The following is a 56363-nucleotide window of genomic DNA, read 5'->3' as shown; positions in this document are numbered from 1 at the left end:
CCAGCCGGTCACCACGTCCAGCCACTGCTGCCAGCCCTCGACCGTGCGGACCGGGTCGTCACGGCCGAGGTAGCGCACGATCGGCCGGTCGGTGAGCGCCCGGGTACGCAGCGGCAGGCGCGGTTTGCGCGTCCACGCCTCCCGTTCCGCGTCGCTGGTCGGCGGCGTATGGAAGAACGCGGTGGTGTCGAACGGCACCCACTCCGCGCCGTGCCGGTGCAGCGTGGCCTCCAGCGCGCGTACCTCTGCGGCCTCGGTGAAGAACGCGGGGTGGCGGACCTCGACGGCGTACCGGTGGGTGGCGGGCAGCGTGCGCAGGAACCGGTCGAGGTCGGGCACGTCGCCGGGGCCGAACGAGCCGGGCAGCTGGATCCAGAGCGCGTCGGCCCGAGGGCCGAGCGGCTCGATCGCGTGCAGGAACGCGCGCAGCGCCGCCTCGCCGCCGGTGAGCCGGTGCTCGTGCGTCACCGCCTTCGGCAGTTTCGGCAGGAAGCGGAAGCCCGGATCGGTCTGGTCGGCCCAGGAGGCCACCGTCTCCCGGGCCGGGGTCGCGTAGAACGTGGTGTTGCCCTCCACGGCGTCGCACCAGCCGGCGTACGCGCGCAGTCGCTCGTGCGCGGGAAGCGGATGCGGCACGTACCGGCCGGCCCATGACCTGTGCGTCCACATGGCACAGCCGACGTGCAGGCGCAGCCCGATCACCGGTAGGGCCAGCTCGTCGAGCCGCCGCGCAGCGCCGCCTCCCGGTTCCACTTCCGGGTGAAGTACAGCGCGAGGCAGCCGAACCCGGCGAGCACCGGAGCGATCAGCATGAGCAGCAGTCCGGCGCCGAGCCGGAAACTGTCACTCTGGATGCCCCTGGCGGTGGTCAGCGCGAACGCCTCCGCGCCGGGGCCGGTGCAGCTCACCAGGTCGGTGTCCATCCAGGCGATGCCGTCGGTGGCCAGCACCGGCGTGAACTGCCGCGGGTCGCCGCGATCGCGCATCACCGCCGCGGTCCCCTCGGGCCGGGCCCCGGTCAGCTCCCTGGTCCGCTGCAGGCCGTTGGAGTAGACCCGGCTCTTCGTGGTGCACCGGACGGTGGCGGGGTCGACAGTGGCGGGGGTGGCGAGGATCAGGATGTTGCCGGGGCGTACCCCGGTGTCACTGACCTTGATCTCCGCGCCGGGCGCGAACTCGGCGTCGGCGGAGAAGGCCGACGCGGCAGCGAACGGACCTGTCTGGGTGAGCAGGGCCAGGCCGAGGAACCCGGCCAGCAGGAACCCGCCCCCGCCGACGAAGATCCACATGGCGACCACGGCGCGGAAGCGCTGCACGAGCGGGCTCACCGGACGCGCTCCATGTCGCAGGCGCCGTCGGTGACCTGCCCGGGGTCGGCAGAGTACGCGCTGTACTTGGCGTCCGGCACCGACAGTTGCACGCAGAGCGCTGACGCGTCGTTGTTCGTGACGAACGTGACGACGCCGACGCCGTCGTAGTCACCGACCGACAGGTCACCGACGCCCCGGGGGAACTGCCCGCGCTCCTGCTTGATCGACACGGCCTCGCGCATGGCGTCGCGGAGGTAGGTCTCGGGATCGGTGCCGGCGTCCCCGCCGCAGGAGGCGAGCGAGAGCGCCAGTGTCGCCAGCGCCGCCACCAGACCGCTCCTTCTCCGCCGCATCCGTCCTCCTCGCGCGTCGCTCCTCGCCGTCCCGGGGCTACCCGGGCGCCGCGCCCACGGTAGCCGGGCCGGTCCCGCGCGGCGGATCGGGCCAGGTCCGCCGGGGCGGGACCGACCGGCGCGTCAGGGCCGCTCGACCCGTACCGGGTCGCCGCGCACGAGGTCGTCGTGGATGCGCCAGCGGGCGTCGACACCCGCGCGCCGGGCAGCCTCGTCGTCGTCGGCGATCCGCTGCCGCAGCAGCTCGACCGCGATCCGGCGGTTGAGGTGCAGGTGCCGTTCGGTGTCCACCACCACGGTCCGGCCCGACGGGCGGTGCGTGGCCCGGACGGCGGTGCTCGCCTTGTTACGGTGCTGGCCGCCCGGCCCACCGGTGCGGCACGGCACGAACTCCACGTCCGCCTCGTGGAACGGCGTGACCACCACGTCGGTCCGGCACGGGCGCGCGGTGACGTACCAGTTCTTGCGGCCGTGACCCGTCCGGTACGGGCTGGGCGCCTGCCAGCAGAGCGTGCCGGTCCACCCGGCCGCGAACGCCTCCGCCCCGGTGCCGGTGATCCGGACCAGCACCGACCGGTAGGTGCCGGCCCGGTCGCCGGGCACCGTCTCGACCCGCGCGGTACGCAGACCCAGCCGGGTCGCCTCGGCCTCCAGGCGGGACAGCAGCCGCGCGAGGGCCCACGCGCACTCGGCCGGTCCGCGCCCGGCGGACAGCAGCAGCTCGGTCACCGGCGGCCCCTCCGGCGCTCGTCGCGGCGGCCCACGTCCGGCGTCTTGTACGTGACCAGCGGAACCGTCGTCGTGACCGGCGTGGCGAGGTCGTGCGCCACCAGGTCGCCGATGACCTGCTCGATGCGCTTGTACGCGGTGGGTGCCTCCTCGAAGAGCAGCTGCCGGTCGCCGCACACCACGATCGAGCCGACCGGCGTACGGCGCAGCTCCTCGACGGTGTGCTTGGCCCGGCCCCGGCGCAGCGCGTCGGCGCGGGACATCTTGCGCCCGGCGCCGTGCGCCACCGAGTAGCCGGCGTCCGGCCCGGCGTGCGCGGCCACCAGGTAGGACGGTGTGCCACGGGTGCCGGCGATCAGCACGTCCCGCCCGTCGCCCGGCGCCGCGCCCTTGCGGTGCAGGTAGCGCCCGTCGCGGATCTCGACCAGGTTGTGGCACTGGTCGACGACCGGCTCGGTGGGTTCGGCGCCGAGCGCGTACGCGACCCGCGCGGCCAGCAGCCGCCGGTTGAGCGAACCCCAGCGCACTGCGGCGTCGTGCCGGGCCAGGTACGCCTCCGGGTCGGGCGCGGGCCCGGCGCCGTGCGTCTCGGTGTGCTCGCGCAGGATGCGCTCGCCCAGCCCGCGTGACCCGGAGTGCACCACGAGCACCAGGTCACCGGCGGCCAGCCCGAGCCGCCCGGCGTGCTCTGCCGCCAGGATCGGCCCGACGCGGGCCAGCTCGACGAAGTGGTTGCCGCGCCCGACAGTGCCGAGCCCGTCGACGTGACCGGCCGGCACGTCGCCGTCCAGCACCGACCAGGCCGGGTCGTCCGCGTCCCGGTCCGGGTCGAGCGCCCGGTCCAGGTCGGGGAACCGGGCGGCGAGCCGTTCGGGTACGGCCCGGCGCAACGCGATCGGGAACACCGCGATGCCGCAGCCGATGTCGGAGCCGACGAGGAACGGATACAGCACGGTCGAGGACATCGCGGCGCCGATCGGCGCACCCTTGCCGGGGTGCACGTCCGGCATGGCGGCGACGTGCGCCATGCCGTCCAGGGCGGCGACCTGACGGCACTGGTCGAGCGCGGCGGACTCGATCCAGCTGCCGGGAGAGGAGAAGACGGAGACGGTGGCGGGCACGACGGCCCGCCCGGAGGGGTACGCGGACACAGACGCTCGTTTCTGCGGAAAGAGAGAGGCGGGAACAGCAGGCGGCGAGAAGGGCCTGCGGGCTGGGGTGCGATCCGTCAGAACGTCATGGCGTTCACCTTCTCGGAGGCGGCGCGGACCGGCAACCGACTTTCGACCCGCCGAGCGCCCGCGTCGACATCGGGTGACCCGATCCATAGACTCCGGTCGTTCTGGTACCACGAGTCCAGGGAGGACCACCGTGTCGAGCGAAACCCGAACGCACGCCGCCTTACCCCTGCTGGCCCGCCTCGCCGGGGTGAGCGTGGCCGCCGCGACGATCGTCGCCGCAGCTGGTGTCGCCGCGACCGCGGCGCCCGCAGCCGACCCCGCGCCCACCAAGGGGCCGTGCGCGTACACGCCGACGCCGGACGAGCCCGCGGCCCGGCCGGTGTCGCTGCCGCCGGACCCGCGCCGCACGCCGGACCGCGGCACCGTACGGGTCACGCTGCGCACCAACCAGGGGCCGATCGGGTTGACGCTGGACCGCGAGCAGGCGCCCTGCACCGTGCAGAGCTTCCTGCACCTGGTCCGCAAGCGCTTCTACGACCGGACGCCCTGCCACCGGCTCACCGCGTACCCGACGCTGACCGTGTTGCAGTGCGGTGACCCGTCCGGCACCGGCGAGGGCGGCCCGGGCTACCGGTACCGCGACGAGCTGCCCACCGACCTGCCGCCCGCGCCGACCGACCCGACCGGCGTCCGCCGCCTGTACGCGCGCGGCACCCTGGCCATGGCCAACGCCGGCCCGGACACCAACGGCAGCCAGTTCTTCCTGGTCCAGGCCGACTCGGCGCTGCGCCCGAACTACACGGTCTTCGGTCAGGTCGACGCGGCCGGGCTGGCCACCCTCGACCGCATCTCGGCCGGCGGCATCGCGCCCACCCCGGAGGACCCGGCGCCGGTCGACGGCGCCCCGGCCGTGCCGGTGGAGATCTGCCGCGCCAAGCAGGGACGCTGACGCGACGGCCCGGCGGGACGGCTGACAAGGCCGCCCGCCGGGCCCGCGCCGCCGCCGGTAGCCTGCGGCGATGACGCATGAGCGGGAGATCACCGAGCCGGTCGACCTGTGCCGGCCGGACGGGCGGCTGAACCCGGACGCGGTCGGCTGGAGTCGTCGGCCGCTGCACCGGGCGAACCTGCGCGGCTGGGGCCGGGCCAAGCGGTGGGAGCACTGGGGCGTGGTCACCCCGACGCACATCCTCGGCCTGGTCGCGTCGTCGCTCGACTACGCCGGCGTGCAGAGCCTCTACCTGCTCGACCGGCGCACCGGCCGGGAGACCACTGCGGAGGCGGTGGTGCCGCTGGCCCGGGGCACGGTGCTGCCGCCGGTCAGCGGCGACGGCCCGGTCCGCGCCCGCGGCGGGAACCTCACCATCGCCGTGGACCAGGGCCCGGACGGCAGTACGCTGCGGGCGAGCGCGCCCGGCGTCGAGGTGGATCTGACCGTGCCGCTGCCGCCCGGCCACGAGTCGCTCGGCGTGGTGGTGCCCTGGAGCAACCGCCGGTTCCAGTACACGGTCAAGGACATCGGCCGTCCGGTGCACGGCACGATCACCGTGGACGGCACCGCGTACCCGGTGGGGGAGGGGTCGTACGCGGCGCTCGACCACGGCCGGGGCAAGTGGCGGTACGCGGTGCGGTGGAACTGGGCGGCCGGAAGCGGGCCGGGCCGGTCGATCCAGCTCGGCGGGAAGTGGACCGACGGCACCGGCTCGACCGAGAACGCGCTCTTCGTCGACGGGCGGCTGCACAAGATCGGCGCCGACCTGACCTGGGAGTACGACCGCGCCGACTGGCTGCGGCCGTGGCGGGTCACCGGCGACCGGGTGGACGTCACGTTCCACCCGTTCCACGAGCGGGTGGCGCGTACCAATCTGGTCGTGCTGGCCGGCGAGACGCACCAGTGCTTCGGGCACTTCACCGGCTGGGCCGCGACCGACGACGGCGAGCGCGTGGACCTGGACGGCCTCATCGGCTGGGCCGAGGAGGCCCGCAACCGCTGGTGACACCGGTCCCCGCCGGGCGGGACAACCCGGCGGGGAGCCCCGGGGTCAGGCCGGCAGCCGCCAGACCTGGTTGGCGCCGCCGAAGCAGTCCCAGATCTGCAACCGGGTGCCGTTGGCGGAGCTGTTGCCGGTGGCGTCCAGGCACCGGCCCGACACCGGGTTGCGCAGCGTGCCGTTGCTCTGGGCCGCCCAGACCTGGGCGCCGGTGCCGTTGCAGTCCCACAGCTGGATCTTGGTGCCGTTGGCGGTGCCGGCGCTGGTCACGTCGAGGCACTTGCCCAGCGCCCGCAGCGTGCCGTCACCGGCGACGGTCCAGCTCTGCGCGGCGGTGCCGTTGCAGCCGTACAGCTGGATCGCGGTGCCGTTGGCGGTGCTCGCGGCCGCCACGTCCACGCAGGCGCCGCCGATGCCGGTGATCGGCCCGGTACGCCCGGACGGCGGCGGCGTGCCACCGCCGGTGACGGTGTCGTAGATCGCGCTGACCAGCGAGGTCGAGCCGGTGGTGTCCTGCGACAGCTCCCAGTTCATCATGCCGCCGGCGTTCGCCATGGCCCACTGGGTCTTGCGCGTGACCGTCGGTACGCCGTTGTAGCACTGCTGCGCGCCGCCCACCGTGGTGCAGTCCCGGTTGGCGTTGGCCGGGTCCATGCCGACCAGCGCGGAGTAGGTGTAGTAGCCGGGCCGGCTGTAGAAGGGCACGCCCAGCACCGCCTTGGCGGCGGGCAGGCCGCGCGATTTCCACCTGTTGATGCTGGCGATCGACCAGTCGTAGTTGGCGTGCGGGCTGCCGCCGTCGTACGCCATGATGTTCAGCCAGTCCACCGAGGAGAAGACGGCGGTGGGCACGCCGTCGACGTAGTAGCCCTCGGAGACCACGGCTGCGGTGAGCAGCTTGCCGCGGCTGTGCAGGGCGCTGCCGAGCTGCTGCATCAGCAGCGTGTAGTTGTTCGCCGAGGCGCCTGGGTCGGGGTACTCCCAGTCCATGTCGACGCCGTCGAGGTTGTACTGGTTGACGAAGGCGATCAGGTTGTTGACGAACGTGGTGCGCGTGCCGGAGTTGGCGGCGAGCGCCTCGAACGCGGAGTCGTCGCCGTCGTTCCAGCCGCCGACGGCGATGGAGACCTTGACGTTGTTGGCGTGCCCGAGCGACACCAGCGAGGAGAGCTTGCTCGGGTTCTCCACCGGGCGCAGGCTGCCGTCGCCGTTGGGGAGCACGAACGCGTAGTTGATGTGGGTGAGCTTGCCGTACTGGATGGTGTTGACGTTGCCGCTCCAGGACGGCATGTAGCCGACGCTCTTGAAGTTGTTCGGCAGCACCACCGCTTCGGCGGCGGGCGGGGCGAGGGTGAGCGTCGCGGCGGTGGTGGCCAGCGCGAGCGCTCCGGCGGCCAGGCGCCGCCGGAGGTGAGGTCTGGGCATCGAGGGCCTTCCCGGGGACGGGGGCGGATGGGGGTCTTCCTCGAGGTGGCCCAAATATTAAAGACTATTAACTAAGCCGTCAACGACACACTTCGATACGTGACGCGGCGTGCGCCCTCGGTCAGCGCAGCAGCACCGGCCCGGCGCCGATCGGCACCCGGAACAACGCGTACGGCTTGCGCCGCAGATCCCGTCCGCCCTGGTAGGTCGCCTGCCGGTGCAACTGGTTCGCGGTCACGTAGAGGTGCCCGTCGACTGCTACCGACATGGTGTCCGGCCAGAGCAGGCGCGGATCGTGCGCCACGGTCTCGAACTCCCCGTCCGGGCGGCGCCGCAGCACCGCGTTGTGCTCGTACGCGGTCAGGTAGAGCGCCCCGGAGTGGTCCGTCTCCAAACCGTCGGAGCCGGTGCCCTTGTCGCCCTCGTCCACCACCGTGGCGGCGACCTGCTCGTCGCCGAGCGACCGGTCGGCCAGCGCGTCGGTGGCCACGCTGTACCAGCGGCGCGAGGCGAGCGGGCAGTAGTGCAGCCGGCTGCCGTCGGCGGAGATCGCGATGCCGTCCGCGCCCATCGACACCGGCGTCGCCGGCCCGTCCGCCGGGCGTTGCAGGAACGGCCGCCCCTCAACCACCGGCCGGAACGTCGTCAGCGGCTCGGCCTTGGTGGACGGATGCTCGTGCAGCCGGCGCCAGGACTCCCCGGTGGCCAGGTCCACCACGATGAGGCCGTTCGGCCCGGAGTCGGAGGAGTCGGTGATGTAGGCCAGGCCGGCCTCGCCGCGGCGCAGGTCGAACCGGACGTCGTTGAGGTACGTCGTGGGCAGCGCCACGTCGGCCGGGAAGGTGATCACCTGCGCGACGGCGTCGGTGTCCAGGTCGACGCGGACCAGCTTCGGCCCGCCCGGCTTCGTGGGCTGGAACATCGGGCTTCCGGTGTCGAGCACCCAGAGGCGGTCGGCCGGGTCGACCACGATGCTCTGCACCGAGACGAACGCGCCCGCGTCGTCGTCGCCGGAGGGATCGTTCCATCCCTGGTCGGGGAACGGGACCTCCCGGCCGTCCCGGAGCTCCACGACGGTGGCCGGCACCTCGTCACCCCACTTCGGGAAGTTGACGAAGATCCGGCCGGTGTGCGACACGCTCACCCCGGTCGGCATCGCCCCGGTGAAGGTGTGCACCAGTTCCAGCTCGCCGACCGGCTCGTCGGCCACAGGCCCGTTCATCCACTGCTCGTTCCCGGGCGGGACTGCGGCAAACGTCGGCGTGGGGCGGCCCCGGAATCCGGGACCGCCCCACGCACGGGACACAGGATCAGGCGACCGAGGCCGGGAACCTCTCCCAGACCCGGTGCGCCGCCATCAGCCGCTGCACCTCGGTGAGCACCTCGGCGCCGGAGCCGCCGGTGACCACGCCCGGCGTACCGGTGACACCGGCCTGGTTCAGCACCTCGGCGCCGGCGCCCCAGGCGCCGATCACCTTGGCGTGCCGCCACGCCTCCTCGACCAGCAGCAGCACCCGCGGGTCGACGGTGGACGAGCCCGCCGCGCCCGCCTTGGCGTCGCGGGCCGGCAGCGCGTCCGGCGCCGGGGCCGGCGCGCCGGCCAGCAGCACCGCGTCGAACTCGACCGAGCGGCCGGTGGCGAACGTGCGCTGCACCGGCAGCCCGTCGACGGTGCCGCCGTGCGCGGCGATCAGCAGCGGCACCATGCCGGCGGCGAACACCGCCCGGCGTACCTCGTGCACGTCGTTCATGTCGCCCTGGGCGTCGACCACGATGCCGACCATCCGGCCGTCGGCCGGCCACTCCCGGCCCACCTGGGACAGCGCCGGGCTGGGCTGCACGTCCGCGAACGGCACCGTGGGCTGCGGCACGGGCAGGCCCAGGCCGATCGCCACCTGCTCGCACAGCACCGGGTCCACGTTCGCCAGGCACTGGAGCTGCCGCTCCTTGATCGCCTGGTGGTAGCACTTGCCCAGCTCGAACGTGTACGCCCGGATGATGTGTTCCTTCTCCACCGGCGACATGCTCTGCCAGAACAGGCGTACCTGGCTGTAGTGGTCGTCGAAGGAGGCCGGCGCGGCCCGCACCTTCGGCGCCTCGGCCACCGTCACCGGCGTGTCCACGAACGCGTGCTCGCGGTCGCCGGCCGGGAACGGGTTGCCGCCGTCGAGCGAGTTCGGCCGGTACGGCGCCACGCCCGCGTGCACCGCGTGCTGGTGGAAGCCGTCACGCAGCATGTCGTTGACGTCGGCGTGCGGCCGGTTGATCGGGATCTGGGTGAAGTTCGGCCCGCCCAGGCGGGTGAGCTGCGTGTCCACGTACGAGAAGAGGCGGCCCTGCAACAGCGGGTCGTTCGTCACGTCGATGCCCGGCGGCAGGTGCCCGACGTGGAACGCCACCTGCTCGGTCTCGGCGAAGAAGTTGCGCGGCGTCTTGTTCAGGGTGAGCTTGCCGATCGGCTGCACCGGCGCCAGCTCCTCCGGCACGATCTTCGTCGGGTCGAGCAGGTCGATCCCGGCGAACGTCTCCTCCGGCGTGTCCGGGAAGACCTGGATGCCCAGCTCCCACTCCGGGAACGCGCCGGCCTCGATCGCGTCGTACAGGTCACGGCGGTGGTAGTCCGGGTCGATGCCGCCGATGAGCTGCGCCTCCTCCCAGGTCAGGGAGTGCACGCCCAGCTTCGGCTTCCAGTGGAACTTGACCAGCACCGTCGCCCCGGCCTCGTCGACCATGCGGAACGTGTGCACGCCGAAGCCCTCCATGGTCCGGTAGGACCGCGGGATGCCCCGGTCGGACATGTTCCACATGGTGTGGTGCTGCGCCTCGGTGTGCAGCGAGACGAAGTCCCAGAACGTGTCGTGCGCGCTCTGCGCCTGCGGGATCTCCCGGTCCGGGTGCGGCTTGCCGGCGTGGATGACGTCCGGGAACTTGATCGCGTCCTGGATGAAGAACACCGGGATGTTGTTGGCGACCAGGTCGAACGTGCCCTCGTCAGTGTAGAACTTGGTGGCGAAGCCACGGGTGTCGCGGACCGTGTCGGCCGACCCGCGCGAGCCGAGCACGGTGGAGAAGCGGACGAAGACCGGCGTCTCGCGCCCCTTCTTCAGGAACCCGGCCCGGGTCACCTCCTCCGCGGTGCCGTACGCGACGAACGTGCCGTGCGCGCCCGCGCCCCGGGCGTGCACCACCCGCTCCGGGATCCGCTCGTGGTCGAAGTGGGTGATCTTCTCCCGCAGGTGGTGGTCCTGGAGCAGGACCGGGCCGCGCGGCCCGGCCTTGAGCGAGTGGTCGGTGTCGCGCAGCCGGGCCCCGTTGGCGGTGGTGAGGTACGCGCCCTGCTGCCCCTTGGCGATCTTCGGCACGCCGGTCTCGGCGCCGGTCGGGGTCCGGGTGTCCGGCGCGCCCTGCTCGTCCTTGGGCGGTAGCGGCCCGTGCGGCGTGGTCGGCTCCTTCAGCGGCGGCGGCGCGCTGCCGGGGGCGCCCGGCACGTCCGGAGTCAGCGCGTCGCCGACCTTCTCGACGGCGGCTTCGACGACACCCTTGACGATCTGGGTGGGCTTGCTGGATTCCATCAGGACCTGTCCTCCTACAGCTAAATGTCCAGGCCCCTTGGGCCCTACCCCAGCTCAGGGCGGGCAAACCGGAACAATCGCGGTAATCGCTGCTCAGGACCCGCGCGGCACGACCACGGCGGTGAGCAGCAGGCCGCCCGCGACCAGCCAGCGGCCGTCCAGGACGTCCAGCGGCGGGCCGCCGTCGACGCGGGCGCCGTCGACCAGGATCCGGGCGGTGAACCGGCCGGCCCGGTCGAACGTCAGCTCCGCCTCCTCGAACCCGAGCCAGCGCCCGGTCAGCGGATACCACGCCTTGTAGACCGACTCCTTCGCGCTGAACAGCAGCCGGTCCCAGTGCGTCGCCGGGTCGGCGGCGCGCAGCGCGGCCAGCCGCTCCGGCTCGCCCGCCACGGTGACCACGCCGGCCACCCCGTCCGGCAGCGGCTCGTGCGGCTCCGCGTCGATGCCCAGCCCGGCCAGCGCCCCGGCCGGGGCCACCGCCGCCGCCCGGTAGCCGACGCAGTGGGTGATGCTGCCCACCACGCCCTCCGGCCAGACCGGCTCGCGCCGGGTGCCGGAGCGGATCGGGACGGGCGCGTACCCGAGGCGGGCCAGCGCCTCCCGCGCGCAGCGGCGGGCCGTGACGAACTCCTGGCGGCGGCCGGCCACCGCGCGGGCGACCAGGTCCTCCTCGCCGGGGTACGGCGTCTCGTCCGGCACGTCGGCGAACGCCTCGACGGCCAGCGCCCCGGCCGGCAGCAGCGCCGCGATCATCAGAGGATCCGCTTCATCGGCGCCGGCTCGCCGCCGCGGCGCCGCCACTCGCGCGGGTAACCCAGCGACACCTCTTCGAACCGCACCCCGTCGTAGTGCGTGGTGCGCGGGATGTGCAGGTGGCCGTAGACCGCGACGGCGGCGCGGTGACGCACGTGCCAGTCGGCCGTCTGATCGGTGCCGCACCACTGGGCGAACTCCGGGAACCAGAGCACCTCGGTGGGCTGCCGCACCAGCGGCCAGTGGGTGACCAGCACCGTGGGCAGCGCCGGGTCGGTGGCCGCCAGCCGCCGCCGGGTCGCCTCCAGCCGCGCCCGGCACCAGGACTCCCGATCCGGGTACGGGTCGGGGTGCAGCAGCATCTCGTCCGTGCACACCACACCGGCGTCGTACGCCGCGCGCAGCGACTCCTCCTTCGTGGCGGTGCCCGGGGCGCGGAACGAGTAGTCGTAGAGCAGGAACAGCGGCGCCACTGTGACCGGCCCGCCCGCGCCCCGCCACACCGCGTACTCGTCCTCCGGGGTCAGCACGCCCAGCTCGCGGCACATCGCCACGAGCGCGTCGTAGCGGGCCACGCCGCGCAACGTCACCGGGTCGTTCGGGTGGGTCCACAGCTCGTGGTTGCCGGGCGCCCACACCACTGTGGCGAACCGGTCGCGCAGCAGCCGCAGCGTCCGCTCCACGTCGGCGAAGACCTCGCCCACGTCACCGGCCACGATCAGCCAGTCGTCCGCCGTCTCCGGCCGCAGGCCGTCCACCACCGCGCGGTTCTCCGCGTACGACACGTGGAGATCACTGACCGCGTACAGCCCACCCGTCACCCGGCCGATCCTGCCAGCGGCGGTCGGCGATGACCAGGCCCGCCGGCCGGGCTGTCGACCCTCGCGGTCACCTCGTCGAGCGCGCGCAGCACCTCGCGGGTCACCCCCGGCTCGGCCGCCGAGTGCCCGGCATCGGGCACGATGCGCAGCGTCGCCTCGGGCCACCGGCGGACCAGGTCGTACGCGGACACCGGCGGACAGCACAGGTCGTAGCGGCCGTTGACGATCACCGCGGGCAGGTGGCGGATCCGGTCCACGCCGTCGAGCAGCTGGCCCTCGGCGAGGAAGCCGCCGTGCACGGCGTAGTGCGACAGGATCCGGGCCACCGGCAGCGCGTTGTCGTCGGCGGTGAAATGGGCGAGCAGCTCCGGGTCCGGCCGCAGCGCCGAGTTGACCGCCTCCCAGCGGCCCCAGGCGCGCGCCCAGACCCGGGCCTGCGCCTCGTCCGGGCCGTGCAGCCGCCTGTGGTACGCGCCCAGCACGTCGTCGCGCTCGCCTGGCGGGACCGGGGCGACGAACCGCTCCCACTCCTCGGGCTGGAGATGCCGCAGCCCGCCCTGGTAGAACCAGTCCCGCTCGCCGCGCCGCATCAGCAGCACGCCGCGCAGGACCAGGCCGGTCACCCGCCGCGGGTGCGCCTGCGCGTACGCCAGGCCGAGCGTGGTGCCCCACGACCCGCCGAACACCAGCCAGGAGTCGATGCCCAGCCGCTGCCGGATCGTCTCCAGGTCGGCCACCAGATGCCAGGTGGTGTTGGCGCGCACCTCGCCGTGCGGGGTGCTGCGGCCGGCGCCCCGCTGGTCGAACAGCACCGCCCGGTGGCGCCCCGGGTCGAAGAAGCGGCGCGCGGCCGGCACCAGGCCGCCGCCGGGCCCGCCGTGCAGGAACACCACGGGTACGCCGTCCGGCCGCCCCACCTCCTCCACGTACAGGATGTGGCCGTCACCGACCGGGAGGCGGTGCGTGGCGTACGGTTCGGCGGGCGGGTGCAGGCCGGTCATGCCCGGTCATTCTGCCCGCCGCGGCCGACGTGCGGCGGCCCGTGGTTCAGCAGGCGACGTTGCCGCCGAGGTTGTCCAGCAGCGCGTCGGCGACCCAGCCGGAGACGCCTGTGGTGACGTTGCGCAGGTACGTCCACGTGTAGGTGGTCTTGCCGTTGGCGGTGACCCGGTCGCCGCTGGCGAAGCAGTGGAAGTCGACGTTGTGGTTGAGCTGTCCGTAACCCAGCGAGGCGCAGGTGGTGTGCGGGCCGGTGCGGATGTTGACGTTCGTCGCGTTGAAGAGCTGGCCGAACTTGCTGTCGACGTTGGAGTGCGAGTGGCTGCACCCGGCGCTCGCCGGCCCGGCCGTGGCGGTCACCACGGCGCCCGCCGTGGCGACGGTCAGGACGACGGCGGCACCGATCGAGGAGATTTTCCGCATACCCGTCAACTCCCGCAAAAGATCGAGATTCACCAGCAGGGCGATCCAAATATTTGCATAGAGCAAGCTCGATGAGCAAGGTGCGGGCCGCCGGCCCGGCCCCGGACCGGCGGCGTCGATCGCTCAGGCGGTGGCCGGCACGCCGTTGTCCGTACCCGTGGTCTCGATCTCGGGCACCCCGCGCGGAGCCGGCGTGCGGACCGCGAACGCGTCGAAGCTCGGCCCGTCCAGCCGCTCGACGAACGGCTCCACGACCGGCGGCTCCGGCTCGGCCGCGTCCGCCTCGGTCCGCCCGTCCGCGGTCCGCCCGTCCGCGGTCCGCGGCGTCGCGTCGGGCGCCACGGTGCCCGCCGGGCGCGCCGACACCTGCGGGTACTCGGCGGTCTCCCCGCCGCCCGCCGCGGCCGCCATGACCGCCGCCGCGGCGAGGTCGGCGACCCGCTTGGCCTCCCGCTGCACCCGGGCCCGGGTCTCCTTGGCGTGCTGCTCGGCCAGGTCCGCCGCGCGCCGCGCCTCGTCGAGCCGCCTGGTCTCGGTGGCCAGCTCCCGGCGTACGCCGACCAGCCGCTCCTCCAGGTCCGCGCCGTTGCGTTCGATCGTGCCGATCTCCCGGCGGGTCTCCTCCAGCTTCCGGGAGACCGTCTCCAGTTCCGCCTTGAGCCCGGTGAGCGTCTCCTGCCGCTGCTGGATCTCCCGCTGCACGCCGGCGAGCTGCTCCTGGTGCGCCGCCGTCTCCTCGTCGGCCCGGTCACGGACCTCGGTGGCGTACTGCTGGGCCTCGGCGACCAGCGCGGCGATGTCCTTCTCGGCGGCCGCGGCCCGGTCGGCCAGCTCCTGCTCGGCGGCGGCCCGCCGCTCGTCCAGTTCCTTGGCCATCGTGGCCTGCCACTGGGCCAGCTCCTGCTGGGCCTTGCTGCGGTTGGCCTGGACCTCCTGCTGGATCTGCGTCCGCGCGGCCTTCACCAGCGCCTCGGACGCCGAACGCGCCTGCTCGACCTGCTGCGCGCTCTGCTCGCTGACCCGCTTCGCCTCCTGCTGGGCGCGGTCGTGCGCGGCCTGCCCCTCGACGCGCAGCTTCTCCGCCAGCTCCCGCACGGCGGTCAGCTCCGCCTGCGCGGCGGCCCGTCGCTCCTCGTCCACCCGCTCCTGCTCGGCCCGGCGCGCCGACAGTTCCTCGTCCAGCTCGCGCCGCTCGCGCGCAGCCTGCTCCTGCGCCGCGGCCAGCAGCTTCTCCGCCTGCGACTGGAACTCGTCAGCACGCCGGGTGGCCACCTCGGTGATCTGCCCGGCCTGCTTCTCGGCCAGATCCAGGATCTGGTCGACCATCGGGCCGAGGTCCCGGAAGGACGCCCGGTCCACCGCCGCCGCCGGACGCTCACGCAGCTCGGCCGCCTCGGCCTGCGCCCGCTGCACCTGCGCGGTCAGCTCCCGCACCTGCGCGTACGCCCGGTCCCGCGCGGTGGTGAGCGCGCTGACCTCGGCGTCGACCTGCTCGACGTACCGGTCCACCTGACGTTTGTCGTAGCCGCGCAGCGCCGGATCGAAGCGCGGGCGCGCGGACACGTCGTCGTGGGGTGCGAACGGATCGTCGCCGTTGGACATGCGCCATCCTCCGTCGGTTCGCCAGCGCCAGGCCGGCGGATGACCGCCCCGCAGGGCACGATGAGGCGCTACGGTACCGCGTCCGCGCGCGCGTCTCGCCCCGCCCCGCCCGCTGCCCGCCGACCGGCGTCGCGGTCAGACCGGGAAGTGCGGGTTCCCCGCCGTCAGACGGATGGTGAAGCCGCTCGCGTCACGGTGGTGCGTCACGTGGTCGCAACTCTGGTGGCTGATCCAGAGACCCAGCCCGCCGTCGGAGCCGTCGCCGACGGGCAGCAGCCCGGCGTACGGATCCTTCGGCCCGGGACCCCGGTCGTGGACGGTGACCACGATCCGGTCGGGCGCGCGCCACAGCCGCATCCGCACCGGCGGCTCGCCGTGGCGCAGCGCGTTGCTCACCACCTCGCTCACCGCGATGACCAGCCCGTCGGCGCTGTCCGGCGGAAGCAGGCCGTTGTCGGCGGCGCGCACCTCCGCCCGGGCCCGGGCCGGCGTCGGATCGATCAGCTCGACGAGCGGCGCCGTCCGCTGCACCGGGTCCAGCGGCGCCGGACGCGGCTCGGTCAGGTAGCTCATCGGATCGGTGTAGAGATCGACCGTCTCGTGCCCGCCGTCCGGCCGGGCCACCCGGGGATGGGTACGCGCCACGTCGGCCAGCACGCGCGTGGGGGTGCTGCGGCGGTCGTAGGCGCAGATGCTCCAGAGCGGAAAGTCGTCGTAGGCGTGGTTGATGGCCGACTCGTAGCGGGCCCACCAGTCCCAGGTCGCGCCGAGCAGCACCGGCGGCAGCTCGCCGACCACCCGGATCTGCGCCGCACCCTCCGCCACGTACGAGGCCAGGCGCTCCCGGTAGACGCGCAGCGCGACACTGGGCCGGGCGTAGAGGTCGCCGACCGGCAGGAACGTGACGTCGGCGCCGGCGGGCAGCGCCCGGCGCACCAGCTCGGCGTTGGGCTCGTCGAGGTTCACCGCCGTCCGTTCGCCCGCGGCGAGCCCGTCCAGCAGGAACGGCACGGCCAGGGCGAGCAGCTCCTCGTCGGAGTCGTAGAGGAACGCCTCGTGGAAGTAGCCCACGTGACCGGAGGCGGCGCCGGTCCTCATCGGAGCACCTCCACCCGCACCTCGGTCAGGCCGAGCAGCTCGACCAGCCGCGCCGGCGCCTCGTGCGGGGTGCGCAGCACCGCGACGGCGTCGTGGCGGCGGGCATGGTCACGCAGGTGCAGCAGGCTGCGGTGATCCACGAAACGCAGCTCGGCGGCGTCGAACACGAGCCGGCCGGCCACCGGTCGCGGGTCGGCCCGCTCCAGCGCCGCGGCGAAGCTCCGGTGGTTCGACGGGTCCAGTTCGCCGCCGAGCGCCACCAGCGCGTCACCGCCGCCGGAGTGCAACCGGAACAGCACGTCGGCGTTGGTCTCCGGGTGCAGGCAGGCCAGCTCCTCGATCGCCGCGTCGCCGAGCTGCCGGCGGTCGTAGGCGCAGACCGCCGACATCGGCCGGTGCCGCATCCAGTGGTCGATGCGGTGCTCGTAGCGGGCGAAGGCGTCCCGCTGGGCGGGGGTGCGGACCAGGCTGGTCGCCTCGGCCAGCACCCGCAGACCGGTGTGACCGGCGGCCAGCGCGTCGGTGGTGGCCCGCGCGTACGCCCGGACCTGCCGCTGCGGGTCGACGACCTCGTCGTGCCGGTACGCCTCCCCGACGGGGAGCAGACGCAACGCGTCCCGCCGGCGCGCGGCGTCGACCCCGGGCACCGACCTCAGCCAGCCGGCCATGGTGGCGCGATCCTGCGGGCCCACCACCCAGACCTGCTCCCCGGCGGCGAGGCCGGCGGTCACCTGCTCGACCGCCAGCGCGCGCAGCGTGGCCGGATCCTCGTAGGCGAGGCAGCCGTGGGTGTAACCCGGGTACGACGCGCCCCCGCTGGTCACCGGCTCTCCCTCATGGGCCCAGTCTATGCCGCGCCCACCTGCAGGTCCCGCCAGGCCGTGGCCTCGGGCGGCGGGTCGCCCAGCTCGAACTCGGCCCAGTTGTTCCAGTACGCGATCGCGTCCACGTCGTTCTGCTGACGCAGCCAGGTGACGTGCTCCCGGACGGTGCGCGCCCGGCCCGCGCCGGTGGTGTCGGCCGCGGTGCGGCTCAGGCCGTACTCCGGGACCAGCAACCGGATGCCCGGGTACGCGGCGCGCACCTTGCCGAAGGCCACCCCGAACATCCGCGAGGCCGGCCAGTACGCGGCGGTGTCCCGCGAGTAGCAGTCCACGCCGTAGTGGGTCATGCCCGGGTAACCCCAGTCCGTCGGGTTGCCGCGTCCCTCGTCCAGCCAGTAGCGGGTCACGATCGGGCCGTGCCCGAGCACCCACCGCCGGTTGCGGTGCGCGGCCACGATCTGGGTCACCCGGCTCGCCGTCGCCCGGTACGTCGCCGGGGCCACGTCGCCCATCGGCTCGTGGTACCAGGTCAGGTAGATCGGGCGGTTCACGCCGTCGAGCCAGCCCGCCAGCTGCTCGACGTCGTCCTTCCAGCTGACGTGCATGACGGCCGACGGCGCGTCGGCGAACTTCCCGGTGTTGAGCGCGGGCAGCTCCGGCAGCGTGTCCGCGTCCGGACCGTCGGTGCCGAAGTCGCGCATGTAGCGGATGCCCGGGAAGTCGGCCACCGCCCGCTGCGTCCGCGCGCCCTTCTCGGCGCTCATCCCGACCAGCAGCGGCACGGTCAGCGTGGTGGTGCCCGTGCCGGTGCGGCCGGCGCCGTCACGCGCCGTCGCGGTCAGCGTCACCGTGCCCCGGCCGGCCAGCACGGTGACTGTGAAGCGGCCCGGTTCGGCGGCGACCGGTGTGACTGTCACCCCGGGCGAGGCGCCGGCGAGCTGGACGGTCAGCGGGACGCTCAGATCCACCCGGACCGGACTGTCCCAGGTGACGCCGGTGGGGTCGCTGACCCGGCCGGCGAGCGTCAGCAGCCGCGAGTCGGGGTGGTAGGCGTCGACCCGTACGGTGGTCGACTGCCCGGGCAGCAGGACGGTCTGGTCGGCGGTGACGGAGCGGACGACGGGTGCGGCCATGAGGATCTCCTTCGACGTGCTCGGCTGCCGCTCCAGCCGCACGTCTTCGGGTGGCCAGAATGGCTCTGACCTGCGCTTTTACCAGCTTGCGTCGGTTCGGCCGCGATCGTCAGGGCAGCCGCAGATGGCGCGAAACCCGGTCGCCGCCACGCTGTCGCGCCCGCATCCTGGACCGATGTCGATCACCGTGCGGCAACTGCACGCACCGGACGGGCCGACGTTCCGGCCTCGATCTCACCCCGCAGTGACCCACCCAAGATCGACACCAGCTCGGGGAGGTGGCCGCATCGGAGGGGTTCTGATGCCCCCACTTCCCCGACCTGGTGTCGATCTTGGGCGGGCTTGCCTGCGCGTCCCGTGGACCCGCAGGTCGGGGGAGTGTCGGAGATGGGAGAGGGGTGCGCCCCGGCTGGGTTGGTGCCGTCTGGCTGCCTGCCCGCGCAGCTGCGATGGCCGCCGCGTGCCGTCAACCCTCAAGATCGACGCCAGTTCGGGGAGGCGGCTGTATCGGCGGGGGTCTGATAACGCCACCTCCCCGAGCTGGTGTTGATCATGGGCCGGCTTAGCGCCACTTCGGGGAGCTGGTGTGGATCACGCCCCGTGGATCCCGCGGGTCGGCGGAGTGTCGGAGGGGGGCTGCGACTCGGCTGGTTGGTGCCGTCTGGCTGTTGCCCGCGCAACTGCGATGACCGTCGAGCGCCGTGGGCTCTCAAGATCGACGCCAGTTCGGGGAGGTGGCTGCATCGGAGGCGGTCTGATGCCCCCACTTCCCCGAGCTGGTGTTGATCATGGAGTGGGATGCAGCCACTTCGCCGAGCTGGTGTGGATCTTGGAGTGGGATGCCTCCACCTCCCCGAGCTGGTGTGGATCACGGCTGCGGGTCGGGTCGGGCCGTTCGGTGACGTGGTTCGCGGGGTGGGCCGGGGAATCTGGCGGGGCTTGCGGTGGGGGTGGTGGTGCGAGCGGGCCCCCACTTCGGTACGGGATGTCCGTGAGCGACACCAGGTCGGGGAAGTGGCGCCATCAAACCCGGCCTGATGCAGCCACCTCCCCGAAGCGGCGTGAGGGAGGGCGTGCGGGGGAGCGTCAAGGGAGGGGGTGGGAGATGTCGCGGGCGTGGTCGGCCACCGCCGCGCCGACCACCGTGGCGGTCAGCGGCAGCACCTCCAGGCAGCGGCGTACGGCCGCGCCCATCAGCGGGTTCGGCACCCGCATGGACAGCGTGCAGTGCGGCACCCAGCGTCCCGGCCGGTAGTGCTCGACCACCTCGACGCCGGCCCGCGCCAGCCGGTCGTGCACGTCGGCGTGGTGCGCCAGCAGCTCGGGCGTCGGCGCGAGGCCGAGCCACAGCACCCGCCCGACGAACTGGCCGGCGTGCTGGAACTCCAGCCGCAGCGGCGCTGCGGCCACGGTTCCGGCCAGCGCCTCGGCGACGCGGTGCGGGTCCAGGCGGGGCGCCACCGCCAGCGAGACGTGCGGGCGGTGCCGCTGCGCCAGCAGTGACCGCAGGCTCGGCACCCCGTCGGACTCCAGGAGGTCCCACAGCACCCGGATGCGCCGGGTGGCGTCGGTGTCGAGATACAGCTCCAGCGCCGCGACCACCCGATCACCCTAGATGTCGGGTCCCGCGACGAGGTTTGCCGGGCACGCTGGGCGGTACTGCCCGGGGGGACGGCAGCTGACGACCGGGGAGTGAGGTGCGCGTGGACGCGACGGACGTGCTGATCGAGGCGTACGGCCGGTTGCCCGACCTGGTCGCCGGGGCGCTCGACGGGCTCGACGCGGCCCAGCTGCGGCGGGCGCCGGCCGAGGGGGCGAATCCGGTCGGCTGGCTGGTCTGGCACCTGACCCGGATCCAGGACGACCACGTCGCCGACGTGATGGGCGAGCCGCAGCTCTGGGCCGGCGGCGACTGGGCGCGGCGGTGCGGGCTGCCGGCCGACCCCGCCGACACCGGCTTCGGGCACGGCCCGGAGCAGATCGCCGCGGTACGCCCGGAGAGCGGCGGCGTGCTGCTCGACTACCACCGGGCGGTGGTGGACCGCAGCCTGGGCTACCTGCGCGGGCTGCGCCCGGCCGACCTGGACCGGGTGGTGGACGAGAACTGGGATCCGCCGGTGACGCTCGGGGTGCGGCTGGTGAGCGTGCTCGACGACGACTTCCAGCACGTCGGCCAGGCCGCCTACGTGCGCGGGCTCATCCTGGGCTGAGCGAGTCCCGGGCTGAGCGCCGCCCGGCGCAGCGCGGCGTGCCCGAGCAGGTGGCACGCCTGCGCCTCGGGGGAGGTGCCCGGTCCCGCGAAGTCCGGCGCCCCGCTGACGTCGGTCACCCGGCCGTACCCGTCGACCCGCCGGCCGGCGGCGGCCAGCAGCTCCGCGCCCACGTCGTACCAGGAGCGGGGCAACCATCCGTCGGCCACTCCGGTGAGGGCCGCGTAGGCGAGCAGCTGGGCCGTGTTCGCCTCGCGGAACGCGCCGGGGTCGTCGAGCATGTCGGGGAAGAGGCCGTCGGCGCCCCGGTACGCGAGGCAGGCGGTCAGCACCTCCTCGGCGTGCCCGGCCAGTTCGGCGCGCAGCGGGCCGGGCCAGTCCGGCGCGAGGCGCAGCGCGCGGGCGATCCCGGCGACCACCCAGCCGTTGCCGGTGCCCCACGGTTCGGGCCGGTCCAGTTCGCCGCGGTCCTCGTCCCAGCGGGCGGCGTACAGGCCGGTGCGGCTGTCGTACAGCCGCTCCCGGTGCCCGGCCACCTGCGCGGCGGCCGGTCCGGCGTGCCCGGTCAGCGCCAGCAGCGGGACCACCATGTAGACCGTGTCCGCCCAGACCTGGCGGCCGTCGAGCAGGTGGAACAGCGTGCCGTCGGCGGCCCGGGGTGCACGGCGGGTCAGCCAGTCGAGCTGGGCGTCCAGCGCCACGGCGTACCTCGGATCGCCGGTGCTCCGCGCGGCGTGCCGCACCACCTCGCCGCACGCGGCGCCGTTCACCGCGCCCACCGAGCCGGCCGTCTCGCCGAGCCGCCCGTCCGGCCGCTGCCTGGTCACCGCGGCGTCGGCGACCAGCACGGCGGCCTCGTCCAGGCCGAGGTCGAGCAGGGCCTGGCCGAGGATGCCCTGCTCCCAGGATTCGCGTTGCATCGTCAGCAGCGCGAGCAGCACCCGGTCGGCGGCGGCGTTCCCGGTCGTCACCATGGTCACTGGTTACCCGCCGCGCCGCCGCGCCTCACCCGGACCGGGTGAGTTCGCCTCACCCGGGGCACGGGGATCCTCGCGGCACGGGCGGCGCCGTCAGGCGGGTGGCCGCGACGACCGACGAGGAGGCCCGATGAGCGTCTCGGCCGCGGAACACCTGACCCGGGCCGCCGCCGGCCGGAACCCGGAGCTGCCCGAGACCACCTGCGGCACCATTCGCCTGGACCTGCACGACGACGGCCGCACCGAGCACTGGTACCTGACCGTCGACCGTCAGGACGTCCGGGTGGACCGGCTCTCCGCGGACGCGGACCTGGTGGTCCGCGCGGACCGGGAGGTGTTCGACCGGATGGCGGCGGGCCTCCTGCATCCGGCCGCCGCGCTGCTGCGCAACGACATCTCCGTGGAGGGCGACCTCAAGCTGCTGATGGCGCTGCGCCGGATCTTCCCCGGGCACCCGGCCGCCCGGCATCCCCGGGAGGCGGCCGGGCGGGCGGTGGCCCGATGAGGCAGGAGCTGGTCCACGTCCTCGCCGGGAACGCTTTCGCGGTGAGTGACGCGCAGGGTGACATGGAGATCGACCCGACCGCTCCGATCGGCCTCTTCTCCTTCGACACCCGGTTCCTGAGCCACTGGGTGCTCACCGTCGACGGGGAGCGGCTGCACGCGCTGTCCCGCGACGACCTGACCTACTTCGAGACCCGTTTCGTGCTGGTGCCCGGCGCGGCCAGCCACTACGTGGACGCCGACGTGTCGGTGATCCGGCACCGTCTCATCGACGAGGGATACCACGAGCGCATCACGGTGCTCAACCACTCACCTGAGCCCGCCGAGTACACGGTGCGGCTGGAGATGGGCAGCGACTTCGCCGACACCTCGGAGATCCCGCGTCCCGGCCCGCGCCGGCCGACGATCGTCGCCGATCCGGCCGGGCAGCGGTTGCGGATCCGGTACGAGCGCGGGCGGTTCACCCGGGAGAGGTGCGTCTCCAGCTCGGCCCCGGCGCAGGTGGATCGGAACGGGATGACCTTCCGGATCCGCGTCGAGCCGCAGGACACGTGGCACGTCGACCTGCACGTCGCCATGATCATCAAGGGGGCCCGGGGGCGGGACCTGCGGGCGAACATCGACTCCCACCGCCAGCAGGTCCGGCAGGACATGCGCGAGGACATGCGGCGCTGGTTCGACCGGGCGCCGCACCTGATCTCCGACCGGCCGGCGCTGACCGCCGCCTACCGGCAGGCGCTGAGCGACCTGGCCGCGCTGCGGTACACGCCGCTGGCGTACGTCGACGAGGTGCCGGTCGGCGGGCTGCCCTGGGCGATGACGCTGTACGGGCGGGACGCGCTGATCACCTGCCTCCAGACGCTCCCGTTCACGCCCGAGCTGACCCCGGCCACGCTGCACATGCTGGCCATGTTGCAGGGCGGCCGGCTCGACGACCTGCGCGAGGAGGAGCCCGGCAAGATCCTCGCCGAGCTGCGGTACGGCGAGGCGGCCGCGTTCGACGAGCAGCCCACCGCGCTCTACTACGGCGCGGCCGACACCACGCCGCTGTTCGTGATCCTGCTCGACGAGTACGAGCGTTGGACCGGCGACGTCGATCTGGTCCACGAGCTGCGCCATCCGGCCCGCATGGCGCTGGACTGGCTGACCCGGTACGGCGACCTGTGCGGCGACGGCTACCTGCGCTACCACCCGCGCAACACGACGAGCGGGGTGACGAACCAGATCTGGCGCAACTCCCCGGACTCGGTGGTCGACCGGCACGGCGTGGTGCCGCCGTACCCGCGCGCCACCTGCGAGCTTCAGGGGTACGCGTACGACGCGCGGATCCGGGGCGCCCGGCTGGCCCGGGAGTTCTGGGACGACCCGGGCTACGCCGAGCGTCTGGAGGCCGACGCGGCGCGGCTGCGGGAGCGGTTCGATCGCGACTTCTGGCTGCCGCACCGGGGCTACTACGCGCTGGCCCTCACCCCGGACGGCGAGCCCGTCGACGCGCTCACCTCCCACGTCGGCCACCTGCTGTGGAGCGGCATCGTCGAGCCGGAACGCGCCGACTCGCTGGCCGGGCACCTGTGCGGGCCGGATCTGTACTCCGGCTGGGGCGTCCGTACCTACGCCCAGGGCCAGTTGCCGTACAACCCGGTGGGCGCGCATCTCGGCGCGGTCTGGCCGTGGGACAACGCGATCGTCGCGGCGGGCCTGCGGCGGTACGGCTACGAGGCGGAGGCGGGCGACATCACCGCCGGCATGTTCGCGGCGGCGGAGACGCTCGGCGGCTCGGTCCCGGAGGCCTTCGCCGGCTACCCCCGCGAGGTCACCAAGTACCCGGTTCAGTTGCCGGATGCCGGGCGGCCGCAGTCGTGGGCGGCGGGCGGCCTGCTGATGCTGCTCTCGACCATGCTGGGGCTGCGCCCCTGCGGCGACAGCCTGCTGGTGAACCCGGCTGTCCCGGCCGGGTACGGGCGGATCGAGTTGCTCGACGTGCCGGGCCGGTGGGGACGGGCCGACGCGTACGGCCGGGAGCGCGGCAGGAACCGGCGGCTGCGGGCGGGCGAGGACGCCCGGCGGGCCGCCTGACTCCCCGGCCCGACAGCGGTCAGCCCGAGCCGGTGGGTTCCCGCGACGCCGGCCGGACCGGCGCCGGCAGATCCGTCGGCGCGGCCGGCGGGGACTGCGCCGACCCGGACCGCCCGGCCCGGGCGAGCAGCCGGTCCACGCCCACGAACAGCAGGCCCAGCAGCCAGAACGCCACGGCGAACCCGACCGCGCTCACCGTCACCCCGCCGTAGCCGAGGCGGCCCGCGTCCAGGAACGGGTACGGGTAGCGGTCCACCACCAGGCCGCGTACCAGCGCGAACCCGAGGTACGCCACCGGGAACGCCAGCCACCAGGCGGCGTGGCGGGGACGCAACCGGCCGCGCCTGTCGAACAGCGCCCAGTCGGCGAACGCCAGCAGCGGCACCACCGTGTGCAGGAACTGGTTGCCCCACCACTCGCCCGGCTGCCGGTCCGGCTGTGCCATGGCGAACGGGCTGGCCGGGTTGGCCAGCACCAGGTGGTAGACCGTGCCGGTGATGGTGATGTAGAGGGTCATCGCGCCCTTGAGGGCGCTCGGCGGCTCCGGCCGGTCGCGCAGCGCGCACCAGGCGGCGTAGCCGGCGAGGACGCCGACCGCCACGTTGCTCTGGATGGTGAAGTACGGCAGCAGGCCGGTCACAGTGGCCGGGCCGAGCGCGGTGAGCACGACGCCGGCCACCACGGCGAGCACCAGTGCGAGGCGGAGGAGGATCGCCGGTCGGCGACGCCGGGGGGTCACGGGCGCACAAGTTACCAGCCGGTCGTCAGCCGGTACGCCGCCCAGGCGTGGTGCCGGACGACCGCTTCGCCTGCCCCGGCGGGAGGACGTCCACGCCCGGCGGCCCGCCGGACGGCTGGACCGGGCGAGCGGTCCTGTCGCCCCCTCGCCCGCCGTCAGCCTTCCCCGGCGGGTCGTCGTCGCCCAGCAGCGCGGCGCAGTAGTCCGGCACGCGCTCACGGCCTCCGGCGGCGGCGACGAGGTCGCTGAAGGCGGGTGTGGTCAGGGCGCGTCCGCGGTCCGCTTCGGCGAGGGTCCGGTACGCGACGCAGAGGCCGGGCGGCGTGGACTGCTGCGGCGCCCGGGTCGCCGGTGGGACGGCCGGCAGGGCCGGGTGGACCGACGGCGCGGGCGGCGCGGTGCCGACCGGCGGCGCCGCCGGTCGCGCGGCGGGCGGCAGGTTCCCGGTGGCGGCGAGCGCGACGCCGCCGGTGAGTGATGCGGCGAGCGCGGCCACGGCCACCCGGACACCGAAGCGGACGCGGCGGTGACGGCGTGCCTGCCGGGCCGTCCGGAACGCCGCGACCGCTGCCGCCTCTCCGTCGAGCTCGCTGGTGCCGGGCGTGGTCCGGACGGCGGCCAGTACGGCCATCAGCCGCGGCGGAGCGGACGACGTGTCGCCGGGGCGGCCGGCGAGCAGCCGCTCGACGGTTTCCTGGTCCAGGCCGGATGCGTCCATCTCGTGACCCTCAGCGCCGCCACCCGGCCCCGCGTCACACTCCGCCCCGCGCGACGCCGGTGAGGTCGGTCACCCGGCGCCGGTCACGGCCGGTACGGCATCTCCGGTTGCCGATGTCCGGCGGTCGCGGTGAACTGAATTACATGGGTGTCATCAAGGTGGGCACGTCCTCGTGGGCCGACCAGATGCTGGTCCGCTCCGGGTGGTATCCGCGCGGGGTCAACACGCCCGCCGGCCGGCTGGGCTTCTACGCCGAGCGCTTCGGCCTGGTCGAGGTGGACACGTCGTACTACGCGGTGCCGGCGCCGGAGACCACGGCGGCCTGGGCGGCGGCCACCCCGCCCGGATTCACCTTCGACGTCAAGGCGTTCCGCCTCTTCACCGGCCACCACACCCCCGTCGACGCGCTGCCCAAGGACCTGCGCCCGGCCGGCGCGGCGAACCGGGTCCGGTGGCGCGACCTGTCCGCCGGGGCGTACGACGAGCTGTGGGACCGGTTCCACGCGGCGCTGGCGCCGCTCGCGGCGGCCGACCGGCTCGGCGCCGTGCTGTTGCAGTTCCCGCCGTGGCTGGCCCGCACCGAGGCGGCCCGGCGGCGGATCCTGGACGCCGCGCGGCGCTGCCGCCCCTGGCCGGTCACCGTCGAGCTGCGGCACTCCTCCTGGTTCACCGAGGACGCGATGGCCGACACCGTGACGTTCCTGCGCGAGCACGACCTCGGGTACGCCTGCGTGGACATGCCGCAGGGGCACGTCTCCTCGGTGCCGCCGATCCTGGTCGCCACCACCGATTTGGCCGTGATCCGGTTCCACGGGCACAGCACGGCCTGGGAGAGCGGCGACAAGCAGGAGCGGTTCCGCTACGCCTACGGCGAGCGGGAGCTGCGGCACTGGTCGGTGTTGCTGCGCGAGCTGGCCGACCAGTGCGCGGAACTGCACGTGCTGATGAACAACTGCTGCGGCGACCAGGCCCAGCGCGATGCCGCGAGCCTGGCCGACCTGCTCGGTGTGGCGCCCGCCGCCGCGCGCGCCTGAGGTTTTCCCGGCTTCCTCCCGGGTACCGCCGGGTGCGTGGACGACCACGAAGGGGGATCAGTGGAGCAGCGGCGCGTCGAGGACGAGCGGGACCCGCGGGCGACCCGGGAGGCAGAGGAGGCGCACGGCGGCAGCATGGCGCCGGGCCTGGTGGACGACACCGGGCACCCGGTGGCGGAGTCGCCGGTGCCGGACAACGAGCCGTCGGCGCCGGGCCGGCCGGGCGAGGACGGCACCGGCTCCTGACTGTCGCGCTCAGGGGCGCGTCTCCGGCCGCATCCCGGTCGCCTCTTCCAGCGCGTTGTCACCGAGGTCCCCGTCCGCGCGGTCGTCCGGGAACGTCCGCGCCGACGGGGCCGGATCCGGCGGCGCGCCCGGCCCGGCCTCCGGCGTCCGGGTCGGCTCGACGGTGCCGAACCCGTGCCGGCCCGCCTTCGGCCCGCCCGGTCCGGCCCCGGCCGCCCGGCGCTCACCGAGCCGCCCCTCGGGCACTGCCGTCTCCTCGCTGCCCTCGTCCATCGGGTCGTCGTCGCCCGCGCCCCACGGCGCGTCGGCGTCGAAGCCGCCGGTGGTGCCCCACGGCGCGGCCGACTCCGGCCCGCGCCCGTCACCAGTACCCGGCCGGTTCCTGCTGGTCATGGTCACCTCACCTGGCTGCTGTGCCCGCGCCGCCCGCCGGCGGCCTGTCCGGTTCCGGTGCACCGCGCGGCCGGTGACCCACCCCGATGTGGGTCACCGGCTGCACGGTGGTCAACGGGCGGCCCCGACCAGGGAACGGCCGGCCGCGCCCATGGTGGCGACCTTGCCGATGTTCTTCGGCGCGGACATGATGCCGCCCGCGCGGTCCAGCATGCCCCGGAACACCTGCCCCGGCTTCTGCTGCTCACCCATGTACGCCGACACCACGACCAGCGCGCCGGTCATCGCCGGCACCGCCCACTGGAGCAGCTTCATCTGCCGCTGGCTGGCGGCAACGTTCGCCGGGGTGTGGTGGTTCGGCTCGGTGGTCCCTTCCACAGGCGGACCGCCGGCCCGTTCCAGCCGCCTGCCGACCATCCGGCTGTAGCCGGTCACCGCCAGCGCGCCGAGCGTCAGCGCGGTCTTCACCGCGCTGATCTTCCCCACGCCGGCCTGGCGGGCCATCCGTGGGCTCTCGGTGACCAGCTCGCCGACCGCGCCGGCCAGGTGGGCCCCGATCGCCGCCGCGTTGACCGGCGTCCATCGTGCCCAGCCGGCCGAGGCCACCGGCAGCCGCTGGGTCGTGTCGTTGATGCGTGCCGCCGCGCCGTTGACGCCGAGCGCCCCCATCAGGGAACCGCCGAACCAGGCCGCCAGGCCCAGGTCGTGCATCGAGCGCAGCGTGGTGTGCCGTTCTGACATCAGATCCCCCTCCGCCGTGTTCGGGCGGTGCGGCATACCCACGATCGGGCGACTCACGCCCGGGCGTGGCTCAGCGGCGGGGGAGCGTGTCCGCGAACGCGGCGATCCGGGCGGCCAGCGGCGCCGACGCGCGTACCCAGGTGAAATGGTCCAGCGGCGCGCCCGCCTCGGCGACCGTGTAGCGGTGCCGCGTCACCGGCGCGCCGGCCAGCTTCTCGCAGAGGTGGTCGAGTGTCTCGTGCGGCGTGTACTGGTCGTCGTCGACGCTGACCGCGAGTACCGGGGTGCGGATGCGCCGCACGGCGGCCTCCGCGTCCACGCCGTCCAGCGCCGGGAACCGGCCGGTGCGGGCGGTGTGCGCCCAGTCCCGGATCACGCCGGCGGCCTGCCGGCCGCCGAAACCCCAGCCGGGCCAGACGCCGAGCAGCCGCGCCGTCGCCGCGATCCCCTGGGTGTACGGCAGCACGCCCCACCCGCGCAGGCCCGGGTACCGCCGCCACCACGGCAGACCCACCGCCACCAGGGCCAGCCCGTCGACCCGGTCGGCGTCGTGCAGCGCCTGGTGCAGCACCGCCACCTGACCGCCGAGGGAGTGCCCGAGCAGCACCCGGGTCCGCCCGTCCAGCCGGGGCTTGAGCGCGTCGAGCACGGCCCCGACGTCGGTGGACATCTCCTGGTAGCCGTACCGGCAGGCGCGCGACGGCGCGGGGGTGCTCTCGCCGGTGCCGCGCAGGTCGGCCACGATCACCGCCAGCCCGGCGTCACGCAGCGCGGCGGCGAACGGCCGGTAGTAGCGGGCCCGCACGCCCATGGCCGGCCAGATCAGCACCACCGGCGCGCCGGGCGGACCGGCCGGCTCCGGGTAGATCTGCACGCCGATGCGCGCGCCGTCGACGTCCACGAACTCCTGGGTGTACTCCCCGCTCACCCGGATCAGCGTACGGCCCGAACCTACCGGCGGGTAGCAAGGGGTGGGCGGTTCCGCTGCGCGGGCGCGGACGGGCGGTGGCGCGCGGCCCGCTCCACCCGCTCCACGGCCGCCAGGACGGCCGGCACGTCCAGCGCGGCGAGCGCCGGGTGCACGCCGTCGCCGGGAGCGGTCGGACCCGGCCCGGCCCACAGCGCCTCGTGCCACGGCCGGTCCGGCGGCGGTCCCCACCACGACGGCGGCACCGGGCCGAACAGCAGCACCGACGGGGTGGCGTAGGCGGTGGCCAGGTGGCCGACGCCGGTGTCGCCGCAGAGCACCAGCCGGGCGTACGCGACGAGCGCGGCCAGCTCGCCCACGTCGGTCGCCCCGGCCAGCACCGCGTCCCCTGGTAGCCCGGCCGCCCGGGCCACCGCCCCGGCCAGCTCCCGCTCGCCGGGACTGCCGGTGACGACCACCCGGTGCCCGCGCCCGGCCAGTTCCCGCGCCACCGCCGAGAAGCGCGCCACCGGCCAGCGCCGCGCCGCCGCCTTCGCCCCGGGATGCACGATCGTCACGCCGGTCGGCAACCCGCCCGGCTCGGGGCGGCGCAACGCCAGGTCGGCGCGGTCGGCGGGCACGCCGTACCAGGCCAGCATCCGGCACCAGCGGTCCACCTCGTGCTCGTCGGCCCGCCACGGCGGCCCGTCCGGCACGCCCGCCTCCGGGTTGGCGAACGCCAGCAGCCGGCCCGGCCGCAGCGCGGCCAGCATCAGGTGCGACTGCGGGCCCCGGCCGTGCAGGTTGACAGCCACCTCCGGCGGCGGGCCGGACCAGGGCAGCGGGCCCAGCCCGTCCGCGTACACCTGCCGGTCCACACCGCCCACCAGGTCCACCAGCGGCGCCAGCCAGCGCGGCGCGACCAGCGCCAGCTCCTTGCCGGGGTACGCGGCGCGTAACGCGCGCAGCGCCGGCACCCCGGTCGCGAGGTCACCGACGCCGAGCGCCCGCAGCACGAGGATCACGGGTACGACGACTCCTGCTCGGCGCAGACCACCATCTCGCGTACGGCGCAGCCGGGCGGCTGGGCCAACGCGAACATGACCGCCTGCGCGGTGTCGGCCGGGTCGTTGAGGATCGCGTCCGGACCGGGCTTGTACTTCTCGTCCCGCTCGTCGAAGAACGCGGTACGCATCCCGCCCGGGATCAGCAGCGTCACGCCCACGGCGCCGGCCAGCTCGGCGGCGAGCGCCCGGGTGAAGCCGACAACTCCGAACTTCGCCGCGCAGTACGCGGTCGCGTCGCTCACCGCCTTCACGCCCAGCGTCGACGCCACCGTCACCACTGTGCCGTGCGCCCGTTCCAGCTCCGGCAGCGCCGCCCGGATCACCGCGGCGGTGCCGAGCAGGTTGATCGACACGATGCGGTCCCAGGTGGCGCCGTCGACGTCGGCCAGCCGCCCGGGCACGTCCATGCCGGCCGCTGTCACCACGCCGGTCAGCTCACCGGCCTGCTCGGCGATCCGCCGGGTGGCCGCCTCGGCGGCGCGGGGGTCGGCCAGGTCGCACTCGACCCAGGGCACGCCGTCGGCCGGCGCGCGGCGGTCCAGCACGTACGGCCGCCCGCCCGCCTTGGCGACCGCCGCCACGACCGCCGCGCCGAGCCCGCTGGCCCCGCCCGTGACGAGGACCGCGCGGCCGTTGATGTCCCTGCTCATGCCGGACTCCTTCTCGCTCGTTCAGACCACAGTTCGGACCAGGTGCAGGCCGCGCTGGCGCGCGGCCGAGATGGTGCCGGTGGTGGACCGGCCCGCCAGGTAGGGGACGGTCACCACCCGGCCGCCCCAGCGGCGGACCAGTTCCGCCTCGGGCAGCTCGACGTCGCCGTAGTCGCCGCCCTTGACCCAGACGTCCGGGCGCAGCCGGGCCAGCACCTGGTGCGGTGTGGGCTCGTCGAAGACCACCACCGCGTCGACGCAGTCCAGCGCCGCCAGCAGCCGGGCCCGGTCCCCGGCCGGGTTGACCGGGCGGTCCGGGCCCTTGAGCCCGCGCACGCTGCTGTCGGAGTTGAGGCAGACGATCAGGCAGTCACCGAGACGCCGGGCCGCGCGCAGCGTGGACAGGTGCCCGGCGTGCAGGATGTCGAAGCAGCCACCGGTGGCGACCACCGTGCCGCCGTCGGCGCGTACCCGGGCGATCAGGTCCTCGGCGGTGCGCGCCGGGTCAGGGCCGGCGGCCGTCTCCCGCTTTCGGCGCAGCCCGGCCGCGCCACCCGCCGCCACGTACGCCGACGCGGCCTCGACCGCCGCGCGGACCGCCTCGGCGAGCGGCGCGCCCTCGCCGAGCGCCAGCGCGGCGGCGGCGGCGAACCGGTCGCCGGCCCCGCAGGTGTCCTCGACGTGCTCCGGCACGGACGCCGGGGGCAGCACCACCGGCGTGCCGCCGGCATGGCACAGCACCGCCCCGTCCGGTCCCATGGTCACCGCCACGGCGCCGACCCGCCACCGGCGGCGCAGCTCCTGACCGGCCCGGGTGGCGGTGGTCAGCGCCGAGCCGCCGCCCGCGTCGCCGGTGACCCGGCGCAGCTCGTCCAGGTTGGGTGTGGTCAGCCGGGTGCCGGACACCGGGGCCGGGCCGCGCGGGTGCGGGTCCCAGACCACCGGGGCGCTCGCCTCGGCCAGCGCGGCCCGCAGCGCCGGCTGCCGCAGCAGGCCGCGCCCGTAGTCGCTGACCAGGATCGCGCCGGCCCGCCCGAGCAGCTCCCGGACCGCCGGCGACGGCTCACCGGGCGGCTGCGGATCGCCGCCGCGGTCCAGCCGCAGGAGGGTCTGCCCACCGGCCCGGAGCCGGATCTTCTCGGCGGTCGCGCCGGGCAGGCGCATCGGGTAGAGCGCCACGTCCGCGTCGGTCAGCAGCTCCGCCAGGCGTACGCCGCCGGCGTCGTCGGCGAGGGCGGTGACGAGCGCGACCTCACCGCCGTCGGCGGCCGCGAGCAGGGCGGCCAGCCCCGCGCCGCCCGGCCGGTCGGTGGCGGTGCGCTCGTCGAGCACCGGCGCCGGGGCGTCCGGGCAGATCCGGCTCACAGTGCCGTCCACGTCGCGGTCCAGCAGCGTGTCGCCGACGACCACGAGCGGGCCGTTCACGACTGCACCCAGCCGGTGCCGGTGTCGCCGTCGCGGCGGCGCCCGTTCGCCGCGTGACCGTTCGCGGGCGCGAAGCCGTTCGTGCCGTGCCCGTTCGTGCCGTGCCCGTTCGGCCCGTGTCCGTTCGTCGCGTGTCCGTTCGGGCCGCGGCCGTTCAGGCCGTGGCCGTTCGGGGCGTGGCCGTTCGGGGCGTGGCCGTTGGCGCCGTGCGGCGCCGCGCCGTCGACCCCGGCCAGCACCAGGCCGTCCCACCCGGGTCGGTCCGGCCCGCCCTCGGCCGCCGTCCGGCCGGTCACGGACACGGGATCTACCGGCCGCCACGGCGCGTGCGGAAGCTGACGGACCAGCGGCAGCGCCCGGTCGACGTACTCGCAGAGCAGATGCGTCGAGACCAGGTGCAGCTCCTGGACGACCTGGCTGTCCGGCGACGGCACGGCCAGCACGTCGTGGCAGAGGTCGGCGAGGGGGTTGGGGGCGGGTCCGGTGAAGGCCCAGGTACGCAGGCCGGTCTGGTGGGCGGCGTGGGCGGCGGTGAGGAGGTTGGTGCTGGTGCCGCTGGTGGTGAGGAGCAGGAGGATGTCGTGGGGTCGGCCGTGGGCGCGGACCTGGCGGGCGAAGGTTTCGTCGTATCCGTAGTCGTTGGCGATGGCGGTGAGGGCGCTGGTTTCGGCGTGTAGTGCGATGGCGGACAGGGGTTGTCGGTCGTGGCGGAGTTTGCCGACGAGTTCGGCGGTGAGGTGTTGGGCTTCGGCGGCGCTGCCGCCGTTGCCGGCCACCAGCAGCCGCCCGCCCCGGACCAGCGTCCAGGCCAGCTCCGTCGCCCAGGACTCCAGCCGCTGCGCCTCCCGCCGGTACGGCAGCAGGGCCGAGGCCAGCCCGGTCAGGTGGGTGTCGAGTGGGTCGAGACCGGTCATCAGGCCACCGCCGTTGTGGGCCGGGCCGCGCCGACGAGCGTGCCGTAGACCGCGCCGAGCTGTTCGGCGCAGCGCTTCCAGGAGTACCGGCTGCGGATGCGGTCCAGCGCGGCGGTGGCGTACGCGAAGCGGCGCACGTTGTCGCCGAGCAGCCGGCGCAGCGCGGTGCCCAGCGCCCGGGGGTCACGCGGCGGCACCAGGTCACCGGTGAGCCCGTCCACCACGCTGTCGGCGATGCCGCCCACGTTCGTGCCGATCACCGGCACGCCGCAGGCCATGCCCTCCAGCGGGGTGAGCCCGAACGGCTCGTACCAGGGGGCGGCGACGAGCACGTCCGCCGACCGGTACCAGGCGCCCATCTCCTCGCGCGGCACGCCGCCGAGCAGCCGTACCCGGTCGGCCACGCCGCAGGACTCGGCGAGCGCGGACAGCCGGCGGGCGAACGAGTCGGCGGGCAGCAGGTCGGCCGGCGGGCCGCCGACCACCACGCACTCCGCGTCCGGCACCGCGGGCAGCGCCCGGACCACGTCGAGGAAACCCTTGCGCTCGACCATCCGGCCGACGGTGAGGATGCGCGGGCGGGCCGGGTCGCGCGGCGCGACCGGGCCGTCCGGGCGGAACACCGCCTCGTTGACGCCGGACGGGACCAGCGCCATCCGGGACCGGGGCACGCCCATCCGCACCAGCTCGGCGACCTCGTCGGAGCACTGCACGACGACCCGGTCCACGGCCCGGCCGAGGGCCCGTTCGTAGCCGATCCGCCCCGGTGGACTGGTGTCCCGGGCGCCCTGGTGGCGGCGCTTGACGGTGCCGAGCGCGTGGTACGTCAGCACGGTCGGCACCCCCGTACGGCGGCCGGCGTGCACAGTGGCCAGTCCGCTCATCCAGAAGTGCGCGTGCGCCACGTCCGGCGTCCAGCCGCCGCGGCGCCAGGTGTCCGCCAGCCAGCTGCCGAACTCGCCCATGTACGGCAGCAGCTCGTCCTTCGGCACCCGGTGGGCGGGACCGGCCGGCACGTGCCACACCTCGTAGCCGTCCGGCGCGGGAACCGCCTCGGGCAGCGCGGGGGAGTCGCGGCGGGTGTAGACGCGGACGTCGTGGCCCGCGCCGACGAGCGCGGACGCGAGTTCCGCGACGTGCGTGTTCTGGCCGCCGGCGTCCTCCTCGCCGAGGGCGGCGAGCGGGCTGGCGTGTTCGGAAATCATCGCGATGCGCATGTCTCCTCCTCCAAGATCCGGTCCCAGTCGGCGAGGAAGCGGTCCAGGCCGAACCGTTCCTTCGCCACCTCGCGTGCGCGTGCCCCGAGCCGGTACGCGGCGTCGGCGTCCTCGGCCAGCCAGCGCGCCGCCTCGACGAGCGTGTCGATCCGGGTGGACAGCACCCCGGCGTCCGGTGGGACGGCTTCCACCGCTTCCGTGGTGGCCAGCGCCACCACGGGCATGCCCATGGTCATGGCCTCGATGAGGCTGAGGCCCAGTGAGGTCCAGCGGCACAGGTGCAGGTAGGCGCGCCGCCGGGCGAGTTCGGCGTGCATGGCGTGCTGCGGCAGGTCCTCGTGCCCGGTCACCGGCAGGCCCGGGAAGCCCGCCGCGGTGAGCGCGTCCGGCAGCCCGGCCACGCCCATGCCGAACACGTCGAGCGGGGCGACCGTCGCGAAGCGCGGCATCAGGTCGGTGCCGGTGACCCGCCAGCGGCGTACCGGCTCGTTCGTGACGACGGCGAGGCGGTTCAGCTCACCGGTCCATTCCACGGCCGGCGGTACGACGCCGTGGTCGACCACAGTGGTGCGGGTGCCACCGTTGTCCCAGAAGAGCTGGTTGAACGCGGTGACGTGGGTCAGCAGCAGGTCGTCGCGGTCGGCCATCGGGTGCCGGGTGGTGGGCACGTCGCCCTTGGGGGTGTTGTGCTCGACGTAGATCGCGGGCAGGTCACGGCCGGGACGGCGGCCGAGCCACTCGGCGGCCAGGTCGAACTCCTCGGGACGTTGCAGGACGACCACGTCGACGTCGGCGTCCCGCAGGGTCTCGGGAGTGACCTCGACGACGCTGTCCGGCCACGGATAGGTGCGCGCCCGGCCGCGCCCGTACGGTCCGCGGTCCGGGGTGACCGGCACGAGGTAGCGGTGCCTGCCGTGCACGAAGGACGTCGTCCAGGAGCCGTGCACGTGCCACAGCAGAACGTTCATCTCTCTCCTCGGAGGGGGGCGGTGCGGGTACGGGACTGCGGCAGGGGCCGGTCAGCCGGGCGCGAGCGTGCGGACGGCGGCGACCACCGCGCCCGGGTCGAGACCGCCCAGGCACGGGTGCCCGGGGACCGGGCAGGTGGTGGCGCGGGTGTCCCGGCAGGGCGCGGCCGCGTCACCGAGCCGGACCGTCGGCACCCGGTAGGGCGCCCACTGCCCGAACGGCACCGTGGGCGCGAAGAGACTCACCACTGGAGTGCCGACCGCCGCGGCCAGGTGCGCGGGCCCGGTGTTGCCCACCACCAGGCAGCGGGCGCCGGCCAGCAGCCGGGCGAGCCCGGCCAGGTCCGTCGTCCCACCCAGGTCGACGCCGCCCGCCGCGGCGACGAGCGCGGTCAGATCCCGCTCGTCCGGGCCGCCGGTGACCAGCACCCGGTGCCCGTCGGCGGCCAGCGCGGCCACGATCCGCGCCCAGAGCCGCGGCGGGCAGGCCCGGGCGGGCACCGACGCGCCGGGATGCGCCACGACGTACTCGCCGCGCGGCGGTTCCCGGTCCGGTCCGAGCCGCACCCGCAGGGCGGGCTCGTCGTGGTCGGGCAGCGCGAATCCGGCGGCGGCGGCGAGGGACAGGGCGCGTTCGGGCTCGGGTACGCCGGCCGGGACGCGGTGGCGGACGTCGAGCAGGCTGCCGGGGTAGTCGTCGCTGATGGCGCTGATCCGGGGCACTCCGGCCAGGCGCAGCAGCAGCGCGAGGGGCAGCGGTGACTGGTGGAAGGAGGTGAAGATGACGGCTTCGTCGGCGCGTACGGCGGCGAGCCGGCCGGTGAGCGCGCGCATGTCGTCCGGGTCCACCGGCGCGGGGGAGCCGTCGATCCAGGGCAGCGGCCACTCGATAATCTCGTCCACGCCGGGCAGCAGGTCGGCCGCGGCCCGGCCGCGTGGCCCGCACAGCAGCACCACCCGCTGCGCCCCGGCCGCCACCGCGCGGATGCCGGGCCCGGTCACCAGCACGTCCCCGGCCGAGTCGCTGCGGACCACGAGCACGGTGCCGGTCCGCCGGGGCGTCGCTGGTCGGACCGCGTCCAGGCGGCGCAGGATCTCGTCCACCGCGCCGGGCAGGTTCGCGCACACGGCCGGGGCGGCGGCCACCTCCTCCGGCCGGGTGACAGGCGTCGGCACCAGCACGCCTGTCGCGCCGGCGGCCAGCGCGGCGGTCATGTCCCGGCCGATGTCGCCGACGAGCACGCACCGGGCCGCCGTGGTGCCGAGCGCGCGCGCCGCCTCGTGCACCAGGCCGGGCGCGGGTTTGCGGCAGGCGCAGCGGTCGCCGTCGTCGTGCGGGCAGATCGCCCAGTGGTCGAAGGGGCCGAGCAGCTCCTCGATCCGGGTGTGCACGGCCCGCATCTGCGCCTCGGTGAACAGGCCCCGGGCCAGGCCGGACTGGTTCGTCACGACGGCCAGCCGCAGCCCGGCGGCACGCAACCGGTCCAGCGCCTCTCGGGCACCCGGCAGCGGCCGTACCTTCTCCGGGTCGCCGTTGTACGGCACGTCCTCGACCAGTGTGCCGTCCCGGTCCAGCAGCACCGCGTCGTACAGCCCGCGTGCCGGGGACCCGGCGGGTAAGCCGGTGGTGGACATCAGCGGCCGTCCCCGGCCGGCACGGCACGGGCGCGCCACCAGCCGCGTACCCAGTGGAGCGTGGCCAGCGGCGGGATGAGCGCGCTGGTGACGAGCATGGTGGCCACCTCGTCGCGGGTGCGCGGGCCGGGCGCGATCCGGGCCCGGGCGAACTCGGCGGTCCCGGCCGCCCAGCCGAGCGCGGCCAGCCCGCCGGCTACGCCGAGTGTCCGCCGCGCCGGGCGCCGGACGGCGGCGCGCGCCGCGACGGCCACGAGGGCCACCGCGGCGGCGGCGGTGATCGCCGCGTGCCGGGGCCGCCGTCCCGGCGGCAGGTCCAGGTCGGCGCGCCAGCGGCGGCCGTAGCGGCGGCGCAGCAGCGCGTCGTCGGCGTTGCCCCGCTGGGTGCGCAGGCTCACCCAGCGGCTCTCCGGACGCACCGGGTGGGTGACCCGCCGCTCGCCGCGCACCAGCTGCCATCCGGCGCGGCGGACCCGGTGGGCCAGCTCCGCGTCCTCCCGGTAGGCGCGCGGGAACCGCTCGTCGAACCCGCCGACGGCGGCGAGCGCGGCCCGCCGGTATGCCATGTCCGCGGTGATCCACCGCCCGTCGGCCAGCCCGGCGGTGCCGCGTTCCCAGTCGGTCGGGCGCCGGTGCGCCGGCAGCGGCACCTGCACCACGCCCTGCACGCCGCCGACCCGCCCGGCCACGGCCAGATCGGCGCGCAGCCGTGCCACCCAGTCCGGCGCCGGGACCACGTCGTCGTCCAGGAAGACCACCCATTCGCCCCGGGCCGCACGCCACCCCAGGTTCCGGGCGGCCGCCGGGCCCGCGCCGCGCCCGGTCAGCACCTTCGTGTACGCGGTCAGCGCCCCCGGCACTGCGAGCTCCCCGGCGTCCTCGCCCCGGTCGTCGACCAGCAGCAGTTCGACGCCGGTCGTGTCGTCGCGCCCGTTCTCGCCCAGTTGGGCGGCGAGCGCCTCCAGCAGCGCGGCCAGGCTGGGGCGGCCCAGCGTGGGCACGACGAGGCTGATCACCGGTCACCGTCGAACGCCCGCCGGCGCACCGCGAACGGGCCGAGCGCGAGCAGGTCGACCGGCGCGGAGCCGAACAGCTCCATCGCCTCGCGCGGCGTGTCCACCATGGGCCGCCCGGCGGTGTTCAGCGACGTGTTCACCACCACCGGCAGCCCGGTACGCCGCTCGAACTCGGCCAGCATCTCGGCCACCAGCGGCTCGGTCTCCGCGTGCACGGTCTGCACCCGGGCGGTGCCGTCCACGTGGGTGACGGCCGGGATGCGGTCCCGCCACTGCGGCTTCACCCGGTGCACGAACAGCATGTACGGGCTCGGGTACACGCCCTCGAACACCTCGGGGAAGCGTTCCGCGCGCACCATCGGCGCGATCGGGCGGAACTGCTCGCGGCCCTTGACGTCGTTCATCCGGCGGGTGGTGTCCCGGTCGCCGGGGTGGGCGAGCAGCGACCGGTGACCGAGCGCGCGCGGCCCGTACTCGCTGCGCCCCTGGTACCAGGCGACGATGCCGTTGCCGGCGAGCACCTCCGCCGCCTCGGCGGCGATCGACTCCGGCCGCGTGTACGGCAGCGCCGCGCGGCGCAGCTCCGCCTCCAGTTCCTCGTCCGACCAGCCCCGGCCCAGGTCCACGCCGGTCATCGGGGCGGTCCGGTCGCCGAGTTCGGTAGCGACGTGCAGCGCCGCGCCGAGCGCCGTGCCCGCGTCACCGGCGGCCGGCTGCACCCACACGTCGCGGTACGGGCCCTCGGCGGCGATCCGCGCGTTCGCCACACAGTTCAGCGCCACACCGCCCGCCATGGCGAGGGTGCGCGCGCCGCCGGAGGCGTCGTACAGCCAGCGGGCCAGGTCGAGCACGACCTCCTCCAGCCGCCGCTGCACGCTGGCGGCCAGGTCGGCGTGCGCCTCACCCGGTTCCGTGCCGGCCTCGACGCGCTTGGCCAGGCCCGCCCAGTCGATCCGCTCCACCCGGAATCCGCCGTCGTCGGTGACCCGGACCAGTTCGCGCAGCGTGTCGAGGTGCTTCGGCGTGCCGTAGGAGGCCAGCGCCATCACCTTGTACTCGTCGCTGGAGTGCAGGAAGCCCAGGTGCCGGGTCAGGTCCTCGTAGAGCAGGCCGAGCGAGTGGGGGAGTTCCTGCGAGCGCAGCGGCGACAGCCGCCCGTCGCGGTAGACGCCGGCCAGGTGGCTGGCGACCTCGCCCCGGCCGTCGAGCACCAGCACCGCCGTGTCGTCCCCGGCCGGCGGCGCGGCCAGCCCGGCGGAGGCGGCGTGCGCCACGTGGTGGGGCACGAACCGCACCTTCTCCGGGTCGAGGCCGGGCAGCGCGGCGGCGAGGAACTGCGGCGCCCGCCGCGCGTAGTCCACCCGCAGCCCGTCCCACGGGTCGGCGAGTCCCAGCTCGGCCGCGTCCCGGCACAGGCCGGGATCGAAGGAGTACGCGACCGCGTCGAGCCGGTCGACGTCGATGCCCGCGCTGGCCAGGCACCACGCGGCGGACAGTTCGGGCAGCTCCCACGCGGAGAAAGGCACCGGTCGCTTGCCGTGCTTGCGACGGCTGAACCGCTCCTCTTCGGCGGCGGCCACGACCCGGCCGTCGACCACCAGGGCGGCGGCCGGATCGTGGAAGATCGCGTTGATGCCGAGGACACGCATGGGAGGACCCGTACCCTCGTGATCCGCCCCTAACCTGTAGATCATCGACTTCCCCGGGCCGTGCTGCCTCCGGTGTGGAGGTTTCCGGGCCCTGGTAAGGCATCGACGCGCGTCCTCGCGAAGAAAAAGGGTTCGAAGAAGTCCTGTTTCGCGGCGGGGCGGTCAGCCCGGCAGCATCCCGGGGCCGAACACCTCGTAGGCGATCCGCTCGCCCGGCACCCCCCGGCGCAGCAGGTTGGCCCGGACCAGGTTCATGAACGCGACCGGGCCGCACAGGTGCGCGGTCACCCCGGCGGGCAGCGCGAGCCGGTCCGGGGCGATCAGCCCGGCGGACACCTCCGCCTTCAGGCCCGGCAGGTCGGCCCCGGCGGCGTCGAGATACCAGAGGTGGACGGTCAGGTTCGGCAGCCGCTGCTGGAGCGCGGGCAGCTCCGACCGCAGCGCGTGCGCCTCGGCGGCGCGGTCGGCGTGCGCCAGCGTCACCCGTCGTCCCGGGTCCCGGTCGGCCAGGTGCGCCAGCGCGGCCATCGCCGGGGTGAGCCCGATGCCGGCGCTGGCCAGCAGCAGCGGCCCGTCGCCGCCGGCCGCGTCCACCTCGCCGAACGCCGGGCTGAGCCGCAGCGTGTCGCCGACCGCCACCCGCTCGTGCAGGTGACCGGAGACCATCCCGTCGGGCGCGCCGCCCGTGCCGCGTACCCGCTTCACGGTGATCCGCCACTGGTCGGCGCCGGGGCGGCCGGAGAGGCTGTACTGGCGGATCTGCTGTCCCCGGCCGCCGTCCAGGTCGACGGCGACCGAGACGTACCGGCCGGGGGTGAAGCCGGGCGCGGCGCCGCCGTCGGCCGGCGCGAGGGTGAGCGAGACGACGTCGGCGCTCTCCAGGGTCCGGCCGGTCACCCGCCAGTCCCGCCATACCGGAGCGCCCTCGGGTACGCCGGCGCCCGCGTAGAGCCGCGCCTCGCGGGCGATCAGTTCGCAGGCCAGCAGCCAGTAGACCTCGTCCCAGGCGGCGGCCACCTCCGCGGTGACGGCGTCGCCGAGCACCTCGCCGACGGCGGCGAGCAGGTGCCGGCCGACGATCGGGTACTGGGTGGCGGTGATGCCGAGCGAGGCGTGCTTGTGCGCGATCCGGTCCAGGACCGGCCCCCACGGCAGGCCGGTGTCGCCGGTCAGGTGCGCCGCGTACGCGACCACCGCCGAGGCGAGGGCGGCCTTCTGCGCCCCGGTGGCCTGGTTGCCCCGGTTGAACAGGTCCAGCAGGTCCGGGTGGGCGTCGAACATCCGCTGGTAGAAGCGGCCGGTGATGGCCTCGCCGTGTGCCCGTACGACGGGCAGGGTGGCGGTCACGACTGCGGCCGAGGATTCCGAGAGCACTACCGAATCTCCTTCCGGGACTCAAACAGGTCGATCCCCACGAAACAGGTATTCAGAATTCCTCTTTAGGGTCGAAGGTCCCGGGAGCGTGGTGGCATGGGTCACCGTGAATCTGCTTGTGTCGCTGACGACGCCGAATGGCTAGGGTCGGTGCGTGAGGCTCAACCGGTCGACCGACATGGCGTTGCGGATCGCCATGCTCACCGCCGCGTCCCCGGTCCGGGCCACAGTCGACGAACTCGCCACCCGGCTCGCGCTGCCCCGCAGCCACGTCGCCAAGGTGGTGCAGCGGCTGCAACGCATCGGCGTCCTGGTGACCATCCGGGGCCGCTCCGGCGGCGTCGCCTTCGCCGAACACGCCGGTGACCTCACCGTCGGCCAGGTGGTCAGTGCCTTCGAGGGCGACGGCGAGGTGGTCAACTGCGCGCAGCCGGTCTGCCCGCTGATCGCCGAGTGCCGGCTGCGCGGTGAGCTGCGCCGCGCGCAGGCCGCCTTCCTCGCCGTGCTCGACGGGGTACGCCTCGGCGACCTGGTGGACGGATCCGCCGGCCCGCTCCTGCTCAGCCTCGGCGCCCCACCGGCCGGTCGCTGATGGCCGTCTCCCATCCGGTCTTCGCCCGGCTCTTCGCCCGCGCCAGCGTCGCCATGGACGAGGCCGGCATGGCCGGGCACCGCGTCCGCCTGGTCGCCGGGCTGCGCGGCCGGGTGGTCGAGGTCGGCGCCGGCAACGGGCGCAACCTGACGCACTACCCGGCGGGCGTGACCGGAGTGCTCGCCGTCGAGCCGGAACCGCTCCTGCGCGCGCTGGCCCGCGCCGCCGCTCCCGGCGCACCGGTGCCGGTGACCGTCGCCGCCGGACTGGCCGAGCAGCTGCCGGTCGCCGACGGCGCCGCCGACGCGGTGGTGCTGTCGCTGGTGCTCTGCTCGGTGCCGGACCAGGCGGTGGCGCTGCGCGAGGCGCGTCGGGTGCTGCGCCCCGGCGGCGAGCTGCGCTTCTACGAACACGTGGTGGCGCAGACGCCGGGCCTGCGCCGGGTCCAGCGCCTCGCCGACGCCACGCTCTGGCCGCTGTTCTGCGCCGGCTGCCACACCGCCCGGGACACGGTGGCGGCGATCGGGGCGGCCGGGTTCACGGTGACGCGGCTGGACCGGTTCCGCTTCCCGCCGACCGGGCTCCCGGCCCCGGCGTCGCCGCACGTGCTCGGCACCGCGATCCGGGCCTGACGCCGGCCGGCGCCCCGCGCCGCGGGACGCCGGCCGACGCTTCTCAGCTCACCCGCACCGTGCCGTCCGTGGCGCGGACGCAGGAGACGGCACGGGCGCCGGTCGCGGCCGCCCCGGCCAGGCACCGGCCGAGCACCTTGTGCCCGGCGGCGTTCGGGTGCCACGACTCCTGGCAGGTCTGGAAGTACGTGCCGCAGGCGTTGGCGATCCGCTGGATGTCGAGCTTGTCGTACCCGGAGAGGCTGGTGACGAACGTGCCGGTCGGGCCGTCCATCAGCCGGATCGGCGTGGCCAGCGCGTTGCCCGGGCTGCCCGTCGACTCGCAGAGCCGGGCCCCGTCGAACGCGCGCTGCACGTTCAGATAGACCAGGTCGTCCTGCGGGAACTCACCGGCGAGCGTGCTCCGCACCGAACTGACCAGCGTGCCGAGCCCCTGTGAGAAACGGTGCCCGGGCGCCAGGCTGGCCCGGTGGATCGGGCAGCCGGCCGCGTACCGCTCGGCGCCGAGCGCGCGGAACTTGTCCCGGGTGTCGTCCCGGCTGTCCTCGGTCCAGTAGCTCTGGTCCAGCTCTGGCGGCAGCGGGTTGGTGTAGTCCTGGAACACCACCCGGTGCCGGCCGTCGGCGTCGATCTCGTCCAGCGTGGTGAGCAGTTGCCGCAGCGCCGTGGTGGTCTCCGCGGTGGCGGCGGCGAACTGCGCGGCCGTGCCGAGGTCGGCGTCCGTGCACGGCTTCTGCTCCACCGGCCCGCCCAGGTACGCCCAGAACTCCCACCAGCCGGTCCAGGCGTCGGCGATGAACCGGTTGGCGCACTTCTCCGCGACGCTGCCGAAGGTGAACGAGCTGTTGTTGGAGCCGAGGCCGACCAGCACCAGGTCGATGTCGTGGGTCCGCGCCACCGACCGGAGCTGGTCGAGCTGGGCGGCCACCTGCCGTCCCTTGGCCCGGCTGGCCGAGGCGCCGGCGATGTCGTACGGCTGCCCGCCCGAGCAGGCCAGGTTGAACCGCGCGGAGATGCCCGGCAGGTCGGCCTGGAACAGCGAGGCGTTGGGCGAGCGGTGGCAGAAGTAGGCGTTGGCGTTGGCGGCGGACCACCCGGGGAAGCCCTGGGCCACCCCGTTGACGTCCACCACCGGCGCGTACGCCCCGGCGCCCTCACCACTGATGAAGCTGTCACCCAGCGCCACCGCGGCGGTGGGCAGCGCGGCGGCGGCCGGCCGGGCGGGCGCCGCCGCGGCGGACAACGCCACAGTGGCGAGCGCCAGCGCCGCCGCGAGCACGGAACGACGGAACACGGACATGCCCGACCTCCCTCGACATCGAAACGTGAAAGATTCTTTGGGGTGGCGATCAGATCACGTGCGTGTGACGGACGTCAATGCCCCGACATCGGGGAACCTTCGTCGGGGAAGACATCCGGCTCACGGGTCGTTGTGCCGCCTGGACGCCCCGTCCGCCCCGCCCGGCCGCCGTACGCGGCGGCGGCGCGGACCCGGACGCGAGGTCCGTCGCGCAACGCACCGCCCCGGTACCGCCGACCTGTCAGGGCATCCGGCTAGGCTCGCTCCGGCGCGCCGCGCCCGGCGATCATCGTGGGGGAGTCACACGGTGAACGGCACCACACCGCCGAGACCTGGGAGTACGACCAGTTGACCGCACAGCCTGAGACCCTCTACGGGGCCGACGACCTGACGCACCTGGAGGGCCTCGACGCCGTCCGCAAGCGCCCCGGCATGTACATCGGCTCGACCGACAGCCGTGGCGTGGGTCACCTCGTCAACGAGATCCTCGACAACTCGACCGACGAGGGTGTCGCGGGTCATGCCACCAAGGTCGACGTGATCCTGCACGCCGACGGCTCGGTCCAGGTCGACGACGACGGCCGGGGCATCCCCACCGACGTGCACGCCAAGTCCGGCATCTCCGGCGTCGAGCTGGTGCTCACCCGCCTGCACGCGGGCGGCAAGTTCGGCGGCTCCGGCTACAAGACCTCCGGCGGCCTGCACGGCGTCGGCGCCTCCGCGGTCAACGCCCTGTCCCGCCGCTTCGACGTCACCGTCCGGCGCGGCGGCAAGATCCACGCCATGTCGTTCCGCCACGGCGTACCGGGCGTCTTCGACGGAGACGGCCCCGACGCGGCGTTCACCCCCGGCCCCGGCCTCCAGATCGTCGGCGCCATGAAGCGCGGCCAGCGCACCGGCACCTCGATCCGCTGGTGGCACGACCCCCGCTACTTCGAGACCGGCGCCGCGCTCGACACCGAGGCGGTCCGGCTCAAGCTGCGTAACACCGCCTTCCTCGTGCCCGGCGTGGCCTACCGGCTGCGCGACGAGACCGGCGAGGAGGCCGTCGAGGAACGCTTCCACTTCCCCGACGGCCTGACCGACATGGTGGAATACCTCGCCCCGGCCGGCGACCGGCCGGTCTCCGGCACGCTGCTGGTCACCGGCGAGGGCACCTACCGGGAGAACGCCGCCGACGCCAACGGCGTCATGCAGTCCAACGTGCAGCGCCGCGCCGAGGTCGAGGTGGCGTTGCGCTGGGGCACCGGCTACGAGCGCACCGTCGAGTGCTTCACCAACACCATCCGCAACGCCCACGGCGGCACCCACCGCAAGGGCTTCGAGCGGGCGCTGGCGCGTACCCTCGCCGACGCCGCCCGCAACACCCGCGGCCTGCTCAAGCCCAAGGAGGACGCGCCCACCCTGGACGACGTCCTGGAGGGCATGACAGCCGTGGTGCACGTGCGCATCCCGGAGCCGCAGTTCACCTCGCAGACCAAGGACGAGCTGTCCACCGCCGGCATCACCAAGGTGCTCCAGGGCCTGGTCGAGGCGCACCTCAAGAGCTGGCTGGACGACCGTCGCACCAAGGCCGAGGCCCGTACGGTGCTCCAGAAGATCGTCGACGCCGCCCGGGTCCGCCTGACCCAGAAGCAGCAGAAGGACGCCGCCCGCCGCAAGACCGCGCTGGAGGGCGCGGCCATGCCGGCCAAGCTGGTCGACTGCCGGGCCACCGGCGTGGAGCGCAGCGAGCTGTTCATCGTGGAGGGCGACAGCGCCCTCGGCACGAGCCGGATGGCCCGCTCCTCGGAATACCAGGCGCTGCTGCCGATCCGCGGCAAGATCCTCAACGTGCAGAAGGCGAACCTCCAGCAGGTGCTGGACAACGCCGAGTGCGCGGCGATCGTGCAGGTGCTCGGCGCCGGCTCGGGCCGCACGTTCGACCTGTCCGCGCTGCGGTACGGCCGGGTGCTCATCATGGCCGACGCGGACGTCGACGGCGCGCACATCCGTACGCTGCTGATCACGCTGTTCGCCCGGTACATGCGGCCGCTGATCGAGGCCGGGCGGCTCTACGCGGCGATGCCGCCCCTGCACAAGATCACCACGAAGGGGCGCAACCCGCAGACCGTCTACACCTACACCCAGGCCGAGATGGAGGCCACGGTCCGCAAGCTGGAGAAGGCCGGCAAGCAGATCGTCACGCCGATCCCGCGCTTCAAGGGTCTCGGCGAGATGGACGCCGACGAGCTGTGGGAGACCACCATGAACCCGGCCACCCGGGCGGTCCGCCGCATCACGCTCGACGACGTCGACGCCGCCGAGCGGATCCTCGAACTGCTCATGGGGGAGAAGGTCGAACCCCGCCGCAACTGGCTGATCGACTCCGCCGACCGGGTCGACCGCGACGCCATCGACGCCTGACCACCGGGTTCGTTTCGGAAGGAAACCGCACCATGGCACGCCGCAAGGACGACCGCGCGAAGGCGGATCTGGCCGCCTTCGACCAGGCCGGCGCCCGGGTCTTCGACAACCCGCTGGTCACCGAGGTCTCGGACTCCTACCTGGAGTACGCGTTCTCGGTCATCCACTCCCGCGCCCTGCCCGACGCGCGCGACGGGCTCAAGCCGGTGCACCGGCGCATCCTCTGGTCGATGCACGAGCAGGGCCACCGGCCGGACCGCGGCCACGTCAAGAGCGCCCGCATCGTCGGCGACGTGATGGGCAAGTACCACCCGCACGGCGACACCGCGATCTACGACGCGATGGTGCGGCTGGCCCAGGACTTCTCGCTCAACGTCCCGCTCATCGACGGGCACGGCAACTTCGGCAGCCCGGACGACGGACCGGCAGCGGCGCGCTACTGCGTCGTGGGTGACACCCGGATCCGCCTGGCGGATGGTAGAAGCCCACGGATCGGTGATGTGGTCGACCTGCCGCCGAACAGCGAGGTGGAGGCCGATTTCGAAGTCCTCGACAAGGACGGCAAAGCGGTTCGCGTCAACAAGGTCTTCAACTCGGGCGTCCACCCGACGCTCCGGATCACGACTGAGACCGGATTCTCCCTCCGTGGTAGTGAGAATCATCTGGTTCTCTGCCTCGAAGCTCCGATGGGCGTCCCTGTCTTCCAGTGGCGTCGGCTCGACGAGGTGACGCCGGGCTCGGTGGTCTGTATCGCGCGGAACGCATGGAACCAGGTCGTCCCCACCGCTCGCGAATACATGCTCGGCGTGCTCGGTGGCGCCTGGGTCTCTGAAGGCTTCGCGAGCGAGTCGCGGGCAGGATTCAGCAATACCGATGAGCATTTCTTCGGCGAGGTCCTGAATGCCTACGACCAGGTCGTGGGTGGACGACGCTACGTCAGCGACCGGCACACGCGCCGAGACCGTCGCCGCATACACGAACTTGACGTCCAGGACGTCGCCGGCGGGATGGAAGCCTTCCGGGCGAGTCCACTCGCCGAGCTCATCGGCCACCAGGCGAGGGACAAGTTCGTGCCGGAGTTCGTCTGGGCAGGGGGGTGGGGCATCAAGCGGGCCTTCCTGATGGCCCTCTTCGAAGGCGACGGCGGAGTCCGCGTCGCCAACAGCAACTTCACCATCCAGTACACCAGCTACAGCGAGCGTCTGACTCGGGAGGTCCAAGAACTGCTCGCGGAGTTCGGCGTGATCGCCTGTCAGCGCCACTACACCCGGCCCAGTGGCTCGGTGGAGCACCGCTTGGTGGTTTCCGGGACGCGAAACATCAGGGCTTTCGCAACTCGTGTCGGCTTCCTCCGTACCAAGCAGGCGGTGCTGGCCAAGATGCTGCGGCATGCGCCGCTGCGCCCGCATCGACCCAGCCAGGACCACGTTCCCTTTGTGGCCGACTACGTGCGCAGCAGCATCGACTTCGATCGTCGGGGCAGCGGACGCAAGTGGCTCACCAGCCACAACTTCGATCGTGTCGAGCGGTGGGAAACCGAACGACTCCGCATCATCGACCGCATCAAGGACACCGAAGTCCTTGCCACGATCCTGCCCGTGATGGATGCGGGCTATCGGTACGAGAAGGTCGTCGCGGTCTCGCCCGACGAGCCGGCGGAGGTCTATTCCGTTCGAGTGGAATCCGCCGACCACTCCTTTCTGGCCGGTGGCTTCGTCAACCACAACACCGAGGCCCGGATGTCCCGGGAGGCGATGCTGCTCACCGGCGAGCTGGGTGAGGACACCGTAGATTTCGAGCCGAACTACGACGGCTCGCTGACCCAGCCCACCGTGCTGCCGGCGGCGTTCCCGAACCTGCTGGTCAACGGCGCATCAGGCATCGCGGTCGGCATGGCCACCAACATGATCCCGCACAACCTCGGCGAGGTGGTCCAGGCCGCCCGCTGGCTGATCAACCACCCGGACGCCACACTCGACAAGCTCATGGAGTTCGTGCCCGGCCCCGACCTGCCGACCGGCGGGCTGCTGCTCGGCCTGGACGAGGTGCGCCGCGCGTACGAGACCGGGCGCGGCGTGGTGCGCATGCGCGGGCGGGTGGAGATCGGCCCGCTGGAGGGCAGCCGCGGCCGGCAGGCCATCACCGTGATCGAGCTGCCGTACGGCGTCGGCGCCGAGAAGGTCATCGCAGCCATCACCAACGAGGTCAACAAGACCAAGCGGCTGACCGGCATCGCCGACGTCAAGGACCTCACCGACCGGGAGAACGGCACCCGCCTGGTGGTGGAGTGCAAGGTCGGGGTGAACCCGCAGGCCCTGCTGGCCGACCTCTACCGGCTCACCCCGCTGGAGCAGTCCTTCGGCGTGAACAACCTGGTGCTCGTCGACGGGCAGCCGCGCACGCTCGGGCTCAAGGAGCTGCTCGACGTGTTCCTGGCCCACCGCTACGAGGTGGTGACCCGGCGCAGCGCGTACCGCAAGCGCAAGCGGGAGGAGCGCCTGCACCTGGTCGACGGCCTGCTGATCGCCCTGCTCGACATCGACCGGGTGGTCAAGCTGATCCGGGCCAGCGAGGACGCCCAGGCCGCCAAGGACGGCCTGATGCGGCGGTTCAAGCTCTCCGAGATCCAGGCCGCCTACATCCTGGACACCCCGCTGCGCCGCCTGACCAAGTACGACCGGCTGGAGCTGGAGGCCGAGCAGGAGAAGCTGCGCGGCGAGATCGCCGAGCTGTCGAAGATCCTGGACGACTCCAAGGTGCTGCGGAAGGTCGTCTCCGACGAGCTGGCCGCCGTGGTCAAGCAGTTCGGCGCGCCGCGGCGCACCACGCTCGTCGACGGTGACCTCAAGGAGGTGCTCGCCGCCTCGGTGCCCGCCGGCCCGCTGGAGGTCGCCGACGACCCGTGCCAGGTGATCCTCTCCGCCACCGGGCTGGTCGCGCGCACCGCGGCCGAGTCGGAGGAGGCCGCCGAGGCGCGCCGGCGCAGCGGCCGGGTCAAGCACGACGCGGTACGCGCGGTGGTGCACTCCACCGCCCGGGGCCGGGTGCTGCTGGTGACCAGCGCCGGTCGCGCCTTCAAGATCGACGTGCTGCCGTTGCCGGTGCTGCCCGAGCAGTCCGGCACTGTGTCGCTGCGCGGCGGCATGTCGGCGGCGGAACTGGCGCCGCTGGAGCCGGGCGAGACAGTCGTCGGGCTGGCCCCGCTGGGGCCGTCCGCGCAGGGGTCGCCCGGGCTGGCGCTCGGTACCCGGGCGGGCGTGGTCAAGGTGTGCGCGCCGGACTGGCCGGTCCGCTCCGACGAGTTCGAGGTGATCTCGTTGCGTGACGGCGACGACGTGATCGGCGCGACCTGGCTGACCGACGGCGCCGAGACACTGGCGTTCGTCTCCTCGGAGGCGTCGCTGCTGCGCTTCGCCGCATCGGTGGTACGCCCGCAGGGGCTCAAGGGTGGCGGCATGGCCGGCATCAACCTGCCCGCCGGGGCGCGGGCGGTGTTCTTCGGCGCGATCCGCACCGACGACGCGGCGCACGGTGAGCCGATGGTGGTCACGTCGACCGGCGCCACTGTGAAGGTGACGCCGTTCAAGGCGTACCCGGCGAAGGGCAGGGCGACCGCCGGCGTGCGCGCGCAGCGGTTCCTCAAGGGTGAGCTGGACCTGTCGGTGGCCTGGATCGGCCCGCGTCCGGTGGGCGCGACCGCGACCGGCGACCCGGTGGACCTGCCCCCGGCCGACCCGCGCCGCGACGGCTCCGGCTTCGCCGTGATGCTCGGCCCAACGGTGGTAGGCCACCACATCGACCGCGACTGACGAGCCAGATGGGGAGCGGGCGGCGGTGGACCGCCCCCTCCCGCCTGCCCGCCCCCGACGCGTTGATCAAGGAGTTTCTCGCGCCCTCTTCAGACCCTAAACTCCTTGATCACCGAGGCGAGCGCGTCAGCGGACCGGGCACCCGGAGCTGCTGACGGGATCCGTGCGCTCGTGTTCCCGGCTACCCTCCTATCGCGCGTTGATCAAGGAGTTAGCGGCCTTTTCGCGCCCTCCGCAGGACCTAAACTCCTTGATCACTGCGCCAGGGCACCCCGGGGGCAGGGCTGCCCTGGGTTGCTGGGAACATTCCGGGCGTTTAGGCAGACCCGCACGGCCCTGCGCGGTCGATCATGAGGTTAGCGGCGACAAAACGGACACCGAATGCCGTCAACCTCATGATCGACGCAGTTGGGCGAGGGCTGGCCCTGGCGGCGAGAGCGTCGCGCCGCTGGGGCACCCGCGCGATCTTGCAGTTCGGGCCTCTGGTGTCCCTCGCACGTGGGCCCGCACGATCGCGCCCCCTGAGCCACGTTGATCATGAAGTTAGCGGGCGCGAATCGGACAATTTGTGCCGCTAACTTCATGATCAACAGGGCGGGGCGGGGCGGGGCCTGGCGGGTCCGAGGGGCGGTGGGGTCAGAGTTCGGGGGCGGGGGACTGGCGGGACTCGGGTGTGGTGCCGCGCAGCCGCGCGATCAGCCGCATGCCGTGGTAGATGATCAGGGCGGCCGCCGTGCCCAACGCGATGCCGTTGAACGACAGGTCACCGGCGGTCAGCGTGTAGTTGGCAGCGCCGACGATCACCGCCACAGCCGCGGTGAACAGGTTGATCGGGTCGTGGAAGTCGACCCGGCTCTCGATCCAGATCCGGGCGCCGAGGATGGCGATCAGGCCGTACAAGGCGGTGGTGGCGCCGCCCAGCACGCCCGCCGGCACGGTCAGGATCAGCGCGCCGAACTTCGGGCAGAGCCCGAGCAGGATCGCCGTGCCGCCGGCCACCCAGTACGCGGCAGTGGAGTAGACGCGCGTCGCCGCCATCACGCCGATGTTCTCCGCGTACGTGGTGGTGCCGGAACCGCCCCCGGAGCCGGCCAGCACCGTGGCGACGCCGTCGCCGAGCAGCGCCCGGCCCATGTCGCGGTCCAGGTTGCGGCCGGTCATCGCGGCGACCGCCTTGACGTGCCCGGCGTTCTCCGCGATCAGCACCAGGATCACCGGGATGACCAGCACGACGGCGCGCGCGTCGAAGCTCGGCGTGTGGAACTCGGGGAAGCCGACCCAGGCGGCCTGCCGCAGCCCGCGTACGGCCTGCTGGTCGAGGTTGCCGGTCAGCGCGGCGAGCACCCAGCCGACCACCACGCCGACGAGGATCGACAGCCGGGCCACGAAGCCGCGGAACAGCACTGTGGTGAGCAGGATCGCGGCGAGGGTGACCACGGCGATCAGCGGCTGCGCCTTGACGCCGGTGCCGGCGCCGCCGCCGTCCCAGGCCACCGGCGCGAGGTTGAGGCCGATCAGCATGACGATCGCGCCGGTGACCACCGGTGGCATCAGCGCGTCGATCCAGCGGGAGCCGGCCACCTGCACGACCACGCCGACGATCGCGAGCGCGACGCCCGCGACCACGATGCCGCCGAGCGCCGCGCCGATGCCGCCGTCGGTCTTCGCCGCCAGCACCGGCGCGATGAACGCGAACGACGAGCCGAGGTACGAGGGCAGCCGGTTGCCGGTGATCAGCAGGAACAGCAGCGTGCCGAGCCCGGAGAAGAGCAGCGTGGTGGCGGGCGGGAAGCCGGTGATCAGCGGGACGGTGAAGGTGGCGCCGAACATGGCGACCACGTGCTGTACGCCCACGCCGACGGTGCGCGGCCAGGAGAGCCGTTCGTCGGGCTGGACCACGTCGCCGGGGCGTACCTGGCGGCCGTCGCCGTGCAGCGTCCACGGGGACCAGCGGGAGGTGGGGGACTGGGTCATCGGTCGCCCTTCGCGTCATCGGGTGACGGGGGCGTGATCGACCCTGGGAGTTGTTTCTAGCACGTGCCCAGCGCAGATGTGGGCCCGGCCCGGGCTCAGGCGACGCCGGTGGGACGGAACTGGACGCTGACGCGGGGGCCGACCGGGCGGGTGGTCTTCGGCACCGCGTGTTCCCAGGTGCGCTGGCAGGAGCCACCCATCACCACGAGGTCGCCGTGGCCGAGCGGGAACCGCAGGCTGCCGCCGCCTCCGCCGCGGGGTCGCAGCAGCAGCGCGCGCGGGGAGCCGAACGAGACGATCGCCACCATGGTGTCGATGTGCGCGGAGCGGCCCAGGGTGTCGCCGTGCCAGGCCACGCTGTCGCGCCCGTCGCGGTAGAGGCACATGCCGGCGGTGACGAACGGCTCGCCCAGCTCGGGCGCGTAGTGCCGGGTGAGCGCGTCGCGGGCCGCGGTGAGCACCGGGTGCGGCAGCGGCCGGCCGGCGGCGTACCAGCAGAGCAGCCGGGGCACGTCGACCTCGGTGTCGTACATGGTGCGGCGCTCGGCCCGCCACGGCACGTCGTTGCGCAGCGTGTCGAGCACCGCGTCGGAGCCCCGCACCCAGCCGGGCAGGTGGTCGACCCAGGCGCCCCGGCTCAGCTCGTGGCGGCGCAGCGCCCCGGCGAGCGGGCCCAGGGTCGGGCCCTGCTCGGCGAGGTCGAGCATCGAGGGCTGGTACGCGACGTCGGGCACGCCGCCGATCGTACCCTGTTTAGAACATGCGTACGACGATCAGCGCCGCAGCATCCGGCGGACCTTGCCCGGGACGGCCTGCTTGATCCGCTCGCGCAGCTGCTGCGAACGCAGCGCGTCGATGGTCTCGGTGAGCTTGGCGTTCTCGTCGCGCAGCCGCTCGATGCGGGTCAGCAGTTCGGCCGGCGGGGTGGCGGCGGCGGGCCGGACGGCCGGCGGGAACACCGTCTCGTCGACCCGCCGGTCGAAGCGGGCGGCGCTTTCCTCGTCGTCGAACGAGATGCCGAGGTCGTGCTTGCGCAGGAACGCGGTGATGGTCTCGTAGCGGGCCTTGTGGCCGTCGGTGAGTGCTGTGTAGTCGGCCTCCGCGTAGAGGTCGGCGGCGTCGACGTCGGCCGGCACGTCGCGCATGATCCGGTGCGGGATGTCGAAGTAGCGAGCCAGTTCCAGGGTGCGCGAGTCGTGCGCGAACAGGTAGCCGGGCGTGCCGGCGGCCAGCGCGGTGATGGTGCCGTGGATGCGGGTGCCGAACGCGAAGTCGTACTCGGACAGGTGTGACATCCAGGTCCACGGGTCGACGAACATGCGCACCTTGTCCTCGACGAACAGCGGGTGCGAGGTGTGCAGCGGGATGTCGCTGCTCTGGCCCCGGTGCTCGGGCGCGTCGCCGTAGAGCAGGGTGCCGAGGGTCCGCAGGTCCTGCGGCACGTAGCACAGGTTCGGGTAGCGCTCGTGGTGGTGGCGGACCACCGAGGCCATCGAGCGGACGTACGGCGAGATGGTGAGCGCCACCTTCGACTCGGCGGTCAGCTCCGGCTGCTTCTTCTGCAGCGGGAACGTGTCGCCGTGCAGGAACATCGACGGGCAGCCGATCTGCTCCACGTCGGAAAAGCCCAGCGTGTTGAGGTAGCTCTCGGTCACCTCGCCGCGTACGCCGATGCTGTGCGACCGGTCCAGCACTGCCTTGCAGAACGCGCGCACCGGCTCGTCGATCGGCCGCAGGTACTCGCGGTCGCCGTCGACGTTGGTCTGCACGCCGACGCCGAGCACCACCACCGGGATCTTCAGCCGTTCGATCAGCCGGGTCAGCGGAGTGAGGCGGTGCATGAAGCTGCGGCGGAAGGCGTTCGCCAGCGGTACGACGAACACGTCGTACCGCTCGTTGATCTCGTCGGCGAGGCGCGGATCGGCCGGGGTGCGGGTCGGTGTGATCTCCGCCGTGGAGGTGGCCAGCAGCTTGTGCGCGGCGTGGCTGAAGACCAGGTTTCCGCTGTTGTCCCCGATCCAGTTGCCGGCGAACGTCTCCTCCGGCGTGAGGACGTCGAACGGGCCCTTGCGGGCGCGGAGCAGGATCCGCTGGTGCATCCGGTTCGCTCACCTTCCGTACGGCACGGCGTGCCGCGGGCGCCGGTCGGGCGCTCGCGCGTGCAGGAACGGAAATCCTATCCGCCGCCGTGCGGGGACCGATCGGCCGTCGGCTCGCCGGGAACGTCCCGGTACTCCGGGGTAGGGTGCCCGGAATGACCAGCGCGCCCACCGTCACCCGTGCCCCGCGGCTGCCGTCGCTGACCGGATTGCGGTGGATCGCCGCGCTGCTGGTCTTCGGTTTCCACGCCGGGACCATGGGGATCGTCGCCGAGCCGCACCTCAAGACCGTGGTGGACAAGGCGTTCAGCCTCGGCCTGTCCGGCGTCGAGTTCTTCTTCATCCTCAGCGGGTTCGTGCTGGTCTGGTCGTACCGCGACGGGGAGCGGGCGTGGACGTTCCTGCGCCGCCGGCTCGCCAAGATCTACCCCAACCACGTGGTGACGTTCGTGGCGGCGCTGGCGGTGGCGGCGTGGTTCGCCGACCCGGTCCTGCCGTGGGCGGCGATCGGCAACTTCTTCCTGGTCCAGGCGTGGATCCCGCTGAACGGCTACTTCTACAGCGTCAACAACGTGAGCTGGTCGCTCTCCTGCGAGCTGGCCTTCTACCTGTGCCTGCCGCTGGTGGTGCCGCGGCTGCGCCGGGCCCGTACCGGGGTGCTCCGGGCCGTGCTGGTCGCGGCGCCGCTGCTCATCCTGGCGCTGTGGCCGGGCCAGGAGCTGGTCCCGGAGGAGCAGCGGTGGTGGTTCACCCAGATCTTCCCGGTGACCCGGTCGCTGGAGTTCTGGATGGGCGTGGCCGCCGCCGAGCTGATGCGCCGCCACCGCTGGCGCGGACCGAACCTCGCCGTCGCCACCGGCATCTTCGTCACCACCTGGGTGGTCGCCGCGCTGTGGATCCCGGCCGAGTTCTGGGCGGCGCTGCTCGCCGTGGCGTACCTGCTGGTCATCGCCGCGGCGGCGGACGCCGACGTGCGCGGCCGGCCCACCCCCTGGCGGTCCCGGCCGATGATCTGGCTCGGTGAGGTGTCGTTCGCCTTCTACCTGGTGCACGTGCTGGTCATGGTCACCGTGCTGCGGCTGACCGGGGACTGGGGCACCGGCCTGCCCGGCTGGCAGGGGCCGCTCGCGGTACTCGGCTTCCTGCTGCTCACGCTCGCGCTCGCCGCCGCGCTGCACCGCTGGGTGGAGCTGCCGATGATGCGCCTGCTCGGTCCGTCCCGCCGGTCCCGCGCGGCGTCGCGCGCACCGGCCGTGCCGGCTCCGCGCGGGCCCGCCGAGGGTGCGGGAACCCCGGCCTCCGACGGCGTCGCGCCGTCCGTCGGCGGTCCGGCCGAGGACATCGAGTACGCCGGGCGGCGTCGCCCGGACTGACACGCGCCCCGGTCGGCCGGTCGATCCGCGACACGCCGTGCGACGGTGCGTCAGTGGGGGATCGGCGGTAATTTGTACCCGTGCTTCCGATCGCGCTCACCTGCCCCATTTGGTGGGTGGCGCGCTGGACCGCCCGGATGCTGGCCAGTCTCGCCGTGGTCGTCGCCTGCTCGTTCGGCGCGGCCACGCTGCCGGCCGGCGCCGCCCCGGCCGCCCCGGCCGTGGTCGCCGGTCCGGCGTACGCGAGCACGCCGGCCGCCGCCCAGCGACCGGAACACGACCGCGCCGCCGAACGGCAGGCTCGTCCCGTCGGCGCGCCCGCCCCACGGGCGACCGACACGCTCCCGGCCGGCCCCCAGCCGGTCCCGGCCGGCCGGATCACCGCGCCGGTCGGCCTGCGGGCCCCGCCCGCCCGCTGATCCGCCCACGGGCGCTCGCCCGTCACCGCACCCACCGAACGTCATCCCGCACCCGCCCCTCGACGGCCCGGCGCACCCGCGCCCCGCCCGGCCGTGCGGAGTCTCCCGCCAGGTTCTTCCCGTGAGGTGCCGACCATGTCGCAGACCGTTCTCTACCACTTCCTCACCGCGGTCCCCGAGGCCGCCGCCATCTGGTCCTTCCTGATGCTGCTCGCGTTCGGCCTGCTCGCCGTGCTGGTGGCCCGGCCCGAGCGGGACGGCGCCGCCGAGGCCGCCGCCGAGCCGGTGGACGCGGACGCCGCGCGCCGCGACGACCTCGTCCGGTACGCCGACGAGGTGGCGGTCGCCGCCGCCGGCGCCGCCCAGACGGCCCGTCGCCGCCGGGAGCGGTGGCTGGCCGCGCAGGACGAGGCGGAACGGGCCTGGACCGCGTACGACGAGGCGGACACCGCCGCGCGCCGCCTGGCCGGGGCCGCCGCGCTGGCCGCCCCGCGCACCCCGCGAACCCCGGCGGAGTACGCGGCCCGGGAGCGCTGGCTGCACCACGCCGCCATGACGGCGCACTGGCGTGGCGACCTGTCCGCCCGCCAGCTCGCCGACGTGCTGGCGCGCCGCAACGGGTGGGACCCGCGCCGGCACCCCGCCGAGCAGGAGATCGTGCTGGCCCGCACCGTCCGGGACCGGCGCCGGGCCGGGTGGGAGAGCGCCGCCGAGCGGGAGCGACTGGCCTGGCGGGACGCCGAACTGGCCGCCGAGGCCGCCCGGGCGCTCGCCGCCGAGGCGTACGCGGCCACCCTGGCGTTGCGGCCCGCTACGGTGTCCCGCGGCGCGGCGACGACGCCCCTGCCGGTCGGCGCGGCCGTCCGCAACGCCCGTTGGCGTCCGGCCCGGGTCGGCTGAGGCGACCGAATTGTTACCGGGAATGTGGTGACCCGGCCCACCCGGTGCGTGGAAACGGGCGTCCGGCGCGGAACAGGGCAGCGGAGCGCGCAATTGCCGGTCGCCGGCTCGCCGTCTGTCCCCTTATCCGCCGCCAGGTCACATCACCACCGCTTGTCCCATTGAGCGAAGTGAGTAACCGG

At 74.1% G+C, this 56363-nt stretch carries 49 protein-coding genes and 4 pseudogenes (1 of these 53 running past the window's edge); 16 read left to right on the top strand and 37 right to left on the bottom strand.

What is annotated here, in order from left to right:
- The 5 genes from ACSDG8_RS07310 to ACSDG8_RS07290 form a co-directional block, all read right to left on the bottom strand.
- Window positions 1-669, bottom strand: partial view of a DUF72 domain-containing protein gene (locus tag ACSDG8_RS07310; RefSeq protein ID WP_210899483.1) — the 5' portion only. It extends 159 nt beyond the left edge of the window; the window shows 669 of its 828 coding nt (coding positions 1-669); its start codon is at window positions 667-669; its stop codon lies off the left edge, out of view.
- A gap of 29 nt (window positions 670-698) precedes the next feature.
- Window positions 699-1328 carry a hypothetical protein gene (locus ACSDG8_RS07305; RefSeq protein WP_210899485.1) on the bottom strand — a complete coding sequence of 210 codons (630 nt, stop codon included), beginning with the start codon at window positions 1326-1328 and terminating at the stop codon, window positions 699-701.
- Window positions 1325-1663 (bottom strand): hypothetical protein, encoded by a 339-nt coding sequence (locus ACSDG8_RS07300; RefSeq protein ID WP_210942886.1) that lies wholly within the window; start codon window positions 1661-1663, stop codon window positions 1325-1327. Before ACSDG8_RS07300 ends, ACSDG8_RS07305 begins: the two co-directional genes overlap by 4 nt.
- A 123-nt stretch (window positions 1664-1786) precedes the next feature.
- Window positions 1787-2392 (bottom strand): peptide chain release factor H, encoded by a 606-nt coding sequence (gene prfH / locus ACSDG8_RS07295; RefSeq protein WP_210942887.1) that lies wholly within the window; start codon window positions 2390-2392, stop codon window positions 1787-1789.
- Window positions 2389-3543, bottom strand: coding sequence for an RNA ligase RtcB family protein (locus ACSDG8_RS07290; protein WP_210942888.1), 1155 nt, complete (start codon window positions 3541-3543; stop codon window positions 2389-2391). The genes prfH and ACSDG8_RS07290 overlap by 4 nt, the downstream gene beginning before the upstream one ends.
- 220 nt (window positions 3544-3763) lie before the next feature.
- Here ACSDG8_RS07290 and ACSDG8_RS07285 point away from each other — a divergent pair, with 220 nt between their 5' ends.
- Window positions 3764-4522: a peptidylprolyl isomerase gene (locus ACSDG8_RS07285; protein ID WP_043325141.1), complete on the top strand. Its 759-nt coding sequence runs from the start codon at window positions 3764-3766 to the stop codon at window positions 4520-4522.
- Window positions 4523-4592: 70 nt separating this feature from the next.
- Window positions 4593-5570, top strand: coding sequence for a DUF2804 domain-containing protein (locus ACSDG8_RS07280; RefSeq protein WP_210899464.1), 978 nt, complete (start codon window positions 4593-4595; stop codon window positions 5568-5570).
- A 45-nt stretch (window positions 5571-5615) separates the two neighbouring features.
- Here ACSDG8_RS07280 and ACSDG8_RS07275 read toward each other — a convergent pair whose 3' ends face one another.
- From ACSDG8_RS07275 to ACSDG8_RS07220, 12 genes are all read right to left on the bottom strand, one after another.
- A complete protein-coding gene (locus tag ACSDG8_RS07275; RefSeq protein ID WP_210899461.1) occupies window positions 5616-6989 on the bottom strand; it encodes a glycosyl hydrolase family 18 protein in 1374 nt (457 codons plus the stop codon).
- A 121-nt stretch (window positions 6990-7110) separates the two neighbouring features.
- A complete protein-coding gene (locus ACSDG8_RS07270) occupies window positions 7111-8211 on the bottom strand; it encodes an L-dopachrome tautomerase-related protein (protein ID WP_210899459.1) in 1101 nt (366 codons plus the stop codon).
- Window positions 8212-8299: 88 nt separating this feature from the next.
- On the bottom strand, window positions 8300-10561 hold the full coding sequence (locus ACSDG8_RS07265; protein ID WP_210942889.1) for a catalase: 2262 nt from the start codon (window positions 10559-10561) through the stop codon (window positions 8300-8302).
- A 93-nt stretch (window positions 10562-10654) separates the two neighbouring features.
- Window positions 10655-11317: a 4'-phosphopantetheinyl transferase family protein gene (locus tag ACSDG8_RS07260; protein WP_210899455.1), complete on the bottom strand. Its 663-nt coding sequence runs from the start codon at window positions 11315-11317 to the stop codon at window positions 10655-10657.
- Window positions 11317-12138 carry a metallophosphoesterase family protein gene (locus tag ACSDG8_RS07255; protein WP_210899453.1) on the bottom strand — a complete coding sequence of 274 codons (822 nt, stop codon included), beginning with the start codon at window positions 12136-12138 and terminating at the stop codon, window positions 11317-11319. The genes ACSDG8_RS07260 and ACSDG8_RS07255 overlap by 1 nt, the downstream gene beginning before the upstream one ends.
- Window positions 12135-13139, bottom strand: coding sequence for a prolyl aminopeptidase (gene pip, locus ACSDG8_RS07250; RefSeq protein WP_210899451.1), 1005 nt, complete (start codon window positions 13137-13139; stop codon window positions 12135-12137). Before pip ends, ACSDG8_RS07255 begins: the two co-directional genes overlap by 4 nt.
- A 46-nt stretch (window positions 13140-13185) precedes the next feature.
- Window positions 13186-13560: a hypothetical protein gene (locus tag ACSDG8_RS07245; RefSeq protein WP_210899449.1), complete on the bottom strand. Its 375-nt coding sequence runs from the start codon at window positions 13558-13560 to the stop codon at window positions 13186-13188.
- A 123-nt stretch (window positions 13561-13683) separates the two neighbouring features.
- Complete coding sequence (locus tag ACSDG8_RS07240; protein ID WP_210899447.1) at window positions 13684-15162, bottom strand: hypothetical protein; 1479 nt, start codon at window positions 15160-15162, stop codon at window positions 13684-13686.
- Window positions 15163-15297: 135 nt separating this feature from the next.
- Window positions 15298-16260, bottom strand: a complete 963-nt coding sequence (locus tag ACSDG8_RS07235) for an anti-sigma factor RsbA family regulatory protein (RefSeq protein WP_210899446.1) — start codon at window positions 16258-16260, stop codon at window positions 15298-15300.
- Entirely contained in the window at window positions 16257-17084 is an 828-nt protein-coding gene (locus tag ACSDG8_RS07230) for an MEDS domain-containing protein (RefSeq protein ID WP_210899445.1), read from the bottom strand. Before ACSDG8_RS07230 ends, ACSDG8_RS07235 begins: the two co-directional genes overlap by 4 nt.
- A gap of 23 nt (window positions 17085-17107) precedes the next feature.
- On the bottom strand, window positions 17108-18217 hold the full coding sequence (locus tag ACSDG8_RS07225; RefSeq protein WP_210899444.1) for a hypothetical protein: 1110 nt from the start codon (window positions 18215-18217) through the stop codon (window positions 17108-17110).
- 1086 nt (window positions 18218-19303) lie between these two features.
- Entirely contained in the window at window positions 19304-19819 is a 516-nt protein-coding gene (locus ACSDG8_RS07220; RefSeq protein WP_210899443.1) for a 2'-5' RNA ligase family protein, read from the bottom strand.
- A gap of 101 nt (window positions 19820-19920) precedes the next feature.
- Here ACSDG8_RS07220 and ACSDG8_RS07215 point away from each other — a divergent pair, with 101 nt between their 5' ends.
- Window positions 19921-20427: a mycothiol transferase gene (locus ACSDG8_RS07215; protein ID WP_210899441.1), complete on the top strand. Its 507-nt coding sequence runs from the start codon at window positions 19921-19923 to the stop codon at window positions 20425-20427.
- On the opposite strand, the gene ACSDG8_RS07210 is transcribed toward ACSDG8_RS07215, so the two are convergent.
- Window positions 20400-21401, bottom strand: a complete 1002-nt coding sequence (locus ACSDG8_RS07210; protein WP_210942890.1) for a glycoside hydrolase family 88 protein — start codon at window positions 21399-21401, stop codon at window positions 20400-20402. The two genes, ACSDG8_RS07215 and ACSDG8_RS07210, sit on opposite strands and share 28 nt — an antisense overlap.
- 133 nt (window positions 21402-21534) lie before the next feature.
- Here ACSDG8_RS07210 and ACSDG8_RS07205 point away from each other — a divergent pair, with 133 nt between their 5' ends.
- Together ACSDG8_RS07205 and ACSDG8_RS07200 are read left to right on the top strand one after the other, a co-directional pair.
- Window positions 21535-21909 (top strand): SCP2 sterol-binding domain-containing protein, encoded by a 375-nt coding sequence (locus ACSDG8_RS07205; RefSeq protein WP_439427743.1) that lies wholly within the window; start codon window positions 21535-21537, stop codon window positions 21907-21909.
- Complete coding sequence (locus tag ACSDG8_RS07200) at window positions 21906-23984, top strand: amylo-alpha-1,6-glucosidase (RefSeq protein WP_439427742.1); 2079 nt, start codon at window positions 21906-21908, stop codon at window positions 23982-23984. Before ACSDG8_RS07205 ends, ACSDG8_RS07200 begins: the two co-directional genes overlap by 4 nt.
- 19 nt (window positions 23985-24003) lie before the next feature.
- Here the strand turns inward: ACSDG8_RS07200 and ACSDG8_RS07195 are convergent, their stop codons facing one another.
- Together ACSDG8_RS07195 and ACSDG8_RS07190 are read right to left on the bottom strand one after the other, a co-directional pair.
- Complete coding sequence (locus tag ACSDG8_RS07195) at window positions 24004-24723, bottom strand: Pr6Pr family membrane protein (RefSeq protein WP_210899435.1); 720 nt, start codon at window positions 24721-24723, stop codon at window positions 24004-24006.
- A 25-nt stretch (window positions 24724-24748) separates the two neighbouring features.
- Window positions 24749-25441 (bottom strand): hypothetical protein, encoded by a 693-nt coding sequence (locus ACSDG8_RS07190; protein ID WP_210899431.1) that lies wholly within the window; start codon window positions 25439-25441, stop codon window positions 24749-24751.
- 143 nt (window positions 25442-25584) lie between these two features.
- On the opposite strand from ACSDG8_RS07190, the gene ACSDG8_RS07185 reads away from it, so the two are divergent.
- Window positions 25585-26475 carry a DUF72 domain-containing protein gene (locus ACSDG8_RS07185; RefSeq protein ID WP_210899430.1) on the top strand — a complete coding sequence of 297 codons (891 nt, stop codon included), beginning with the start codon at window positions 25585-25587 and terminating at the stop codon, window positions 26473-26475.
- A gap of 36 nt (window positions 26476-26511) precedes the next feature.
- Window positions 26512-26721, top strand: coding sequence for a GTPase activator (locus ACSDG8_RS07180; RefSeq protein WP_210899428.1), 210 nt, complete (start codon window positions 26512-26514; stop codon window positions 26719-26721).
- A 9-nt stretch (window positions 26722-26730) separates the two neighbouring features.
- Here ACSDG8_RS07180 and ACSDG8_RS07175 read toward each other — a convergent pair whose 3' ends face one another.
- From ACSDG8_RS07175 to ACSDG8_RS07115, 13 genes and pseudogenes are all read right to left on the bottom strand, one after another.
- On the bottom strand, window positions 26731-27114 hold the full coding sequence (locus tag ACSDG8_RS07175; RefSeq protein WP_210899427.1) for a hypothetical protein: 384 nt from the start codon (window positions 27112-27114) through the stop codon (window positions 26731-26733).
- Window positions 27115-27225: 111 nt separating this feature from the next.
- Window positions 27226-27855, bottom strand: a complete 630-nt coding sequence (locus ACSDG8_RS07170) for a hypothetical protein (protein ID WP_210899425.1) — start codon at window positions 27853-27855, stop codon at window positions 27226-27228.
- A 70-nt stretch (window positions 27856-27925) separates the two neighbouring features.
- Window positions 27926-28783, bottom strand: a complete 858-nt coding sequence (locus ACSDG8_RS07165; protein ID WP_210899423.1) for an alpha/beta hydrolase family protein — start codon at window positions 28781-28783, stop codon at window positions 27926-27928.
- Window positions 28784-28806: 23 nt separating this feature from the next.
- Window positions 28807-29787, bottom strand: a complete 981-nt coding sequence (locus ACSDG8_RS07160; protein ID WP_210899421.1) for a glycosyltransferase family 9 protein — start codon at window positions 29785-29787, stop codon at window positions 28807-28809.
- Window positions 29784-30479: an SDR family oxidoreductase gene (locus tag ACSDG8_RS07155; RefSeq protein WP_247679591.1), complete on the bottom strand. Its 696-nt coding sequence runs from the start codon at window positions 30477-30479 to the stop codon at window positions 29784-29786. Before ACSDG8_RS07155 ends, ACSDG8_RS07160 begins: the two co-directional genes overlap by 4 nt.
- A gap of 21 nt (window positions 30480-30500) precedes the next feature.
- On the bottom strand, window positions 30501-31904 hold the full coding sequence (locus ACSDG8_RS07150; RefSeq protein WP_210899416.1) for a PfkB family carbohydrate kinase: 1404 nt from the start codon (window positions 31902-31904) through the stop codon (window positions 30501-30503).
- Between the two features lie 341 nt (window positions 31905-32245).
- Window positions 32246-32818, bottom strand: a pseudogene (locus ACSDG8_RS07145) (D-sedoheptulose-7-phosphate isomerase); the annotation flags it as partial.
- Complete coding sequence (locus ACSDG8_RS07140) at window positions 32818-34035, bottom strand: glycosyltransferase (RefSeq protein ID WP_210899414.1); 1218 nt, start codon at window positions 34033-34035, stop codon at window positions 32818-32820. The gene ACSDG8_RS07140 and the pseudogene ACSDG8_RS07145, both read right to left, overlap by 1 nt.
- A complete protein-coding gene (locus ACSDG8_RS07135) occupies window positions 34020-35003 on the bottom strand; it encodes a glycosyltransferase (protein ID WP_210899412.1) in 984 nt (327 codons plus the stop codon). Before ACSDG8_RS07135 ends, ACSDG8_RS07140 begins: the two co-directional genes overlap by 16 nt.
- A 51-nt stretch (window positions 35004-35054) precedes the next feature.
- Entirely contained in the window at window positions 35055-36638 is a 1584-nt protein-coding gene (locus ACSDG8_RS07130; protein ID WP_439427741.1) for an HAD-IIIA family hydrolase, read from the bottom strand.
- Complete coding sequence (locus tag ACSDG8_RS07125) at window positions 36638-37654, bottom strand: glycosyltransferase family 2 protein (RefSeq protein ID WP_439427740.1); 1017 nt, start codon at window positions 37652-37654, stop codon at window positions 36638-36640. The genes ACSDG8_RS07130 and ACSDG8_RS07125 overlap by 1 nt, the downstream gene beginning before the upstream one ends.
- Window positions 37651-39303 carry a carbamoyltransferase family protein gene (locus tag ACSDG8_RS07120; RefSeq protein WP_210899403.1) on the bottom strand — a complete coding sequence of 551 codons (1653 nt, stop codon included), beginning with the start codon at window positions 39301-39303 and terminating at the stop codon, window positions 37651-37653. The genes ACSDG8_RS07125 and ACSDG8_RS07120 overlap by 4 nt, the downstream gene beginning before the upstream one ends.
- A gap of 162 nt (window positions 39304-39465) precedes the next feature.
- Complete coding sequence (locus tag ACSDG8_RS07115) at window positions 39466-40677, bottom strand: globin domain-containing protein (RefSeq protein WP_210899401.1); 1212 nt, start codon at window positions 40675-40677, stop codon at window positions 39466-39468.
- 154 nt (window positions 40678-40831) lie between these two features.
- Between ACSDG8_RS07115 and ACSDG8_RS07110 the strand changes: the two genes are divergently transcribed.
- Window positions 40832-41269: an RrF2 family transcriptional regulator gene (locus ACSDG8_RS07110; RefSeq protein WP_210899399.1), complete on the top strand. Its 438-nt coding sequence runs from the start codon at window positions 40832-40834 to the stop codon at window positions 41267-41269.
- The gene (locus tag ACSDG8_RS07105) at window positions 41269-41901 is read left to right on the top strand and encodes a class I SAM-dependent methyltransferase (RefSeq protein WP_210899397.1); all 633 of its coding nucleotides are present in this window, start codon (window positions 41269-41271) and stop codon (window positions 41899-41901) included. Before ACSDG8_RS07110 ends, ACSDG8_RS07105 begins: the two co-directional genes overlap by 1 nt.
- 43 nt (window positions 41902-41944) lie before the next feature.
- Here ACSDG8_RS07105 and ACSDG8_RS07100 read toward each other — a convergent pair whose 3' ends face one another.
- Window positions 41945-43201 carry a hypothetical protein gene (locus ACSDG8_RS07100; RefSeq protein ID WP_210899394.1) on the bottom strand — a complete coding sequence of 419 codons (1257 nt, stop codon included), beginning with the start codon at window positions 43199-43201 and terminating at the stop codon, window positions 41945-41947.
- 348 nt (window positions 43202-43549) lie between these two features.
- On the opposite strand from ACSDG8_RS07100, the gene ACSDG8_RS07095 reads away from it, so the two are divergent.
- From ACSDG8_RS07095 to ACSDG8_RS07080, 4 genes and pseudogenes are all read left to right on the top strand, one after another.
- Window positions 43550-45607, top strand: a complete 2058-nt coding sequence (locus tag ACSDG8_RS07095) for a DNA topoisomerase IV subunit B (protein ID WP_247679594.1) — start codon at window positions 43550-43552, stop codon at window positions 45605-45607.
- A 32-nt stretch (window positions 45608-45639) separates the two neighbouring features.
- Window positions 45640-46128: pseudogene (locus tag ACSDG8_RS07090) on the top strand (DNA gyrase subunit A); the annotation flags it as partial.
- Window positions 46108-46893 (top strand): annotated as a pseudogene (locus tag ACSDG8_RS07085) (LAGLIDADG family homing endonuclease); the annotation flags it as partial. The pseudogenes ACSDG8_RS07090 and ACSDG8_RS07085, both read left to right, overlap by 21 nt.
- Window positions 46894-47334: 441 nt before the next feature.
- Window positions 47335-49416, top strand: a pseudogene (locus tag ACSDG8_RS07080) (DNA gyrase subunit A); the annotation flags it as partial.
- Between the two features lie 636 nt (window positions 49417-50052).
- Here the strand turns inward: ACSDG8_RS07080 and ACSDG8_RS07075 are convergent.
- The 3 genes from ACSDG8_RS07075 to ACSDG8_RS07065 form a co-directional block, all read right to left on the bottom strand.
- On the bottom strand, window positions 50053-51390 hold the full coding sequence (locus ACSDG8_RS07075; RefSeq protein ID WP_210899389.1) for a uracil-xanthine permease family protein: 1338 nt from the start codon (window positions 51388-51390) through the stop codon (window positions 50053-50055).
- Between the two features lie 95 nt (window positions 51391-51485).
- Window positions 51486-52097, bottom strand: coding sequence for an alpha-ketoglutarate-dependent dioxygenase AlkB (locus ACSDG8_RS07070; protein ID WP_210899479.1), 612 nt, complete (start codon window positions 52095-52097; stop codon window positions 51486-51488).
- Between the two features lie 66 nt (window positions 52098-52163).
- Window positions 52164-53489, bottom strand: coding sequence for a polysaccharide pyruvyl transferase family protein (locus tag ACSDG8_RS07065; RefSeq protein ID WP_210899386.1), 1326 nt, complete (start codon window positions 53487-53489; stop codon window positions 52164-52166).
- Between the two features lie 155 nt (window positions 53490-53644).
- Here ACSDG8_RS07065 and ACSDG8_RS07060 point away from each other — a divergent pair, with 155 nt between their 5' ends.
- The 3 genes from ACSDG8_RS07060 to ACSDG8_RS07050 all read left to right on the top strand — a co-directional run bounded on the left by ACSDG8_RS07060 (window position 53645) and on the right by ACSDG8_RS07050 (window position 56181).
- Window positions 53645-54862, top strand: coding sequence for an acyltransferase family protein (locus ACSDG8_RS07060; protein ID WP_210899385.1), 1218 nt, complete (start codon window positions 53645-53647; stop codon window positions 54860-54862).
- A gap of 80 nt (window positions 54863-54942) precedes the next feature.
- Window positions 54943-55281 carry a hypothetical protein gene (locus ACSDG8_RS07055; protein ID WP_210899383.1) on the top strand — a complete coding sequence of 113 codons (339 nt, stop codon included), beginning with the start codon at window positions 54943-54945 and terminating at the stop codon, window positions 55279-55281.
- Window positions 55282-55416: 135 nt separating this feature from the next.
- Window positions 55417-56181 carry a hypothetical protein gene (locus ACSDG8_RS07050; RefSeq protein WP_210899382.1) on the top strand — a complete coding sequence of 255 codons (765 nt, stop codon included), beginning with the start codon at window positions 55417-55419 and terminating at the stop codon, window positions 56179-56181.
- The last annotated feature ends 182 nt before the right edge of the window (window positions 56182-56363 follow it).

Origin of the sequence: Micromonospora sp. LA-10 (assembly GCF_051853095.1) — a bacterium.
GTDB classification, from domain to species: Bacteria; Actinomycetota; Actinomycetes; order Mycobacteriales; family Micromonosporaceae; genus Micromonospora; species Micromonospora echinospora_A.
The sequence above is the reverse complement of the archived record's forward strand: the minus strand, read 5'-3'. Positions and strand labels throughout refer to the sequence as shown.

What these genes read in the sequence shown, in the direction of transcription:
- ACSDG8_RS07205 (WP_439427743.1), top strand. Translation starts at nt 21,535, where the DNA reads ATGAGCGTCTCGGCCGCGGAACACCTGACCCGGGCCGCCGCCGGCCGG.
- ACSDG8_RS07260 (WP_210899455.1), bottom strand. Translation starts at nt 11,317, where the DNA reads ATGATCGCGGCGCTGCTGCCGGCCGGGGCGCTGGCCGTCGAGGCGTTC.
- ACSDG8_RS07245 (WP_210899449.1), bottom strand. Translation starts at nt 13,560, where the DNA reads ATGCGGAAAATCTCCTCGATCGGTGCCGCCGTCGTCCTGACCGTCGCC.
- ACSDG8_RS07210 (WP_210942890.1), bottom strand. Translation starts at nt 21,401, where the DNA reads ATGGTGACGACCGGGAACGCCGCCGCCGACCGGGTGCTGCTCGCGCTG.
- ACSDG8_RS07050 (WP_210899382.1), top strand. Translation starts at nt 55,417, where the DNA reads ATGTCGCAGACCGTTCTCTACCACTTCCTCACCGCGGTCCCCGAGGCC.
- pip (WP_210899451.1), bottom strand. Translation starts at nt 13,139, where the DNA reads ATGACCGGCCTGCACCCGCCCGCCGAACCGTACGCCACGCACCGCCTC.
- ACSDG8_RS07170 (WP_210899425.1), bottom strand. Translation starts at nt 27,855, where the DNA reads ATGTCAGAACGGCACACCACGCTGCGCTCGATGCACGACCTGGGCCTG.
- ACSDG8_RS07200 (WP_439427742.1), top strand. Translation starts at nt 21,906, where the DNA reads ATGAGGCAGGAGCTGGTCCACGTCCTCGCCGGGAACGCTTTCGCGGTG.
- ACSDG8_RS07225 (WP_210899444.1), bottom strand. Translation starts at nt 18,217, where the DNA reads ATGGCCGCACCCGTCGTCCGCTCCGTCACCGCCGACCAGACCGTCCTG.
- ACSDG8_RS07235 (WP_210899446.1), bottom strand. Translation starts at nt 16,260, where the DNA reads ATGAGGACCGGCGCCGCCTCCGGTCACGTGGGCTACTTCCACGAGGCG.
- ACSDG8_RS07135 (WP_210899412.1), bottom strand. Translation starts at nt 35,003, where the DNA reads ATGAACGTTCTGCTGTGGCACGTGCACGGCTCCTGGACGACGTCCTTC.
- ACSDG8_RS07075 (WP_210899389.1), bottom strand. Translation starts at nt 51,390, where the DNA reads ATGACCCAGTCCCCCACCTCCCGCTGGTCCCCGTGGACGCTGCACGGC.
- ACSDG8_RS07175 (WP_210899427.1), bottom strand. Translation starts at nt 27,114, where the DNA reads ATGACCAGCAGGAACCGGCCGGGTACTGGTGACGGGCGCGGGCCGGAG.
- ACSDG8_RS07105 (WP_210899397.1), top strand. Translation starts at nt 41,269, where the DNA reads ATGGCCGTCTCCCATCCGGTCTTCGCCCGGCTCTTCGCCCGCGCCAGC.
- ACSDG8_RS07155 (WP_247679591.1), bottom strand. Translation starts at nt 30,479, where the DNA reads ATGAGCAGGGACATCAACGGCCGCGCGGTCCTCGTCACGGGCGGGGCC.
- ACSDG8_RS07070 (WP_210899479.1), bottom strand. Translation starts at nt 52,097, where the DNA reads ATGCTCGACCTCGCCGAGCAGGGCCCGACCCTGGGCCCGCTCGCCGGG.
- ACSDG8_RS07270 (WP_210899459.1), bottom strand. Translation starts at nt 8,211, where the DNA reads ATGAACGGGCCTGTGGCCGACGAGCCGGTCGGCGAGCTGGAACTGGTG.
- ACSDG8_RS07300 (WP_210942886.1), bottom strand. Translation starts at nt 1,663, where the DNA reads ATGCGGCGGAGAAGGAGCGGTCTGGTGGCGGCGCTGGCGACACTGGCG.
- ACSDG8_RS07100 (WP_210899394.1), bottom strand. Translation starts at nt 43,201, where the DNA reads ATGTCCGTGTTCCGTCGTTCCGTGCTCGCGGCGGCGCTGGCGCTCGCC.
- ACSDG8_RS07130 (WP_439427741.1), bottom strand. Translation starts at nt 36,638, where the DNA reads ATGTCCACCACCGGCTTACCCGCCGGGTCCCCGGCACGCGGGCTGTAC.
- ACSDG8_RS07275 (WP_210899461.1), bottom strand. Translation starts at nt 6,989, where the DNA reads ATGCCCAGACCTCACCTCCGGCGGCGCCTGGCCGCCGGAGCGCTCGCG.
- ACSDG8_RS07240 (WP_210899447.1), bottom strand. Translation starts at nt 15,162, where the DNA reads ATGTCCAACGGCGACGATCCGTTCGCACCCCACGACGACGTGTCCGCG.
- ACSDG8_RS07140 (WP_210899414.1), bottom strand. Translation starts at nt 34,035, where the DNA reads ATGCGCATCGCGATGATTTCCGAACACGCCAGCCCGCTCGCCGCCCTC.
- ACSDG8_RS07065 (WP_210899386.1), bottom strand. Translation starts at nt 53,489, where the DNA reads ATGCACCAGCGGATCCTGCTCCGCGCCCGCAAGGGCCCGTTCGACGTC.
- ACSDG8_RS07190 (WP_210899431.1), bottom strand. Translation starts at nt 25,441, where the DNA reads ATGGACGCATCCGGCCTGGACCAGGAAACCGTCGAGCGGCTGCTCGCC.
- ACSDG8_RS07265 (WP_210942889.1), bottom strand. Translation starts at nt 10,561, where the DNA reads ATGGAATCCAGCAAGCCCACCCAGATCGTCAAGGGTGTCGTCGAAGCC.
- ACSDG8_RS07280 (WP_210899464.1), top strand. Translation starts at nt 4,593, where the DNA reads ATGACGCATGAGCGGGAGATCACCGAGCCGGTCGACCTGTGCCGGCCG.
- ACSDG8_RS07185 (WP_210899430.1), top strand. Translation starts at nt 25,585, where the DNA reads ATGGGTGTCATCAAGGTGGGCACGTCCTCGTGGGCCGACCAGATGCTG.
- ACSDG8_RS07060 (WP_210899385.1), top strand. Translation starts at nt 53,645, where the DNA reads ATGACCAGCGCGCCCACCGTCACCCGTGCCCCGCGGCTGCCGTCGCTG.
- ACSDG8_RS07120 (WP_210899403.1), bottom strand. Translation starts at nt 39,303, where the DNA reads ATGCGTGTCCTCGGCATCAACGCGATCTTCCACGATCCGGCCGCCGCC.